The following is a 57,671-nucleotide window of genomic DNA, read 5'->3' on the forward strand; positions in this document are numbered from 1 at the left end:
TAGGAGGTGATCCATCTGCAGGTTCCCCTACAGATACCTTGTTACGACTTAGTCCCCCTTGCTGAACCGAAGTTCGAGCGACCCAGATGAGTCACCCTCACTCCGACCCAACTCGGATGACTTGACGGGCGGTGTGTGCAAAGAGCAGGGGCACATTCACCGCGGGATGTTGACCCGCGATTACTACGGACTCCATTTTCACGAGGGCGAGTTACAGCCCTCGATCCAGACTACGATGGGGTTTCAGGATTGCCTTCCCCTCTCGGGGTCGGATCCCATTGTCCCCACCTTTGTAGCGCGCGTGTTGCCCGGGAGATTCGGGGCATACGGACCTACCGTAGACCTCTCCTTCCTCAGCCTTAGCGGCAGCGATCCCTCCAGTGTGCTCTCACGATCGCTCGTGAAATCGCGACTGAAGGCGAGGGTCTCGTTCGTTATCTGACTTAACAGAACGCCTTACGGTACGAACTGACGACGGCCATGCACCACCTCTCGGAGAATCGGGCAAGGTCTTCGGCCTGGCTTTCATCCCTCCGTCGCCCCCGGTGAGTTTTCCGGCGTTGAATCCAATTGAACCGCACGCTCCTCCCGTTGCGGTGCTCTCCCGCCAATTCCTTTAAGTTTCAGTCTTGCGACCGTACTCCCCAAGCGGCAGACTTACCACCTTCGCTCCGGCACTGGGAGCCCACGCAGGACCCCCAACACCAAGTCTGCAGAGTTTACACCCTAGACTACCGGGGTATCTAATCCCGTTTGCGCCCTAGGGCTTCGTCCCTCACTGTCGGATTCGTTCTAGGTGAACGCCTTCGCCACTGGTGGTCCCCCCCGGATTACAGGATTTTACCCCTACCCCGGGAGTACCTTCACCCTCTCCCGATCCCAAGCCGAGCAGTGTCTCCGGAATTCGGACAGTTGAGCTGCCCGATTTACCCGGAGATTTGCCCGGCCAGCTACGGACGCTTTAGGCTCAATAATAATGAGCACCACTCGGGCCGCGGGTATTACCGCGGCGGCTGGCACCCGTCTTACCCGGCCCTTACTTCTCGAGCTTTTTAGGCTCGAGAACAGCCTACACATAGTGTAGGCACTTGGAGTTCCCCCATCGTGGTTGCCCACATTGTGGAGGTTTCGCGCCTGCTGCGTCCCGTAGGACCTGGATTCGTGTCTCAGAATCCATCTCCGGGCGACTTCTCCCAAAGCCCGTACCCGTCTTCGGCTAGGGGGTCCGTGAAACCCCCTACTACCTGATAGGCCGCAGACCCATCCTCGAGCCCCGCAGGGTTTCGGCCTGAGGGCCTTCCATCGTCTCAGACCTATCGGGTATTATCCCCAGTTTCCCGGGGTTATCCCCGTCTCGAGGGCAGATTGTCCGCGTGTTACTGAGCAGTGCGCCGAGGGCTTACCCCTCTCGACTCGCATGGCTTAAGCGAACTCCAATAGCGGTGCCCGCCGGCAGGATCAACCGGATTTATCGCGCGCACGGGGCGCGCGGGAATACGTGAGTCGTGAAACCGATCTTCGCTGACTGGCGGAAATGCTCTATTGCATCGAATGAGCTACTGCGTACTTCGCATGCATCTCTCCTCCGTCGGTCCCGAGAGGTCGCTCCCCCCGCGAGGGGGGAGGGGTTCTCGGGGCTCCACGCCCCATCGGGCCATCTGTGACGCGGCCCTGGAAGAGACCGGATCATGCGTCCCCGGCCCGCCGTGGCGGCGTCGCCGAGCTCCGCTTCCGTGGAAGCGGGCGCGGTGCCGATTGGCAGCGGGCCCCGGTATTTAACGCGCGCGACCGCCGGCGGCCCTCGGCGCCGGCGCCGTGCCCTCGAGCTGGTGCAGGGCGAGCGGGACCTCGAGCAGGCTCGTGATCTCCGGCGGGTCGTCGCCGAGCCCGGTGCCCGCGCGGTTGAGCCAGATCGCGTGGAGGCCGGCCTCGCGGGCGGCGACCGCGTCGGTGAACGCGAGGTTCCCGACGTACAGCGCCTCGGCCGGGGCGAGGCGCATGCGCTCCAGCGTCCGATGGAAGATCGCCGGCGCGGGCTTCTCGACCCCCTCCGTGCCCGAGGAGACGACCCGCTCGAAGAAGGGGAGGATGCCGGTCCCGTGGAGGATCGCGCGGCAGCGCGCCTCGCTCGAGCTGTTCGAGATCACGCCGAGCCGCCGCCCGTCGGCGCTCAGGCGCTCCAGGCACCGCCGCGTGTCCGAGTAGAGGCGGAAGAAGCCGGGCCGCTCGCGACTCAGCCCGAGGAACCGCGCCGCGCTCGCGGCGTCGACCTCGCGGCCGGCGGCCCGCTCGAGCGTCCGGCGCCAGAACTCCTCGTAGCTCGGCTTCTCCCGCACGTCCGTCTCCTTCTCGACCTCGACGAAGGCGTGGGCGAGCGCCTCTTCCTCCACCGGGACGAAGCAGCGGCGGGCGAGCTCGGTCCAGTGGGCGAAATCGTGGTAGTCGACGAGCGTCCCGCCGAGGTCGAACAGCACGGCCCGGATGCGGGACGGCGCGGCCATCGGTGGCCGCCCGAGGCGACGGCGCGCTTTATCCTGCGCACCGCGCCCGCGGCCTAGGCGACGCTGACGCTGACGATGTCGGAGTGGCGGAGCAGGATCGCCCGCGCGACCTTGAGGTTCTTGCCCGCCTTGCCGATCGCGCGGGCCTTCCAGGCGGGGTCGACGGTGACGGTGGCGTGGCGGCCCTTGCCCTTCGGCGCGAAGTCGACGCGCACCGGCGAGTACCAGTAGAAGATGTTCCGCACGAGCGCCTCGGGCTCGTCCGCGTACTCGACGACCTGGATCTCCTTCCTCAGCATCCCCTTGAGGCGGTCGACGAGCACGCCGCCCGGGCCGACCGCCTTGTGCACCTCGCCGGGCTGGACGAGGAAGACGAGCTTGTCCTCGGCGGTGAGGCAGTCCTTGACGCGCGCGCCGGTGCGCTCCTCGAACAGGCGGATGTAGCCGAGCGTCTCGGTGTCGAGGGTGATCTCGGTCATCGCGCCGGACGGGCGGACCCGTCCTACGTCTCGAGCGAGAGGATCGCGCTCGAGCCGGGGTCGAGGATCGCCATCGCGCTGATCGGGAACGGCTTGCCGCAGGCCTGGCCGAGGTCGACCGCGGTCCCGTCGTAGTGGTAGACCGGGATCTTGCCGAGGGCGCGGTGCTGCGTGAGCGTCGGCTCCGGGCACGTCCGCGCGACGATGACGAGGCGCGCCTTCTTCGCCTTCGCCGCGTCGAGCGTCTCGGTGAGTCCGAGGCGGACCGTGCCGGTCTCGAGCGCGACCTTGAGGGCGTGCGCGAGGTCCATCTACGCCGCCTCCGTCGCCTCGGCCGGCGCGGGCGCGGGGGCCGCCTTCGGGGGCGGGCTCGCGCCCGCGAGCGGCTTGTAGACGAGGTTCACCGCGCCGGTGCCGAGCGTGATCGGCTGGCCGACGATGATGTTCTCGGCGACGCCCTTGAGCTCGTCGACCTCGCCGGTGATCGCGGCGCGCAATAGGTGGGCCGCGGTGATCTCGAACGCCGCGCGGGCGAGCACGCTCGTCTTCTTGCCCGAGATGCCGTGTCGGCCGATCGCGCGGATGTCCCCCTCGTTCGTCATCACGTCGGCGACGAGCATCAGGTGCCGGATGTCGACGCCGAGCCCCTGCTCGGCGAGCGTGCGGTTCGACTCGTGGATCAGCGCCGCGCGGGCCGCCTCGACGCCGTAGACCCGGTAGATCTCGAAGACCGAGTTCGTCGTCGTCCGCACCGGGTCGACGCCGGGGATCTCGAGGACGTTCTCGAGGTTCGAGCCCTCCGTGTAGATCACGTACTCGTCCTTCTCTTTGCGGATGAGGGCCCGGCGGATGCCGGTGACGCCCTTGATGCGGATCGCCTTCGCCTCCTCGCTCGCGATGAGGAGCTTCTTGAACGGCATCTCCTCGACGAGCTCCTCCTTCTTGGACTTGGTCGCGCCGGGGCTCGACTCCTTGAGGTGGATCTCGAAGCTGCGGGTCTCGCCGCTGCCGCTGCCGTTGGAGAGCTCGAAGAGGCGGGGGTCGAGGTTCTCGCGCAGCGCGCTCTCGAGCTCCGCGCGCTTGATGCCGCGCTCCTCGAGGCGGGCGGCGATCGGGCTCACGACGACCGTGAGGTCCTCGACGACCGTGCCGATCGCGGCGACGTCCGGGACGGTCGTCACCTCGATCTGGAGCGCGATCTGCTGGACGGCGTCGCGCTCGCCCCGCAGCTTCTTCTCCACGTGGACGGTCATCATCGGGGTCGACGGGACCCGGCGCGCGTCGACGAGCTCGATCAGGCGCGGCAGCCCGAGCGTCACGTTCATCTCGGCGACGCCGGCGTAGTGGAACGTCCGCAGCGTCATCTGTGTCCCCGGCTCGCCGATCGACTGCGCGGCCAGGATGCCGACCGACTCGTGCGCGTCGACCTCGGCGCGCCGGTAGCGGCGCGCGACCTCGCGCACGACGCGGGTCGCGTCGCCCGGCGGCAGGCGCAGGTTGTGGAGCTTCGTGCGCAGCTCCTCGGCGACCAGCGGCGGGAGCGCGACCCCCTCCCTCCCGGCGATCTCCTGGATCCGGCGGACCGCGTCCCCTGGCCCGCTCTTCTTCTCCTCGGGCATCGCTACTCGCCTCCGAACTCGGGGCCCTCCTCGGGCGCCCCGAACTCCTCGGTCTCCTCCTCCTCGCCTTCTTCCTCGAGCTGGGCCTCCGCCTGGAGGTCCATCTCCTCCTCCGTGACCGGCGGGGCGCCCGCGGGGCCCTCGGGCCGGCGCTCGTCGGAGGAACGGACGCGCCGGCCGAGCACCTGGCTGACGACCTCGTCCAGCGAGACCGCCGCCCCCTGGTAGGAACGGGTCGGGTCGATGCCGTCCTCGCCGTAGTCGAACTCGATGACGGTGCCCGCGGTGTTGCGGACCGTGCGGTCCTCGGCGACCTTGAGGTCCTCGAGGGCGTTGATCAGGCGGCGCTGCATGTAGCCCGAGCGGCTCGTGCGCACGGCCGTGTCGACCAGCGACTCGCGCCCGCCCATCGAGTGGAAGAAGTACTCCGTCGGCGAGAGGCCCCGCTTGTAGCTCGAGCTCACGAACCCGCGAGCGCCGCTGCCGAGGTCGCCGCGCTCGAAGTGGGGCAGGGTCCGGTTGAAGTAGCCGCGCATCAGGCGCTCGCCGCGCACGCTCTGCTGGCCGACGGCCCCGGCCATCTGCGTCAGGTTGAGCATCGAGCCGCGCGCCCCGGACTTCGCCAGGATCACGGCGGGGTTCTCCAGGCCCAGGTAGCGCCCGGCGATCTCGCCGGCCTTGTCGCGGGCCTGGCCGAGCTCGCGCCGCACCATCACCTCGAGCGTCTCCTCGACCGAGCGGCCGGGCATCTGCTCGAGCTTCCCCTTGCGGTACTGCTCGACGAGCTCGTCGACCCGCTCGCGGGCGGCATCGAGCGCGCTCTGGATCTCGCGCAGGGCCGGCTCCGGGACGTCCTCGTCGTCGATGCCGGTCGACAGGCCCTTGAGCCCGATGGCGGTGATCGCGAGCCGGCTCATCTCGTCCAGGAACTCCCGCGCCCGCGGCATCCCGTTGTTGCGCGCGATCGCGTCGAGCACGGCTCCCTTCTCGTAGGCGATCGCCTTCTTGTCGATCGTCCCGGCCTTGAGGACGCCGTTCTCGATCACGACCCAGGCATCGTGCTTGCAGGCGAGCGGCGGGTCGTTGCAGCCGGCCCAGATGTTCGAGCGGAACTCGAGCGTGAGGTCCTTCGGCAGCGTGAGGCTGAAGAGCTGCTTGCCCGACCAGAACGGGTTCCCGTCCTTGTCCTTGCCCGCCGGCGGCGGGACCGGGTAGGCGAGCTTCGAGAGCAGGTAGGTCACCTCGGCCCGCGAGAACGAGGGGTCCTGGTAGGTCAGCAGGAACGCCGCGGTGATGTGGTCGTGCAGCATCCCGATGATCGGGCCGCCGTAGCGCGGGGAGAGGATGTGCTCCTCGACCTTCATCAGGACCTTCGCCTCGGCCCTCGCCTCCTGGCTCTGGAGGACGTGCAGGTTCATCTCGTCGCCATCGAAGTCGGCGTTGTAGGGCGGGCAGTCGCACAGGTTGAAGCGGAACGTCTTGTGCGGGAGGATGCGCACGAAGTGCGCCATCATGCTCATCCGGTGCAGGCTCGGCTGCCGGTTGAACAGCACGATGTCGCCGTCGATCAGCTGGCGCTCGACGATCGAGCCCGGCGTGACGAGCTCGGCGCACGCCTCGGCGTTCTTCTCCATCACCTTGATGCGCTGGCCGTCCTCGCGCACGAGGTAGTTGACGCCGCAGCGGTAGCGGCCCTCGTCATCCGGCCCCGGCGTGGGCCCGCGCTTCACCAGCTCCTTGGCGACCTCCTGGTTGTGGACGGTCACCTCGAGGGGTACGGTGAGCCCGCGCGCGACCTCGCCGGGGATTCCGACCTCGTTGATCGAGAGCAGCGGGTCCGGGCTGATCACCGTGCGGGCCGAGAAGTTGACCCGCTTGCCCGAGAGGTTGGAGCGGAACCGGCCGTCCTTGCCCTTGAGCCGCTGGGCGAGGGTCTTGAGCGGGCGGCCCGAGCGGTGCCGGGCCGGCGGGATCCCGCTCGTCTGGTTGTCGAAGTAGGTCGTGACGTGGTACTGGAGCAGCTCCCACAGGTCCTCGACGACGAGCTGCGGGGCGCCCATGTCGCGGTTCTCGCGCAGCCGCTGGTTGATCCGCAGCACGTCGACGAGCTTGTGCGTGAGGTCGTCCTCGCTGCGCTCGCCGCTCTCCAGGGTGATCGACGGCCGGACCTGGACCGGCGGGACCGGCAGCACGGTGAGGACCATCCACTCCGGCCGTCCGAACTTCGGGTTGAGGCCGAGGGCCCGGACGTCGTCGTCGGGGATCCGCTCGAGGCGGGCGCGGACCTCCTTCGGCGTGATCTTGTGGGAGTTCTCCCGGAACGTCGTGGGCTTGTCGAGGACGATCCGCTGCTGCACCTCGTGGCAGTGCGGGCACGTCCGCTCCTCCTTGGGCTCGCGCGAGCGGACCGGCGGGGTCGGGGCGTCGTCGTCGCCGATCGCCTCCGCGCGGGGGCTCGGCGCGTCGGGGAGCATCCGCCCGCACGCGCGGCAGGTCGACTGCAGGAGGCGCTTGATCTCCTTGGCGTAGCCGACGTGGATCACCGGCATCGCGAGCTCGATGATCCCGAAGTGACCGGGGCACTCGTTGACGCGCCCCCCGCACGTGCGGCAGCGCAGGTTCGGCTCGATGACCCCGAGGTGGAGGTCCATCAGGCCCATCTCGATCGGGTAACCGTCGTCGTCGTAGGTGTCGGCGGTGATGATCTTCACGCCGCTCATCCGCCGGATCTCGTCCGGCGAGAGGAACGCGAACTGCAGCGCCTTGATCCGCTTCGAGAGCCCCTGCGCCATCGTCCCCTCCTAGCGCATCTCCTCGAGCTGCAGGCGCATGATCACGCCCAGGCTGATCAGCTCCTCGAGGAGGAGCTTGAACGAGTAGCTCATCTCGACCGGGTAGATCGAGCTCGTGTTCCCGCAGCTGGGGCAGCGCAGCGAGCCGGCGCGCGTGTCCGGGATCGCGATATGCCCGCAGTCGGTGTTGCCGCAGACGTACTGGATCGTGCCGTCCGACTCGTCGAGCAGCCGGTCCTTGATCACCATCGCGACGCCGTGGCCGATCAGGCAGTCCCGCTCCATCTCGCCGAAGCGCAGGCCGCCCTGGCGCGAGCGTCCCTCGGTCGGCTGGCGCGTGAGGATCTGGACGGGCCCGCGCGAGCGCATGTGCATCTTGCCCGCGACCATGTGGTGGAGCTTCTGGTAGTAGATCGCGCCGACGAAGATCTCGGCCTCGAAGCGCCGTCCGGTCAGCCCGTCGTAGAGCGTCTCGCGCCCGGACGGGTGGAAGCCGGCGGCCTTGAGGCCCTCCCGCAGCGCCTCCTCGCGCGCGCCGCTGAACGCGGTGCCGTCGACCGTCCGGCCCTCGAGCGCGCCGACCTTGCCGCCCAGCATCTCGAGCACGTGGGCGACCGTCATGCGCGAGGGGATCGCGTGCGGATTGATCAGGAGGTCGGGCGTGACGCCGTCGCGCGTGAACGGCAGGTTCTCCTGGGGGACGATGAGCCCGATCACGCCCTTCTGGCCGTGGCGGCTCGCGAACTTGTCGCCGAGCTCGGGGATCCGCTGGTTGCGGACCTTCACCTTGACGAGCTTGGAGATGTTCTCGCCTTCGGTGAGGATGACGTTGTCGACCCAGCCGGACTCGCCGAAGCGCACCGTGACGCTGGTCTCGCGCCGCTTCTGCGGCGTGAGCAGATCGGTCTTTTCCTCGAGGAAGCGCGGCGGGCTCGTCTTCCCGACGAGCACGTCCCCCTCGCTCACCTCGAGCTCCGGGAAGATCAGGCCGTCCTCGCCGAGGTTGCGGTAGGCCGTGTCCACGCGGGCGCCGGCGACGTCCGGCCGCGGGATCTCGAAGCGGTCCTCCTGGCCGCCCGGGTACTTGCGCTCCTCGCCGCGGTAGGTCCGGAAGAAGGAGGAACGGCCGAGGCCCCGGTCGATCGCGCCCTTGGAGAAGACGAGGGCGTCCTGCATGTTGTAGCCCTCGTAGGAGAGGACGGCGACGATGAAGTTCTGGCCCGCTGGCCGTTCGGTGAAGTGGACGTAGCGCATCGTCTGCGTCTGGAGCAGCGGGGCCTGGGGGTAGTGGAGCAGGTGGCCGCGGGTGTCGGGCCGGCGGCGGTAGTTGACCGACTCGACGCCGAGCGCCTGCTTGGCCATCCCCGAGCCCATCGTGTTGCGCGGCGCGCTGTTGTGCTCGGGGTACGGGATGAGCCCCGTGCAGACGCCGAGCATCAGGTTCGGGTCGATCTCGAGGTGGGTGTGGCGGTCGGTGACGAGGCTCGCCGTCGGGAACTCGTTCTTGCAGAACCCGCACTCGACGAGCGCCTCCTCCCGCCGCTCGCCCATGGAGAGCCAGCGGATGTCGCTGCGGCTGAGCGAGCGCTCGCACTTCGGGCACCGGTCGGGCGGGACGAACGGATCGACGGCGATCAGCGAGTCCTCCTCCTCCTCGGCGTCGAGCCACTCGATCTTGCCTTCGCGGATGAGGTCGGTGAACGAGCGCGTGCCCCGGGCGAGCTCGTCGAGGTCGGTCCGCGTGACGCGCGGGACGCCGTTCTTCACGACCACGAGCGGACGGCGCAGCCGGCCGGGGTCGCAGTGCACGATGACCTCGTTCATCTCCGCGTCATAGCGCACGTTGATCTCGTACGTTCGGTCCTCGAGCGTCGAGGAGAGCGTGCGGGTGCGGCGGCGGTCGCGCAGGTCCCGCACGAGCTCGAGCGGCTGCGAGTGGAGACCGATCAGGTTGCCGTTCACGTAGACGCGCGCGGCGCGCTTCCCGCGCGGCGCGGCGGCCTCCTGGAAGACCTCGGGGCCGATCTCGCGCGTGTTGTTGTCGCGCAGGATGAGGGTGACCTCCTCCTCGTCGCACCCTTCGGAGACGTCGACGCACAGCGCGTAGTTCTTGACGAGGCCGCAGTTCTGGCCCTCGGGGGTCTCGTTCGGGCACAGCCGTCCCCACTGCGTGGGATGGAGGTCCCGCGCCTCGAAGTGCGGCTGGCTGCGGGTCAGCGGGCTCGTGACGCGGCGCAGGTGGCTGATCGTCGACATGTGACTCGTGCGGTCCAGCACCTGGCTGACGCCGGCGCGGCCGCCGACCCAGTTCCCCGTCGCCAGCGCGTGCACGAGACGCTGCGTGAGCAGGTCGGGACGGATGGCGCTCGCGATCCGCAGGTCCTTCTTGCGGGCGAACGACCGCTCGAGCTGGTACTTGAGGTCCTTGAGCAGCAGCGAGAAGGCGACCCGGAACAGGTCCTCCATGAGGTCGCCGGCGAGCTTGAGGCGCTTGTTCGCGTAGTGGTCCTTGTCGTCCTCGCCACGGACCTTGAGATGGAGCTCGAGGACGGTGCGGGCCATGCGGGCCAGGTACAGGGCCTTCTTCAGCCGGTCGTGCTTGGTGTCGCCGAGGTGCGGGAGCAGCGAGCGGTCGAGGATGCCGTCGACCTTGCGCTGGCGGTACTCCTTCGCCTGGCCGGTCGCGAACTTCTTCTCGAGGAAGATCAGCGCGTCGTCCGTCGAGAGGATCCCCTCGGGCGGGTACAGCTTCTTGGAGACGCACTCCTCGAGGTTGACGTTGAGCAGGTGCTTCATCGTCTGGACGAACGGCTCGTCCAGCGGGAGGAGCTCGCCCAGGACCGCCTGGAAGATCTCCTCGTCGTTCTTCATCCCGAGGGCTTTCATCAGGATCACGAGCGGGATCTGGCCGCTCGCCGTCGGGACCGAGACCTGGAGCACCCCGTCCTTCTTCTTCTCGACGACCGTGAGGGAGCGGTATCCGCCCCGCTGGCTGAACACCTTCGCGCTCTCGATCGGGGTGCCGTAGCGCTCGTTGTACTCGGCGAAGATGCGGTTCGGTGCGAGGTCCTCGAGGCTGATGATCACGCGCTCCGTGCCGCCGATGATCGCGTAGCCGCCGGGGTCGAGCGGGTCCTCGCCGTACTCGACGAGCTTCGCCCGGTACTCCTCGTCGGACAGCGCGATCTGGCCGTCGGCCTCGATGTTCGCCTTCGCGAGATTGCACTGGCGGCTCTTGACCATGATCGGCAGGTCGCCGATGTGCACGGTCTCGCTCGCCCGCTCGACCCCGTTCTCGACGACCGTGACGTCGAGGTAGATCGGCGCCTGGTAGGTCAGGTTGCGCAGGCGCGCCTCCATCGGGGTGAGCGTCGGCTTGGAGCCGACCGGCTCCTTCACGAACGGCTTGCCGATGCGGATCGTCGGCTCGGCCGACGGGCTGACGTAGCCGCGGGGGTCGCGCCGCCGCCCGACGCGCACCTGGATCGAACTCTTCGTCTTCTGCACGTCGAGCCGGATCATCCCGTGCTCGGTCGAGTCCTCGCTGACCCGGGCCTCGTCGACGATCCGCTGCATCCGGGAGTTCGGGTTGTCCTCCGTCGGCAGGAAGTCGTTGAAGCTCGCCAGGTGGTGGTTGACGATGGACCGCTCGCGGAAGAACGCGTCGACGATCTCGCGCACGGACCTTCAGCTCCCCCCGGCGGCGACGACGATCAGACGGTAGGCGACGGCCTCGCCGGCAGTGGCGCTCGGGCGGCGGATCCGCACCAGGCGACCCACCAGCCGCTCGCCGGCATCGCGCGCTGCGGTGAACTTCGGGTCGGTGAGCAGGCCGGGATCGCCGAGCAGGATCTTGGGGAGGCGCTCGGGGACCGTCTCGAGCTCCTGGAGGATCCGCTGCGTCTCCTCCTCCGACAGGATCTCGTGGGGCGGGGCGAGCCGATGGGCGATGAACGGCCGGGCCGGCTTCGCCGCGGCCGGGGCAGCGGCCTTGCGACGGGGCGCGCGCGCGCTCGAGGGGGTCATGCGACTCCTCCGGGAACGCGATGGGCCCGGGGGGACGCCCGGAGCGGCTCCGCGGCACGCGCGGGGCGGCTCGTTCGAACCCCCGACCAACTGGTTAAAAGCCAGCTGCTCTTTGTAGGGCCGGCGGGAGCGCCGCGCGGCCAACCTAGCTGAGCTACGGGCCCGATCCCGTTCCGGCCCGGGCCGACCCGGCCGCCGTATTTCAGCGTATCCCCGGCGCGCCTCACGCGATGCTCTCCAGGCTCGAGATGATCGACCAGATCGCCGTTCGGCCGTGCGTCGGGAGGTTCGGGTCGTTCGCCAGGTCGTCGAGCAGGTAGACCGCGCTCGCGATCCGCACATCGCGTGCCGCCCGCGGCTTCGCGAGCGCCTCGCGCGCGGACTGCGCGCCGCGACGGATGTTGCGGGGCACGCTCGAGTCCTCCGCGAGCTCGGCGAGCGCGTCGAACACCGACTGGAGCGCGGGCGGGTCCGCGTCCGCCCCCGTCGGCGGGGCGGCGGGCGAGCTGGCCGAGGCCGCGGGGGACGTCGCCGTCACGCCGTGCGGGTCTCCCCGCCCTCCTTGTAGGCGGTCACGACCAGGAGCGTCTTGGTCTCCCGGATCCCGCGGACGGCGGGGAGGCGGTGCAGCACGAAGTCCTTCAGCTCGTCGTAGTGCGGGAAGCGCACCTTGAGGAAGATGTCCGTGTCGCCGGTGACGAGGAAGACGTCCTCGACCTCCGAGAAGCGGGCGACCTCTCCGGCGACGGTGTCGGCCTCCGACGTCTCGACCTTGAGGGCGATCAGCGCGACCACGTGGTCGTCACCCCAGACCTTGGTGAACGCGCTCTCGACCGCGCGGCTGACCGGCGGCTTGGACGATGTGGACTTCTGCATCGGTGCCTCGATTTCCCCTGAACGTGGACTATGAAACGGTGACTGCGGATGCCCGGTGCGCGTCCAACGCTACGCCACCGGGGCGGACTCGAACTCCTCTTGGAGGTCGTTGATGACCTGATCGATCACAGACCCGGCCGCGGGGCCCCGGTACTCCCGGATCCCGCCGGCCTCGCTCGACACGCGGGCAACGAGCTCCGCCGGGCCGCGGAGGAACTCGACGCTGCAGATGAACTCCTCCATGACGGCCGGCACCCCCACCGCGCCGATGGGTCGAAAAATTACTTCTATATAGGTTTTGCCGAGCCCGGACCGGCCGGTCGGCCGTCGCCCCCGACGCTCCGGCTGCCGCCGGAGCGGTGACGCGGGCTCAGGGTTATCTGCGCCGTTCCGTCACGAGCGCCGGGGCGATCTCGCTGGAGCTCGTCGCGCGCACGCTGCGCCTCGAGATTCGCGTGGAGCTCAAGCCCGGGATCCTCGACGCGGAGGCCGAGAGCATCGCCAGGTCGCTCGCGCTCCTCGGGATCGCCGGGGTGCGCGAGGTGACCACTGCGCGCATCTACGACCTCGAGTTCGAGGGGACCACGGAGAGCGAGGCCCACCGGCGGGCGCAGGAGGCCGTGGACCGCCTGCTCGCCAACCCCGTCATCCATCGGGTCACGATCCGGCCCCCGCCGGACTAGGGGACGATGCCGCGCCACCGCGCTGCCGAGCGCCTGGAGTGGGCGACCGGCGTCGCGACGGTCGACTTCCGCGCGGGCTCGCTCGCCGAGCTCGAAGCGGCGGTCGCGGCGCGCGGGCTCGGGTTCGATCGGGCGGAGATCCGCCGGCTGCGCGACTACTTCCGCCGGGCGGAACGCGATCCCACCGACGTCGAGCTCGCCGGCCTCGCCCAGAGCTGGAGCGAGCACTGCAGCTACAAGAGCTCCCGAGCGCTGTTGCGCCGCGCCTTCGGCCGCCTGCAGCCCCGGCCGCGCGTCCTCGGCACCGGTGACGCGGGCGTCCTGCGGTTCGAGGACGGAACGGCCTACGCCCTGCGGATCGAGTCGCACAACCACCCCTCCGCCGTCGAGCCGTACGGCGGCGCGGCGACCGGGATCGGGGGGATCCTGCGGGACGTCCTCGCGGTGGGCGCGAAGCCGATCGCGCTCGCCGACCCGCTGTTCTTCGGGCCGCTCGACACCCCGATCTCCCGGGTGCCGCCGGGCATCAAGAACCCCCGGTATCTGGCGAGCGGCGTCGTCGCCGGCATCCGGGACTACGGCAACCGGGTCGGCGTGCCGACGGTCAGCGGCGGCATCTACTTCGACCCGTCGTACCTCGTCAACCCGCTCGTCAACGTCGGCTGCGTCGGCTTCCTGCCGACGGCGCGGCTCCGGCCGAACCGGGCCCGAGCGGTCGGGGACCGCCTGGTGCTCGTCGGCGGACGGACCGGCCGCGACGGGATCGGCGGCGTCGCCTTCGCCTCGCGGGAGCTCTCCGAGCGCAGCGAAGCGGACTCCCGCGGCGCGGTCCAGCTCGGCAACCCGATCCTGAAGCACCCGCTCATCCTCGCCTGCCTCGAGGCCTACGATCGGGAGCTCGTGCAAGGCGTCAAGGACCTCGGCGGCGGCGGCCTTGCGACGGCGAGCGGGGAGCTGGTGCACGCCGGTGGATTCGGCTCGCGCCTCCATCTCGACCGCGTCCCGCTTCGGGAGAAGGGACTGCGCCCGTGGGAGGTCTGGGTCTCGGAGTCGCAGGAGCGCATGCTGCTCGACGTCCGTCCCCGGGACCTCCCCGCCGTAACGGAGATCTTCCAGCGCTACGACGTGCCCGTCACGGACGTCGGGGAGGTGGTCCCTCCGCCCTTCGAGACCCTCCTGTGGGAGGGACGTCCCGCGGCCCACCTCAACGTGGGCTTCCGCGTCGGCGCGCCGCTGCGGACGCGCCCGCGACGTCCTCGCGCGCGGCGGTATCGCCCGACGCCGAGCGTGCCGGAGGACGACCTCGGCGCGACGGTGACGGACCTCCTGCTCGCCCCGGACTCGGTGTCGCGCGAGCCGGTGATCCGGGTCTACGATCACGAGGTGCAGGGCCGCACCGTAGTGAAGCCGCTGCACGGCCGGGTCGTCTCGCCGTCGCACGGCGACGCGGCGATCGTCCAGCCCCGTCCGGGCCGCCGACGCGCGCTCGCGATCACGACGGCCGCGCAGCCGTGGGCGTGCCGGGAGGACCCGCGGGCCGGCGCCGTCGGGGTCGTGGAGGAGGCCGCGCGAAACCTGTACGCGGTCGGCGCCCGACCGGACGCGTTCTCCAACTGCCTCAACTTCGGCAACCCGGAGGATCCGGCGGTCCTCGCCGACTTCGCCGCGACCACCGAGGGGCTAGCGGCCGGCGCCCGGGCGCTCGGCTTCGCCGTCCCCTCGGGCAACGTGAGCTTCTACAACGGGGGCCTCGGCGCCGGCATCGCCCCGACGCCGGTCCTCCTGGCGACCGGGATCGTCGACGACCTCGACCACGCGGTCACGAGCGACCTCAAGTCGCCCGGCGACGCGCTCTTCGTCGCAGGTCCCTGGCACCCGGAGCTCGGCGGCTCGTTGTGGGCCCGCCGCCACGGCGAGACCGGGCTGCGGATCCCGCCGTCGGATCCCGCGGGCCTGCGGGGGACCGGCGAGCGCGTGCTGCGGGCGATGCGCTCGGGGCTTGTTCGCGCGGCCCACGACGTCTCCGACGGGGGCCTCGGCATCACGCTCGCGGAGATGGCGTTCGGAGGCGGCCTCGGCTTCGCGGTCGATCTCGCGGACGCGGGCGCCCCGGCCCCGGGCCCGGCGCTCGTCGCGGAGGGCGGCTCGCGCCTCGTCCTCGAGGTACCGGCGTCCGCCGTGCGGCGGTTCGAGCGGGCGATGGCGGGCGCGCCGCTCCATCGCCTCGGCGAGGTCACCGCCGCCGACGGGGTCCTCGGCTGGCGCGAGCGGCGAGTCGCGTCGCTGCCGCTCGCACGGCTCTTCGAGCGCTGGCGCAACGGGCTCGGGCTGCCGTAGCGGGCGACGATGACCGTCACCGCGCTCGTGTCGGGCGGCAAGGACTCGATCTACGCGGCGTATCTCGCCGAGACCCAGGGCCGGTCGGTGGACGAACTGGTGACGATCCGTCCGGGGGACGAGGCGTCGATGCTCTACCACACGCCGAACCTGGCGCTGGTTCCCCTCCAGGCCGAGGCGTGGGGGAAGGCACACCGCTTCGTCACGGTCGACGGCGTCGGGGAGGACGCGGAGCTCGCCGCGCTTGCGACGGCGATCGAGGGGGCGAGGGGCTGGGTCGTCGCCGGCGCCATCGAGTCGTCGTACCAGTGGTCCCGCCTGCTCGAGGTCGCCGGGCGCGCCGGCCGCCCGGTCTACACGCCGCTGTGGCGCAAGGATCCCGAGCGCGTGGTCCGCGCCGAGATCGCCGCCGGCCTCGACGCGCGGATCGTCCGGGTGGCGGCCGAGACGCTGGGGCCGGACCTGCTCGGGCGCCGGCTCGACCCGGCGCTGTTGGAGGAGATCGTCCGCCGCAGCGCGCGCCAGCGCGCGACGCACGTCGCCGGCGAGGGCGGGGAGTACGAGACCCTCGTGCTCGACGCGCCGTTCTTTCACGCCCGCCTCCACGTCGATGCCGCCCGCGCGTCGATCGAGCCGTCCACGGCGAGCTGGCAGGTCGAGCGGGCGCACCTGGAGGAGAAACCGGCGCCGGGCCGTTGGGGAGCGAGGGCATGAGGCGACGCTCGCCCCGGGCGGCCGAGTCCCCCGGGGTCGCCGCGGCCCTTCGGGCGCTGGGCGACCGCCGCGCCCGGCCCGACGCGGCCTGGGTCGCCGCGCTGGCCCGCGTGGATCCCGGTGAGGTCGCTGTCGTCCTCGAGGAGGTCGCGGAACTGCTGCCCCTCGAGCGGCAGATCCGCGCCGCGCAGGTCGCGGCCGGGCGGACGGGCTACGCCCAGATCCGCGCGCCGTTCGAGCTCTACGCGCTCACCCGGCTCCTGCGCCCAGAGCACGTGGTCGAAGCCGGCGTCAGCAGCGGCGTGTCGTCCGCCCACTTCCTCGCGGCGCTCCGCCGCAACCGCCGGGGGCGGCTCCACTCGATCGATCGGCCCACGTATCAGCGGGGCCCGGTGCTCGGCCCGCGCGAATCGCCGGTCTCGATCCCGCCGGGCCGGGCCAGTGGCTGGGCCGTTCCGGCCGCGCTGCGGGCGCGCTGGGACCTCTGGATCGGCCCGGCCGAGCGCCGGCTCGGTCCGCTCCTAGCGGGCCTTCCCTCCGTCGGCCTGTTCCTGCACGACGATCTCCACACCAGCCGGCACCTCGCCTTCGAGCTCGCCACCCTGCGGCCGAAACTCGCGGCCGGCGCGGTCGTGCTCGCCGACAACACCGTCTGGACCGGCCAGGCGTTCCCGCGCTTCGCCGCGTCGCTCGGCGTCCCCTGGCACCGACGGCGCCGCAGCGACCTCGTCGGCCTCGCCGCACCGGAGGGCTGAGGCGCCTCTCCGCGGCTCCGGCCTTATCAGGGGCTGCGGCTCTTGTCGGCCGATGTCGGCCGGCCGCTCGACCTCGCCACCGATCGGCCCTCCGGGATCGCCTCCGGGGGCGGAGGAAGCCCTGTCCGAGCGGACGAAGCGCTGGGAGGCCGAGACCCTCGCCCCGGCCCTCGCGCGCTCGCCCGAGCGCAAGGAGGCGTTCACCACCCTCGGCGGGATCCCGGTCGCCCGCCTGTATACGCCGCGCTCGCCGCGATCGTCGTTCGACGCGATCGGCTACCCGGGGCAGCCGCCGTTCACGCGCGGGGTCCATCCGACGATGTACCGGGGTCGGCGCTGGTCGATGCGCATGTTCTCCGGCTTCGGATCGCCCGAGGACACCAACCGGCGGTTCCGCTACCTGCTCGACCACGGCGAGTCCGGCCTCTCGATCGCGTTCGACGATCCGACGCTCTACGGGCTCGACGCCGACGATCCCGAGGCGCTGGGGGAGGTGGGGAAGTGCGGCGTGAACGTCGGGTCGCTCGCCGACATGCGCCGCCTCCTCGACGGCATCCCGCTCGACCGGGTGACGACGAGCATGACGATCAACGGCCCCGCGAACATCGTCTGGGGGATGTACGTCCTCGCCGCGGAGGCCACGGGCGTGGGGCGTCGGCGGCTCGGCGGCACGACCCAGAACGACATCCTGAAGGAGTACATCGCCCAGAAGGAGTTCCTCTACCCGCCGCGGCCCGCGCTACGCCTCGTCACGGACACGATCGAGTTCGCGACCCGATCGATGCCGCGCTGGAACCCGGTCTCGATCTCGGGTTACCATATCCGCGAGGCCGGCTCGACCGCGGTCCAGGAGCTCGCCTTCACGCTCGCCGACGGGCGCACCTACGTCGCGGAGGCGATCCGTCGGGGGCTCGACGTCGACGCGTTCGCGCCGCGCCTGTCGTTCTTCTTCAACGCCCACAACGACTTCTTCGAGGAGATCGCCAAGTTCCGCGCCGCGCGCCGCCTGTGGGCGCGGATCATGCGCGGGGAGTTCGGCGCGAAGAAGGAACGCTCGCTCTGGATGCGCTTCCACACCCAGACGGCGGGCTGCTCCTGCACGGCGCAGCAGCCCGAGCTGAACATCGTCCGGACCACCGTCCAGGCGCTCGCCGGCGTCCTCGGCGGCACGCAGTCGCTGCACACGAACTCCTACGACGAGGCGCTCCAGCTGCCGAGCGAGGACGCCGTCCGCATCGCGCTGCGGACGCAGCAAATCCTCGCGTCGGAGTCCGGCGTCGCCGAGTCGGTCGACCCGTTCGGCGGCAGCTACTACCTCGAGTGGCTGACCGACACGATGGAGGCGGAGGCGGAGCGCTACTTCGAGCGCATCGACGAGCTCGGTGGGGTCGTCGCCGGCATCGAGCGCGGCTTCTTCCAGCGGGAGATCCAGGAGGCGTCGTTCCGCTACCAGCGCGCGGTCGAGTCCGGCACCGAGAAGATCGTCGGCGTCAACGCCTACGCGTCGAGCGCGCCGGTCCGCGTCCCACGCCTCAAGATCTCCGAGGTCGCTCGTCGGCGGCAGAGCGCGCACTTGCGGGCGCTGCGCGCGGGCCGGGACCCGCGACGCCTGGCGGCCGCTCTCGATCGGCTCCAGCGCGTCGCCGAGACGGAGGACCGCAACAGCATGCCCGCGGTCCTCGACGCGCTGCGGGCCGACGCGACCCTGGGCGAGATCGTCCGGGCCTTCCAGGGCGTATTCGGGAGCTACCGCGAGCGGTCGATGTACTAGCCCGAGCCTACCGGGTGAGATCTCGATGCCCCCCCGAACGACGCACGCCGCGCCCGGTGCGGCGGCCTACCGCGCCGTGCTCGACCGTCTCTACCGCCGCCGGCGCTTCGGCCTGCGCCCCGGCCTCGAGGTGATCCACGCGCTCCTGGAGCCGCTCGGTCACCCGGAGCGCGCCTACCCGGCGATCCACGTGACGGGGAGCAAGGGCAAGGGATCGGTCGCCGCGATGGCCCAGGCGCTCCTGAGCGCCCACGGCGTGGTGACCGGGCTCTTCACGTCCCCTCACCTCGAGAGCTACCGCGAGCGGATACGGATCGACGGGCGGCGGATCCCGCCGGCGGCGATCGTCCGCGGGATCGAGCGGATCGAGGCGATCGCCGACGAGCTCTGCGCGAGCGGCGCGATCGACCGCGCGCCGACGTTCTTCGAGGTCACCACCGCGCTCGCGCTCGACTGGTTCGCGCGCGAAGGGGTCGGCGCCGCGGTCGTCGAGGTCGGGATCGGCGGCCGCCTCGACGCGACGAACGTCCTGGATAGCCGCGTCGGCGTCGTGACGACGATCGAGCTCGAGCACACGGAGATCCTCGGTCCGACGCGGGCCGCGATCGCCCAGGAGAAGGCCGGCATCCTGCGCCCGGGCATGCGGGGGGTGGTCGGAGCGCTGCCGCCGGACGCGGCGGCGACGGTCGACGCGGCCGCGGCCCGGCTCGGCGTCCCCCTCTGGCACCTCGGCAGCGAGCTCACCGTCAGCGATCGGACCCTCGACGAGGAGGGCCAGACCTTCTCGGTCCACCGGCCGGGCCGCACGGTCGGGCGGATCCGGCTCGGGCTCCACGGCCGCTTCCAGCCGGGCAACGCGGCGCTCGCGCTCGCGGCGTTCGCGCGGTTCGCCGAGGTCCGGGAGGTCGTCCCCGACGAGGATCGGGTCCGCGCGGCGTTCGCCGGCCTCGTCTGGCCCGGGCGCCTCGATCGCATCGCGCGCCGGCCCGAGCTGTTCTACGACGTCGCGCACACGCCCGAGAGCGCGCGCGCGGTCGCCCAGAGCCTCGGCGAGATGTTCCCGCTCGCCGAACCGGCGGGGAACGCCATCGTCTTCGGCTGCCTGCGCGGCAAGGACGTCGCGTCGATCCTCGACGCGCTCGCGCCGCTCGCTCACACGCTCGTCGTCGTGCCGGTCCGCTCGGAGCGGTCGCTTCCCCCCGCCGAGCTGAAGGCGGCCGCCTCCGGCCGCTTTCCCCGGGTCGTGGTCGCGCGCTCGGCGGAGGAGGGGGAGCGCCTGGCGCGCGCGGCGACCGGCGCCGACGGCGTCACCCTCGTCGTCGGCAGCGATTATCTGATCGGCGAGCGGCTGCGGGACCGCCACGGGGCGCCGGACGAGCCGGATCTGTCGGATCCGGGCGCGGAGGCGAGCGGGCGACCGACGGCCGACGGCGTCCTCGCGGGCCGGGGGGGCCCGTGACCGGTGGGGCGGGGCCGCCGGCCGTCGACTGGGAGCTCGTCCTCGACCGACTCTCCGCGCTCTACCACACCGGCGACTGGCGCACGCCGTACCTGCGCGATCACGCCGAGGACCCGTTCCAGGTGCTGATCGGCACGATCCTCTCCCAGCGCACCCGCGACGAGAACACCGACGTGGCGAGCGCGCGCCTGTTCGCGGCGTTCCCGGACGCGGGCTCCCTCGCCGCGGCGCGGCCCCAGGAGATCGAGCCGCTGATCCGGGTCACCGGGTTCTACCGGACCAAGGCGCGGGCGATCCGCGCGACGGCCGAGCAGATCCGAAGTCGCTTCGGCGGCGTCGTCCCGCGGACGTTCGAGGAGCTCGTGTCGCTGCCGGGCGTGGGGCCGAAGACCGCGAACTGCGTGCTGGTCTTCGGCTACGGCATCCCCGCGATCCCGGTCGACACCCACGTCCACCGGATCGCGAACCGCCTCGGAGTGGTGGCCACACGGACCCCCGAGGAGACCGAGGCGCGGCTGCGCGAGGTCGTCCCGCCCCGGTACTGGATCCCGCTCAACCCGCTCCTGGTGCAGCACGGGCAGAACCTGTGCCGCCCGATCGGACCGAGGTGCCCGGTCTGCCCGATCGCCGAGGTCTGCGCTACGGGCCGGGCGCTCGCGCAGGGACGCCCGCCGCCTCGTCCCGCGGACCGGCCGCGGGCGGGGTCGGCGCGAGCGCGACGAGCGCCCCAAGCGTCGCGACCGTCAGGGCCCCGAGGAACCACCACGCGACGTCGTAGGAGCTCACCGCAACGACGGCACCGAACGCCGACGCGACGATCGCGCCGCCGGTGAGCTGGATCGAGTTGAACAGGCCGATCGCCAGCGGCACCTCGCCCGGCGGTAGCTCGCGCCAGAAGTGCGGCAGCACGTACATCACGGCGTAGACGAAGCCGTAGGCGAACGAGAACAGCACCCCGATCGCGATCGCGGCCGCGACCCCGGCCCAGGGCAGGAGCGCGAGGACCGCGCCGCCGCCGACGACCGCGACCGCGAACTGCGTGCGGTGGTTGCGGTGGCGCTCGGCGAACCAGCCGCCGACCGGGCCGCCGAAGGTGCTCGGGAAGACGAACGCCATCCCGATCGCGCCCGCGAGCAGGATCGACCAGCCGTCGACGCTCGTTCCGTACGGGACGATGAACTGACCGGTGGCGAACGACGCCCCCTCGACCCCGATGAACGCGATGCCGATCACCCAGACCGCCGGCAGCCCGAACGCGCGCGGGAGGGGGCGCCACGGCGGCCGGGTGGCGGGCGGCGACCCGGCGGCCGTCGGGATCAGGACGGGCGCCGCGAGCGCGAGGGCGCCGAGCAGAGCGCCCCCGGCGAGGAGCGCGAGGCGCCAGCCCAGGAGCGGGATCAGCCCGGCGCTCGCCACGATCCCGAGCGCGGCGCCCGCGCTGAAAGCCGTGGTAAAGGTCCCGACCGGCAGCCCCCGCCGGCCGGCCGGATACAGGCTCGCGACCAGCCCGATCGCCGGCGAGAAGAACAGGGCGGCCCCGGCACCGGCGAGCAGGCGGAGCGCGACGAGGGTCGCGAACGTCGGCGCGGCCGCGCTCGCCGCGCTCGCGGCCGCGAGCAGGGCGACCCCCGCGAGCGACACGGTGCGCGCGCCGTAGCGCAGCGAGAGCAGGCCGGCCGGCACCTGCAGCAGGCCCGCCCCAACGAGGAAGCTCGCGACGAGGAGGCCGAGCTGGGCGGGCCCGACCGCGAACGTCGCGCCGATCGACGGCAGCGCGGGCCCGGTGTCGAACCAGTTGTAGGCATATCCGACGCGCAGCAGGATCAGGACGACGGTCGCCCGGTTCACCGCACGGGAGGAGAGCGCCGCCCCGGCCACCGCGCCCGCCATCCGCCTCCGCGCCATCCACCGCGCGCCCCCCGTGGGGCGCGCGCCACCCCGGCGATTCTCCAAACGATTTAAGGGTCAGGCGGCGTCGGCGCGGCGCCATGGACGCGGCGGAGTACGACCTCGAGTTCTTCCACCGCGCGGGCTTCCACCGCCGGACCTGCGCGGTCTGCGGCGCCCCGTTCTGGACCCTCGGGGACGCCGACCGTTGCCAGGAGGCGCCGTGCCGCGACTACGGGTTCGTCGGGCGGCCGGGCTTCGCCCGTGCCCTCTCCCCGCGCGACGTGCGGGAGACGTTCCTCTCGTTCTTCGAGCGGCGGGGCCACACCCGGATCCGGCGCTACCCGACGGTCGCGCGCTGGCGGAACGACGTCTTCTTCACGCAGGCGTCGATCTACGACTTCCAGCCGTGGGTGACGAGCGGGGCGATCCCGCCGCCGGCGAATCCGCTCGCGATCAGCCAACCCGTCCTTCGCTTCGTCGACCTGGACGAGGTCGGTCGCAGCGGCCGGCACTTCACGCTTTTCGAGATGATGGCCCACCACGCGTTCAACCGCCCCGACCACGAGGTCTACTTTAAGGACCGGACGACCGAGCTCTGCCAGGAGCTCCTGACGACCGAGCTCGGCGCGGACCCGCGGGCGATCACCTACAAGGAGGAGGAATGGGAGGGAGGCGGGAACCTCGGCCCGTCGCTCAGCGTCGGCCTCCTCGGGCTCGAGCTCGCGACGCTCGTGTTCATGGAGTACGAGCGGGACGGCGACCGACTGAAGCCGATGCCGCTGACGGTCGTCGACACCGGCTACGGCCTCGAGCGGTTCGCCTGGATGAGCCGCGGGACGAAGACCGCCTACGAGGCGGTGTTCGGCGAGCCGTACGACGAGCTCCGCGCGACGTTCCCGGCCCGGGAGGCCGCGATCCTGATCGATCACGCCCGGGCGCTCAACTACCTCGTCACGGACGGCGTCGTGCCGTCGAACAGCAAGGCCGGCTACTTCGCCCGCCTCCTGGTCCGCCGCGCGCTGCGGATCCTGGGCAAGGTCCCGGAGGCCCCGAGCCTCGTCTCGGTCCTGGACGCGGTCGGTCGGCAGATCGCCCACGACGCTCCGGAGGTCGGCGAGCACCGCGACGACCTCCACCGGGTCATCGAGGCGGAGGTCGAGCGGTTCGGGGAGGCCGTCGAGCGCGCCCGGGCGGTCATTCGTCGCCAGGAGGAGCGCGGCCGCGCCGCGGGCGGCCGCATCTCCGAGGACGATCTGCTCGCGTGGTACGATTCGCTCGGGATCACGCCGGATCTCGCCACGGCCGAGCTGGAGCACCCCCCGCCGATCCCCGAGGATTTCTACGCGCGGGTCGCGGCCCGGCACGAGCGCGACGCGCCGGCGAGCGACTACGTGGAGCGGGCCGAAGGCCTGCCGGACGTCCCCGCCGCGATCCCGCCGACCGAGGTCCTCTACTACCTCGACCCGTACACGCTCGCCTTCGACGCTCACGTATTGTGGGCGCAGGGTGAGTTCGTGGTCCTCGACCGCACTTTCTTCTACCCGACCGGCGGGGGCCAGGTCACCGACCGCGGCCACCTGGGGGACCGGGAGGTCGTCGACGTCGAGCGCAAGGGCCCCTGGATCCTCCATCGTCTCGACGCGCCGGCGCACGTGAGCGCGGGCGAGCGCGTCCACGGCCGCATCGATCGGGCCCGGCGCGTCCAGCTGATGCAGCACCACACGGCAACGCACCTGCTCAACGGCGCGCTGCGCGAAACGCTCGGGCCGCACGTCTGGCAGGCCGGCGCCTACAAGGGCCCCGAGCTCGCCCGCATCGACGTCACGCACTACCGGCCGCTCTCGCGGGAGGAGCTGCACAAGGTCGAGCGCCGGGTGAACGAGATCGTTCGCGAGGACCGGCCCGTCAAGAGCTACTTCGAGTCGCGCAACGAGGCCGAGCGACGCTTCGGCTTCACGCTCTACCAGGGCGGCGCGGTCCCCGGTCGCGAGCTGCGCATCGTCGAGGTCGAGGGGTTCGACGTGGAGGCGTGCGGCGGAACCCACTGCACCCACACGAGCGAGGTCGGCGCGATCGGGCTGCTCGACGTCGAGCGGATCCAGGACGGGATCGTCCGGCTGACGTTCGCGAGCGGCGAACGGGCGCTCGACATCCGGGAGGAGCACGAGGAGATCCTGAAGGAGGCGGCCCGGCGCCTCGGCGTCGGGGTGCCGCAGCTGCCGGACGGCATCGACCGTCTCCTGGGGGAGGTCGAGGAGTCTCGCCGCACCGCGCGCGAGCGCCGACGCGAGGACCTGGGTAGCCTCGCCGGTCGGCTGGCGGGCGACCCGGCGGCCACGCAGACCGTCGGCGGGACGACCCTGACGAGCTACCTGGGGACGCTCGAGCGCGCCGAGCTGATGGAACTCTCGCGCCTGCTCACCCGCGACGGCGAGCGGGTCGCGGTGCTCGCGGGCGAGCGGGAGGGCCGCGGGATCCTCTTCGTGGGATCGACCTCGGCGCGCGTCGCCGCGGACGCGCTCGTCCGCGCCGCGGCTCCGGCCTTCGGCGCGAAGGGAGGCGGGAACCCGAGCGCGGCGACCGCCGTCGGCGAGCCCGGCGCGCCGCTCGCGGAGGCGGTCCGGCGGGCGGTCGAGGCCGCCCGCGCGATGGCGGCGTAACGCCGGTATCCGGGCCGCCGAAACAGGGAAACCTTTACCTTCCCTCCGCGACCTTGACGACTTCGGGAAACGGAATGGTTCGTCGGGCTCGGGACCCACCGTGCCGCCCGTACCCGCGGGGCTAGCATGTCCGCGAACGAGGGGAGCACGGTCGGCGGGGTGCCGCCCGAGGTGGTGGCCTTCCTCAGCGGCAAGGGCGGCCGGTCGCTGATCGTCAAGGGCGGCGCCGGCTCCGGCAAGACGACCTTCGGCCTCGAGCTGCTCGAGCGCGTCGGCCAGCCCAACCGCTCGTTCTACCTCTCGACGCGCGTCGGCGACGAGGCGCTCTACCGCCAGTTCCCCTGGCTGAAGGCGACCGAGATGCGCACGCGCGTCCTCGATGCCGCCAAGCTGTTCCTCGACGCGATCCAGTCGGCCGGCAAGTCGCGGGAGCCCGAGCTCCCCGAGCCCGAGCAGCGCAAGGTCCGCGCGGGTCGCGAGGTCCTCTCCAGCTTCGGCCAGGAACGCGGCGCCCCGACCCGGGTCGACCGCGCGCACCTGCAGGCGCTGCTCAAGCGCAGCCCGATGCCCGAGGTCGAGAACGTCTACAACCGCATCGAGAAGGCGCTGCCGGAGAAGGCGCTGCTCGTCATCGACTCGCTCGAGGGTGTGACCCACAAGTACGGTCTCGAGATGGAAGAGTTCGTCATGGCGCTCCAGAAGGACCTCGTGGAGGGGTCCAGCACGGACGTCGTGATGATCCTGGAGAAGCCCGAGGCCGGGGGCATCGAGTACCTCGTCGACGGGCTGATCTCGATCCAGCGCGAGGAGCTGGACGAGCGCCGGGTCCGCCACATGCGGCTCGAGAAGCTGCGAGCGACCAACATCGGGCGCGCGCGCTACGCGGTCACGCTCAACGAGGGCCGCTTCGAGGCGCTCGGGATCGGGGCCGCCAACCACGCCGCGTCCCCGGGGGCCAACGCATCGGGCCCCTGGAAGCCGATCTCGGACCCGGAGCGCTACTACTCGACGGGGATCCCGGACTTCGACCAGCTGCTCGGGGGCGGCTTCCGCCGCGGCAGCTTCAACGCCTTCGAGGTCGACGTCAACGTCGGCATCGACGACTGCTACATGCTGTTCACGCCGACGTTCCTCAACTTCCTGAGCCAGGGCCGGGGCCTGATGGCGGTACTGAGCGCCGGCGAGTCCCCGGAGCGCCTGCGCGAGACCCTCGTGCGCCACATCCCGGCGAACCAGTTCGACACGCGCGTGCGGATCCCGGACTACACGGCCAACGAGACCGAGGACCCGTACATCCTGCCGATGGCGCGCTTCGGCCGCGAGGAGGCGACCCGCGCGATGGTCACCGCGGAGAAGGCCGTCGCGGGCCCGGACCGAAAGCCGTTCATGGAGTACACCGCGTTCGACACGTTCGAGAGCCTGATGGGCGATCAGATCGCCATCCGGATGTACTTCCAGGGCGTCTCGCGCACCAAGCACGTGGGCAACCTCGGCATCGGGCTGCTGAAGCCCGGGCTCCTCGTGTCGAGCGAGATCCTGAACATGATGGACACCTACTTCCGGATCATGAACATCGACAACGCCCCATGCATCTACGGGATCCGGCCCCGGACGACGATCTACGCGATCAGCGCGGATCCGGAGAAGGGCGCACCGCACGCGACGCTGACCCCGGTCGTCTAGGGCCGCGCTAGCCCGGCAGTCCCAGCAGGACGACGCCGAGCAGGAAGAGCGCCAGGGCCGGCACCAGCGTCATCACGATGTCGTCGTCGAACCACCAGACCTTCGGCCGCTCGACGGCGACGGCGATCGCCGCCGCGACCAGCGCGAGCCCCCCCGAGGCGAGGGGCGGCCAGCGCCCCAGCAGCGTGAGGCCCGCAAAGGCGAGCAGCGCGTAGACCCCGAACGGAACGGCGAGATCGATCCCGGGCACGCGCGGCGTCCGCCGTAGCTCGCCGGCCAGGGGGTCGACGATCGCGGTACCGAGCACGACCGCGCAGGCGATCGGCATCGGGAACAGCAGGATCGCGACGACGATCGCCACCCCGAAGACGGCGAAGCTGCCGAGGCGCTCGCGTTCGTAGTCGCGGATCGTGGGCAGCTCGAGGCCGATCGCATGGCGCAGCAGCTCCAGGACGAGCACCGCCGCGAGCGCGGCGAGCAGCACGTAGAGCTTCGGGGCGACGACGAAGAAGTCGGTCGGGAGCGCGTAGTAGATCAGGGCCGCGGCCCCCAGCCCGTGCAGGATCCGCCGCCAGATCCGGTCGCCGAGGGCGAAGTCGCCCCCGAACCGGGCGCCGAGCCACCGCCGGAACCGCCCGCCGCGGTGGAGCCGGATCGCCACGGGCGCGGGCAAGCGGCCAAACTATTTGTCTCGCCGTCGCTCGCTCGCGCCGTGAAGGTCACGGTGCTGGTCGGCAGCAAATCGGACCTCGAGATCGCGGAGAAAGTGCGCGCCCGGCTCACCGGGTTCGGCGTCGCCTGCGAGGTCCACGTCGCGAGCGCGCACCGCACCCCGGACAAGGTCGACCGGCTCGTCCGCGACCCCGAGACCGACGTCTTCGTCGCGATGGCCGGACTCTCGGCCGCGCTGCCGGGCGTCGTCGCGGCCCGCACGCTCAAGCCGGTGGTCGGGGTCCCGCTCCACCGGGGGCTCGGGCTCGACAGCCTGCTCTCCGTCGTCCAGATGCCGCCCGGGATCCCCGTCGCCGCGGTCGGCCTCGACGCCGCCGAGAACGCCGCGCTCCTCGCGACCGAGATCCTCGCGCTCAAGTTCCCCGAGCTCGCCGCCGCGCTCGAGCGCTACCGCGCGCAGTGGCGGGAAGAGCCCGCCGCGCCGGCGAGGGAACCGACGTGAGGGACCCGGCCGCGTTCGTCGACGAGGCCCTCGGGCGCCTGCGCGCCGAGATCCCCGGGCGCGCGATCGTGGCGGCGTCCGGCGGCATCGACTCGACCGTCGCCGCCCACCTCACGGTGCGAGCGATCGGCGATCGGGCGCGCCCGATCTTCGTCGACACGGGCCTGCTGCGCGCGGGCGAGCTCGAGCGGGTGCGCCGGTCGTTCGCGACCGCCGGCCTGCCGCTCGAGGTCGCGGAGGCGTCGGAGGCGTTCTTCCGGGCGCTCGAGGGCGTCACCGACCCCGAGGAGAAACGGCGGCGGATCGGCACCGCGTTCGTGCGGCGGTTCGAAGCGGAGGCCGGGCGATTCGGCACCGACCGACTCGTCCAGGGGACGATCGCCCCCGACTGGATCGAGAGCGGCGGCGCGCTGCGCGACACGATCAAGACCCACCATAACGTCGGCGGGGTGCCGAAGGACAGCCGCCTCGTCCTGGTCGAGCCGCTGCGCGACCTCTACAAGGACGAGGTGCGGGCCGTCGCCCGGACGCTCGGAATCCCGGCGCCCGATCGCCAGCCGTTCCCGGGCACCGGGCTCGCCGTGCGCGTCAACGGCCCCGTCACGCCCGAACGCGTGCGACGGGCCCGGATCGCCAACGCGATCGTCGAGGAGGAGATCGAGCGCGCGGCCACCGCGGGCGCGATCCCGCACCCGTGGCAGTACTTCGCGGTCCTCCTGCCCGTGCGCACCGTCGGCGTCACCGGCGACAACCGGGTCTACGGGGAGGCGGTGAGCGTGCGGGCCGTCGAGTCGGTCGACGCGATGACCGCGACCGCGCTCGAGCTGCCGCGCGCGCTGACCCGGGCGATCGCCGAGCGGATCACACGGGAGCTCTCCGGCGAGGTCGTCCGGGTCCTCTACGACGTCACCGACAAACCGCCGGCGACGATCGAGTGGGAATAGCGCGCGCGAAGAGCCTATCTATCCTCGACCCTCCGCGAGCGGCCGATGAGCGCTCCGCCGGTGCCGCCCCGCTCCCTGCGGATCCCCGAGGAGACCGCGCGGGCGATCGAGGAGCGGATCCGCGGCTCCGGCTTCGAGACGGTCGATGCGTTCGTCGCGTTCGTGCTCGCCCGTCTCCTCGAGCAGCCCGGGGACGCCGCATTCAGCGAGGCGGACGAGCGCGCGCTCAAGGAGCGGCTGCGCTCGCTCGGCTACATCGACTAAGAGCCCGCACCCCGGCTTGTCGTGCGTGAGATCGTCCCTGCACTCCCGCATGCCGGTGATCGGATACACGGTGCCGGCCGAGGAACTCGCCGATCCGTTCGGGACATGTGAGCAGTCGAGGCGGTCCGGCGGCGGGGGGGGTGGGGCCGCGACGGGGAGCCTCACCACGGACGTCTTCGGGGAAAGCGCGTTCGGGAAGCTCGCCGCACCCACGGGGCCGGCGGACCCCCAGCGGGCTTCCCTACGGCCGAGGCGGTCGTCCGGCGGCAAGCCTCCTCTCCAACCTGGCGTTGCCCGTCCGGGGCCGCGAACCGACATTTGCCGACGCCGGTATCGTCACGGAGGATGATTTTGCGAATCAGCTGAATCCTGAACTTCAACGCGACCGCGGCGGGCGCCTCACCGGATGGAGGGCGAGGCGGAATCGGGGTGCTGAGAGGCCTGACAGCAGTCGTGCCGACCTCCCCCCAGCACCGGTTCTAGGAAAGCGCGCTCTGAGGGCCGTTAGGTGAGGTCGATGGGGTGCCATCATGGGGTGTAATCGACTGCGAGCGAGACCTGCCCCCAAGCCAAGCGCCTGTATCTCTGTCGAGGACCACCACGTGTGCTCTATGAGCTGACACTCGACGCAGTGCCCTGTCCTGTCTTTGCGATGCAGCTATCCGGACGCGCGCCCCCGGATTCGATAGGCGATTATCTAAGGTCTCCCCGAGTCGGGCGATTTCTCGATCCCCAGCCCCGCCTGTTGTGCAGAATTCAGCACCGCTTCGAAAGCCTCTTGGGTCAGAGGATTGTCAGCGGGATAAATCGTCCGAAGATCGTAGCGAGAAAATGGAAAGGGGCGGCCGTTTGGAAGAATCGCCGGGTTGAGCCGGAGCGTAATCCGCGTATCGGGATCTCGAAGGGAGCCGAGATTCGCCATTGCGGCGACGAGGCTCTCTCGCACGATAAGGCGGTCGGTAAGGCGAGCGCTTCGAGCGGGACGGAAAGCGGCCATGCGCACCTGGGCAGGTTGCGCGCGGTATCGCGCGGGTCTGCGCCGCATCTTTGGGCGCCGAGTCGCGTGCCGCCCGACAACGCTTAGCCGCCGCGGCCGCTCCGCCTGCCGTGATCGCCTGCCCGTTCTGCGGGGCCCCCGAGACCGCGCGCCTCGACCTCGAGGGACGACGCTTCCTCGTCTTCCGCTGCCAGTTCACGCCCGAGGTCGATCCGACCCTCACCGACGAGGAGATCGCCGAGCGGCTCGCGTCCGCCTTCGCGGGGGACGCCCCCGGCTACTTCCGCCGGACGTGCGACCGCCTGCACGTCTACGTCACGCGCGGCGACGGGGCGCGCTGGCTCGACCCGGCCGGCCCGCCGCCCCGCGGCTAGTCGCCCTCCACGGTCAGGAACCGCTGGACGAAGAAGATCGCCACCCAGCTGAGCTGGGCGGCCTCGGTGCTGACGAACGACAGCCCGATCGAGCCGGCGAAGACCGCAGCAGAGAACAGGCCGCGCCGAACGAAGTAGCGCGACGCGGCCGCCGGCGTGTCGGGCTTGGCGAGGTGGTGGTGCCGAGCGTACAGCCAGATCCCCGTCGTCGTGAGCCCGAGCGTGATCTGCAGCAGCGAGAAGAGATCGACCGCGACCTTGAGGTCGGAGTAGGTCGTGTAGACGCTGAGCACGAACGGCATCACCGCGATCTGCATCAGCAGGATCATGTTCAGCCAGACCAGGCCGGAATCGAAGCGCGCGATGTACTGGTACGTCCGGTTGTGGACGATCCACCAGATCGCGATCATCACGAAGGCGAACGCGTAGCCGACGAACGTCGGCCAGTCGGTCTGCAGCGCGTGGACGAGCCCCCCCTCAGTGGGCGGGTGGAGCGACGGCACCGCGAGCGACAGCACGAGGAGCGTCATCGCGAAGGCGAACACCCCGTCGCTGAGCGAGACGATCCGGCCGAGGTCCTCGCCGCTGATCTGCGCGACCGCCGACCGGCGGTAGCGACGGGTCAGGATCGGCTCGCTCGCCGGCGCGGGCGTCGCGTCGCCGGCCGCCCCCGTCGGGCCCGCGGGCGTCGCGGGCCCGGAGTCGAGCGGCGCCGATCCCATGCTCGCGCCTAGGGCTCCCCGCCCGCGCCGGCGGGCGCATCCGCGGCCGGGCCGACCCGCGGACCGCCGCGGGCCCGGGCGTGGGCGCTACGCGCGGGCCGTCGCGCCGATCTTGGCAAGCGCCGTCTCCGTGGGGACGAGGTGCCGCGGCAGGCCAAGCTCCTCGGGCGAGGCTCCGAAGGCGAGCCCGACGACCTGCGGCAGGTGGAACACCGGCAGGTCGAGCGCGTGCCCGACCGCCTTCGCCGCCTGGTTCTGGTAGGCGTCGAGCGAGATGTGGCACAGCGGGCACGGCGTCGCCATCGCGTCGGCCCCGTGCGCCTTCGCGTCGTCGATCTGGCGGCCGGCGATGTGGCTCGCTACTTCCGGCTTGACGAACTGGATCGGGAAGCCGCAGCACATGACGCGCCCGCGGTAGTAGACGGGGGTCGCCCCGAGCGCGGCGAGGAGCGCCTCGAACGAATGGGGCTCCTCACCGCTCTCGGTCCCCAGCTCGTCGGACGGCCGCAACAGGTGGCAGCCGTAGAACGCCCCGACCTTTAGCCCGGCGAGCGGACGTCGCACCTTCGCGCGGACCGCGTCGAGCCCGACGTCCTCGACCAGGACACGCAACAGGTGCTTGACCTTCGTGGTGCCGCGGTACTGGATGCCGAGCGGCGCGAGGGCCCCGTCGACCCGCGCGCGGATCGTCGGGTCCGCGAGGCGGACGTTGGCGAGGCTGAGCATCCCCTGGCAGGTCGAGCAGATCGTGAGCAGGTCGAGGCCGGCGCGCTCGGCGATGGCGAGGTTGCGCGCGTTCAGCGCGACATTGAGCACCTCGTTCGCCTCGTCGACGAAGCCCGAGCCGCAGCAGGAGAAGCTCGGGAACTCGACAAGCTCGAGGCCGAGCGAGCGGCAGACCCAGCGCGTCGCGAGGTCGAGCTCCTTGCCCGACTCCTGCGCCACGCAGCCCGGATAGTAGGCGAGCCTCACGGCGGAGCCTCCGGCGGGCGGTCGAGCGCCTCGTAGATCTTCTCGACTTCGTCCTGGCCCTCGATGCGGTGGGGGGCGCGCAGGACCTCGGGCTTCTTGCGGTAGATCCGGACGCCCTGGCCCAGCTGGCCCACCATCCCCGCGAGGCCCGATGTCTGTCGGACGAGCTTCGCCTCGTTGAGGAGGCCGCGCTCGCGGATGTTCTCCAGGAAGCCGAGGGCGTGACGCGAGCCGGGCTCGGTCGCGCCCTGCGCCCGGATCGCCATCTCCTTCAGGTCGCGGATCCGCTCGGAGGGCCGCACGTCCTTCGGGCATGCCTCGGTGCACAGGTGGCAGCGCAGGCACGTCCACAGACCGCCCGGCTGGATGCGCAGCAGGCGGTCCTGCCGGGCATGGTCGCGCGGGTCGACGACGAACCGGTACAGCTTGGCGAGCGCCATCGGCCCGGGAAAGGCGGGGTCGTCGGTGACCGCGGGGCACGCCGAGAAGCAGGCCGCGCACGCGATGCAACGGGGCGTCTCCTGGAACCGCTCGACCTCGGCCTCCGTCATCGGGTTCGCGACCCCCTCGGGCATCGGATGGCGCGGGTCGAGGATCAGGTGCGGCTCGATCTGCTCGTAGTGGCGCCAGAAGATCTCCTGGTCGACGACCAGGTCGCGCAGGACGGGTTGGTTGCGCATCGGCTCGATGACGACCCGTCCGTGCCGGGCCACCTCGGGGCCGATCTGGGTCTCGCAGGCGAGGCGGCTCTTGGAGTTCACCCGCATCGCGCAGGAACCGCAGATCGCGCTGCGGCAGGAATAGCGCAGCGTGAGCGTCGGGTCGATCTCCGCGCGGATCTTGAGCAGGGCCGTGAGGACCGGCGTGTGCGGCGCGAGGTCGAGCTCGTAGCGCTGGAACCGGGGTCCGGGGTCGTGGGTCGGGTCGAACCGATAGACGTCGAACGCGGCGTGGACGAGCTCCTCCGCCATCAGTAGACCCGCTCCGTCGGCTCCCACCGCGTGTACGTCACCGGTGTATAGGAGAGGTTCGGGCCCTCCGGCGTCCGGCGGGCCATGGTGTGCCGCATCCAGTGCGCGTCGTCCCGCTTCGGGTAGTCCGTGCGCGCATGCGCCCCGCGGCTCTCGGTGCGCGCGTAGGCGCCGACGACGATCACCTCGGCGAGCTCGAGCAGGTGGCCGACCTCGAGCGCGTCGGTGAGGTTGAGGTTGTAGACGGTCGACGGGTCGACCACGCGGACGTTCGCAAAGCGCGCGCGCAGCGCGCGCACCCGCTGGAGCCCCTCCAGTAGGTCCGCTTCGTTGCGGTAGATCCCGACGTACCGCTCCATCGTCTGCTGGAGTTCCGTGCGCAGGGTCGAGGGGTCCTCGCCGTCCCGGCGCGCCGACCAGGCCCGCAGCGGGCTCGCGGCTCCGTCGACGTCGGCGGGCAGCATCTCCGGCCGCGGCGCCGCGAGCGCGTGCTCGGCGGCCGCGATGCCGGCTTGCTTTCCGAAGACGAGCGTCTCGAGCAGCGAGTTGCCTCCCAGTCGGTTCGCGCCGTGGATCGAGACGCAGGCCGCCTCGCCCGCGGCAAAGAGGCCGGGGAGGCTCGTCGCCCCGCGGATGTCGGTGCTGATCCCGCCCATCATGTAGTGCTGGCCGGGGTAGACCGGGATCGGCTGCGTCACCGGGTCGATGCCGGCGAAGTGGCGGGAGTAGTCGACGATCTCCTGCAGCCGGCTCTCGATCTTCTCCCGGCCGAGATGCATCAGCTCCAGGTGCACGTAGCTGCCGTACGGTCCCGGGAAGCCCCGGCCCTCCGCAACCTCGGTCACGATCGCGCGGGACACCACGTCGCGCGACGCGAGCTCGAGGACGTGCGGGGCGTACCGGCTCATGAACCGCTCGCCAAGGGCGTTCTTCAGTATCCCGCCCTCGCCACGGGCGCCCTCCGTGATGAGGATCCCGGACTCGAGGAGGGCGGTCGGGTGGAACTGGACGAACTCCATGTCCTTGAGGAGCGCACCGGCCTCGTAGGCGGCGGCCACGCCGTCGCCGGTACAGCTGTGCGCGTTGGTCGTCCGGCTGTAGACGCGGCCGAACGGGCCCGTCGCGAGGACGACGCTCTTCGCCGCGATCCCCTCGAAGTCGCCGCGCTTGCGGTCGAAGGCGACGATCCCCTGGACGCGGCCGTCGTGCAGCACGAGCCGGGTGAGGTCCCACTCCTCGTACAGCGTGAACTCCTCGGTGCCGAGCCGCTCCCAGAGCCCCTGCAGGAGCGCCAGACCCGTGCGGTCCGCCGCGTAGATCGTCCGAGGGAACCCGGCGCCCCCGAACGCGCGCCGGGCGAGCGAGCCGTCGGGCGACCGGCTGAAGATCGTGCCGAAGTGCTCCATCTCGACGACGGTCGGCCCGGCCTCGCGGCAGAAGAACTCGATCGCGTCCTGGTCGCCGAGGTAGTCGGAACCCTTCACCGTGTCGTAGATGTGGGTCTCGACCGAGTCCTCCGGACCGACCGCGGCGTTGATCCCGCCCTGGGCGGCCCCTGAGTGGGAGCGCAGGGGGTGGAGCTTCGAGACGATCGCCACCTCGCGCCCGGCCTCGATCGCCGCGAGCGCCGCGCGCTGTCCCGCGAGGCCGGCGCCGACGACGACGACCTCGTGGCGTTGCATCGGAGGGAGCGAGCCTCGCGGGTTTTAATCGGTGTGCCCTGCCGCGCCCCGCGCGCGGCCCGCGGTCGGTCCGGCTACCGCGTTCCCCCAGGTTCCTCGGTGGCCCGGGCGTAATCGCCCGGTGAGCCGTTATATAGCGAGCCCGGGTCGGCTCGCAGGCCGACTTCCGAGGAGATCGATCGATGACGCATCCGGCGGTGAGCCCGCAGGACGAGGAGCGCCTACTCAAGGGCACGACGACGATCGGCCTCGTCTGCAAGGACGGGGTCGTCCTCGCCTCCGAGCGTCGGGCGACCGCCGGCACCATGATCGCGAACAAGCAGACGACCAAGGTCTTCAAGGTCGACGCGAACCTCGGCGTCACGATCGCCGGCATGGTCGGCGACGCGCAGGTCCTCGCGCGTTACCTGAAGGCGGAGGTCGCCCTCTACCGGCTGCGCCGCAACGGGCCGGTGAGCGCGGAGGGCGCGGCGACGCTGCTCGCGAACATCCTCAATGGCAGCCGCTTCTACCCGTACTACGCCTGGCTGATCCTCGGCGGTGTGGACGGCAAGGGCGGCCACGTCTTCTCCGTCGACCCGGCCGGCGGGTGCATCGAGGACCGGTACTGCTCGATCGGCTCGGGCTCGACGTTCGCCTACGGGCTGCTCGAGGAGGGCTACTCGCGCGATCTCGCCACGGCCGACGGCGTCGATCTCGCGCTGCGGGGGCTGACGGTCGCGATGCGACGCGACAGCGCGAGCGGGGACGGCTACATCGTCCACGTCATCACCCCGAAGGACTACCGCGAGCTGTCGGACGACGAAATTAATAAGCGTCTGAAGGCCCTCAAGATTCCGATACCTCCGGTGCCGGCGTAGCCGTTCCGGCCCGGAGCTCGGGCAACCCCTTCGGACCAACCCCTTCGTGGCGCGAATGAGTTTCGACTCTCTGCTGGACCAGACACGACAGGCACTGCGCGAGGTGCTTCCCGAGAACGTCGAGGTCACCGACATCGAGCTGGAGGGACCCCACATCGTCCTCTACACCAAGCAGCTCGACTCGTTCCTCTCCGGAGGCGACCTCCTGCGCCAGATCGCTCAGCGGCTGCACCGCCGCGTGGTCGTCCGCAGCGATCCCGAGGTCCTGATCGATCCGAAGGAGGCCGAGAAGCTCGTGCGCGAGGTGATCCCGCCCGAGGCCGAGGTCAACCAGCTGTTCTTCGAGCCCGAGACCGGCGAGGTGACGATCGAGGCCGCGAACCCGGGCGCCGCGATCGGTCGCGGGGGCTCGGTCCTCAACGACCTCAAGCGGCGGATCGGCTGGGTGCCGACCGTCATCCGGACCCCGCCGATCCCCTCCAAGACCGTCGAGGAGGTGCGGATCCACCTGCGCAACTCCTTCGATGATCGCCGCGCCTTCCTCAAGAAGGTCGGCATCCGCATCGCGCGGGACCCCCTGCCCGAGAAGCTGTGGGCCCGCAACACCGCGCTCGGTGGCTACCGGGAGGTGGGGCGCAGCGCCCACCTGTTGACCACGCAGAACTCCAAGGTGCTCATCGACTGCGGCATCGATCCCGGCTCGGACCGCACGCCGTTCTTCAACGCGCCCGAGCTCTTGCCGCTCGACTCGCTGGACGCGGTGGTCGTGACCCACGCCCACCTCGACCACTGCGGCCTCGTCCCGGTGCTCCTCAAGTACGGGTACAAGGGGCCGATCTACTGCACCGCGCCCACCCGCGATCTGATGACGCTGATGCTCCTCGACGCAATCAAGGTTGTCAACCAGGAGGCGCGCCGCGGCCTCTACGACTCGGCCCAGGTCCGCGAGCTCGTCTGGCGGACGATCCCGCTGCGCTGGGGCGAGACGACCGACATCGCGCCGGACATCCGGCTGACGATGCACAACGCCGGCCACATCCTGGGCTCGTCGATCTGCCACTTCCATCTCGGCGACGGCGACCACAACCTCGCCTACTCCGGCGACATCAAGTTCGAGCGGACCTGGCTGTTCAACCCGGCGACCAACCGGTTCCCCCGGCTCGAGACGCTCGTGCTCGAGTCGACGTACGGCGGCTACCGCGACGTCCAGCCGAGCCGCCAGCAGGCGTCCGACGAATTCGCGGCTCTGGTGACCAAGGTCCTCGCCCGCAACGGCCACCTGGTGGTGCCGGTGTTCGCGGTCGGACGCTCCCAGGAGGTGATGCTGGTCCTTGAGGAGCGGATGCGGGAGGGCAAGATCCCGCGGGTGCCGGTCTACCTGGACGGCATGATCGCGGAGGCGACCGCGATCCACACCGCCTACCCCGAGTTCCTGAACAGCCAGCTGCGCACGCAGATCTTCCAGCAGGGCGACAACCCGTTCCTCTCCGACGTCTTCCACCGCGTCGACTCCGCCGCGATGCGCAGCGGGATCATCGACGGGAAGGAGCCGTGCATCGTGCTCGCGACCTCGGGCATGATGAGCGGCGGGCCGGTGATGGAGTACTTCCGCGGCTGGGCGCCGGAGGAGCGCAACGCCCTGCTCTTCGTCGGCTACCAGGCGGACGGCACGTTCGGCCGGCGCCTGCAGCGCGGGCTCGCGGAGACGACGTTCCTCGACGGGCAGCGCCAGGCGTCCGTCCCGATCCGCCTCGAGATCGCCACCGTGGAGGGGTTCAGCGGCCACTCCGACCGCGTCCAGCTGATGAACTTCGTGGCCTCGCTCGACCCCCGGCCCCAGCGGGTGATCCTGAACCACGGCGAGGAGGCGAAGGCCGTCGACCTCTCCTCCAGCCTCCACAAGCGCTTCAACCTGGAGTCGCGGGTGCCCTACAACCTCGAGGCGATCCGGCTGCTGTAGCCGCGCCGGCGGGACCAAACGATTTATACCGTCCGACCGCCGCTGATAAAGCGCTCACTACGATGCGGGGCGAAGACTCCGGATGACCCTTCCTACGCGCCGCTTCCTCCTGCTCGGCCTCGACGGCGGGACGTTCACGCTGCTCGACCCGCTCATGGAGGCCGGCGAGCTGCCGTTCCTGCGCTCGATGGTCCGGCGCGGGGTGCGCGCGCCGCTGACCTCCGTCTACCCGGCGAAGACGATCCCGGCGTGGTACTCGCTCGCGACGGGGCAGGATCCCGGTCAGCTCGGCATCTACGGCTTCACGGAGCCGACCGAGGGCCCGGGCCACTCCCAGCTCGTCAAGACGTTCCGGCCCGCGGAGGCGATGTGGGACCGACTGTCCCGGCTCGGCGTCAAGGTCGGGGTCCTCAACTTCCCGCTCAGCGCCGGCTACCCCCTCCACGGCTTCGTGATCCCCGGCATGTTCTCCGAGCGCCCGGTGATGTACCCGCGCGAGCTCTCCGCGGAGGTCGAGGGCGCGCTCGGCGCGCCGTACCCGCCGGAGCTGCCCGTGCACCGGGAATCGGATCGCGCGGGATGGCTGGCGCTCGCGACGCGCACGGTGCTCCAGCGCGGTCGATCCGCGGCCGCGCTCGCCGAGGGCCATCGCCCCGACTTCCTGTTCACGCTGTTCCGCGAGACCGACCGGGTCGAGCACCAGTACTGGAACGAGCTCAGCCGGCCGGTGTCGGAGATCCCGGCCGACCTGCTCGGTTTCTGGCGGGCGGTCGACTCCGCGTGCGCCGAGGTCGACCGCGCCTTCCGCTCCGCGGGGGGTCCGGCGGTGACGCTGGTCATCAGCGACCACGGACACGGCGCGATCCAGTCGGACTTCTTCACGAACCGCTGGCTCGAGGCCGAGGGGTTCCTCGTCTTCCGCGACGGCAGCGAGGTCGACGGGCGCAACCTGCTCGCCCGGATGATCCTCTGGAGCCAGCGCCACGGAGCCGGCCGCGTCCTGGCGAAGCCGGTCGCCGACCTGTTGCGGGGCAGCCGGGCGGAGGCCCTGTCGCACCTGCTGAGCGGCGCGGGCTCGTTCGAGCGGATGGCCGAACGCATCGACTGGCACCGGACGCTCGCCTACTCCTACCCGGTTCCCGAGGGGATCTACCTCAACCCGCGCCACCCGGCCGTCACGCCCGAGCAGCGTCCGGCGATCCTCGCCGAGATCCGCCGCCGCCTCGAGGCCTACCCCGACGCCCGGATCGAGGTGCTCGAGCCCGAGAAGATCTACCGCGGGCGCAACCTGCTGCGCGCGCCGTCGCTCCTGATCCGGGTCGACAGCATGTGCACCGAGCCGCGGATGGACTTCAGCTACCCCTCGCCGCTGATCCGCGAGCGGCCGGAGTTCTTCTACGGCTGCGGCACGCACCGGATGGACGGGATCCTGATCGGCGCCGGCGACGGCGTGCGACCGGGCGCGGAGGAGGGACCGCTCAGCCTCCTCGACGTCGCGCCGACGGTCCTCGAGGGGATGGGGGCCGACGTCTCCCCCGCGATGGCCGGCCGATCGTTCGGCCGCCGCCTCGGCCTCGCCGCCTGAGGGCGGTGGACCCCAACGTTTTTCGGCCGCTCCCCCTAGGCGCGCCCGATGGCGTCCCGGACGGTCGACGTCGTCGCCCTCGCGCCGCCCTCCGCGGATCCGTACGCCCCGGGGGCGGCGGCCTGGGGCCTCGCCGCAGCCCTCGCCGAGCGCGGCGACCGGGTGCGGGTGGTCTTCCCGGGGCCCGAGGACGGCGCCCCGGCACCGCCCGGCGTCGAGGAGGCGCCGGTCGAGCTCGCCCTGCGCCGGCCCGGCGCCGCGGTCGAGGCCGCCGAGCTCGCGGGCGCGGCCGCCCGCCGCCTGCGTCCGGAGGTCGAGCTCGTGCTCCGCGACCCGATCGGGCTCGGACGACTGGGTCTGCGGCGGAGCCGGGGGACGGGGCCCCTTCTCGCCGGGTTCGTCCGGGGGCTCGAGCTCGATGCGTTCGATCGCTCGGGCCCCTCGGGCAGCCCGACCGGAATCCGCGACCGCCTGGATCGATGGCTGGACCGCCGGGCGATCCGCCGCCTGGAGGCCGCGGCGCTCGCCGAGGCCGATCGCCTCTTCTACGACACGCCCGGGGTCCCCGCGCTCCTGAAGGAGCGCTACGCGATCCCCGAGAGCCGGTGCCGTGTGGCCCTCCCCGCCGTCGCCCGGCTACCGGACGCGCCCTCGACCGAGGACGCCCGGGCGGCCTGGCGCATCCCGCCGGACGTGCCGGTCGTCGCGGCACCCGCGGCGTTCGAGCAGGCCGAGCCGTCGGGCATCGACCGGGCCCGGGAGGCGTTCCGTAGGGTGCGCTCGTTCTTCCCGGGGGCGCGGCTGATCGTGACCGGCGCGAGCGCACCGGCCGAGGCGCACGTGACCGTCGCGCCCGAGCGCGACGGGACGACCCTCGCCCGGGCACTGGCCGCCGCCGACGTCGCGGTCTTCGCCCGGCGCCTTCCGGGCTTCGACCCGGGGGTGGTCCACGCGCTGCGCGCCGGTCGCAGCGCGATCGTCGGCCCCGGCGTGCGCCTGCCCGTCGAACCCGGCGAGGCCCTCCGCGCGCTGCCCGGCGACGACGCCGGCGAGTTCGCCTCCGTGCTCGCCGAGCTGCTCGCCGACCCGGCCGCGCGCCGCCCGCTCGCGAGCGCCGGCGAGCGCTACGCGGCCCAGTTCGACCCCGCCCGCGTCGCGGCGGGGATCGCCGAGGCGACCCGCCCCGGCGGCGCCTGAGCCCCTAGCGTCCGGGTTCGTCGAGGCGCCACTCCCGGAACCCCCGGCCGCCCGAGGCGCGGCGGACCTCGCCCACGACACCGTCCCAGCGGACCGGGCTCGGCAGCGCTCCGGACTCGAGCGCGTCGAGCACCCGTCGGAAGCGGGCCCGCAGCTCGACGAACGGATCGGGCTCGCCCGGCCGTGCCCAGGCCCGCGGCGCCCGCAGGATGCGCAGCGCGTCGCCCTCGGTCCACCAGAGGCCGACCGGCGCGGCCCGTCCGTCGCGCGTGAGCGCCTCGAGCGCCCGCGCGGTGCGCTCGGAGGCGACGACGACCGCGACCCAGTCGCCCCAGGCCCGCCGCCGCAGCGCCTGCGCCAGGACCGCGCGGCCGTCCGCGACCTTTGCCTCGACCAGGCCGACCTCGTCCGCGCGCCGGGCGACCAGGTCGAAGTAGTCGCGGCCGTCCGGGTCGACCCACACCCGGAACCCCTCTTGTTCGAGGTGGCGCCGGGCGGCATCGACGAGCGACGCCTCGGCGCGGCGGCGCCCGCGGCCCGTGCGGCCGGGGCTCACGCGCCGGACCTCAGGAACCATCGGTCGAGGCGCGCGCGGGGCAGCGCAAGGAAGATCGGGCGGCCGTGCGGGCAGGAACCGGCGCGGCCCGGCTCGGCGTCGAGCGCGGCGAGCACGGCCCCCATCGTCGCCGGTTCGATCTCGTCGCCGGCCCGGATCGCGGCATGGCAGGCGATCGTCGCGGCACGCCGCTCGGCCGCCCCGGGCCCGACCCCCGCGGAAACGCCATCGGCGAGCTCGTCGAGCAGGCCGGCGAGCGCCGCGGCCGCCGCGCGAACGACACGGTAGCTGGGCACGGCGCGCACGAGCGCAGCCTCCGGCCCGAAGCCCTCGACGTCGAACCCCGCGGCGGTCACGGCCTCGGACTCCGCGGCGAGCGTCGCGCGCTCGAGCGCGGTCAGCGTCACCGCGACCGGGGCGACCAGCTGCTGGCGGGCGAGCCGCCCGTCGCGCCGCAGCTCGTCGAAGAGCAAGCGCTCGCTGGCGGCGTGCTGGTCGACGAGCACGAGTCCACCGTCGCGGAGCGCGACCCAGTAGAGCCGATCCACGCAGCCGAGCAGTTCCCAGCGGGCCGGCGCGGCCACGAGGGCGGGTTCCGAGCGCCCCGCGCTCACGTCGAGCCGGGCCTGGACGAGGGACGATCGGGCGGCGGTCAAGGGAGGGGGCGGCATCCGTGCCCGCCCGGCGGGGCTCGGCCGGCCGAGCGGCGCCTCCGACGGGGCCGGCGCCTCGATCAGCGCCTCCCGGACGCGGACGCGCAGCGCGTCGAGGAGCTCGCGCTCGCGGGCGAAGCGCACCTCCCGCTTGGTCGGATGGACGTTGACATCCACCCCGTCGCGACCGATCGTGAACGCGAGCACCCCGACGGGGAATCGGGCGCGCGGCATCGAGTCGCCGTAGGCGGCGCGCACGGCCTGTGGGATCGAACGCGAGATCACCGCGCGGCCGTTCACGGACAGGTAGAGCCCGGTCGAGGTCGCCGCGCCGCTCGCCGGCGCCCCGAGGCACCCCTCGATCCGGCCTCCGGGGACCGGCGCGTCAAGGGCCATCGCGCCGCGCGCCGCTTCCGGCCCCAGCACGCGCGCCGCCGCATCCGTAAGCCGCACGCTGGCCGGGTAGACCGCGAGCTCCAGGTCCCCGGTGCTCACCCGCAGCGCGACCGAGGGCCGGGCGAGGTAGACCCGGGCGAGCGTCCGCACGATCTCGAGCTGCTCGGCCGCGGGGCTCTTGAGGAACTTGCGACGGGCCGGCGTGCGGTAGAACAGGTCGGCGACCTCCACGGTCGTCCCGGGGGCGCGGGGCGCCTGGAAGCGGCCGGCGACCTCGCCGCCCTCGATCCGGATCCCGTGGCCGACCTCCTCGCCGGCGGGCCGAGACAGCAGGCGCACGCGGGCGACCGAGGCGATCGAGGCGAGCGCCTCGCCGCGGAAGCCGAGGGTGGCGATGGCGTCGATCGGCCCGTCGGGGGCGAGCTTGCTGGTCGCGTGTCGCTCGACGGCGAGCCCGAGCTCCTCCGGCGGGATCCCCTCGCCATCGTCCTCGACGACGATCCGCTCGAGTCCACCACCGTCGAGGCGAACGCTCACGCGCTGGGCGCCCGCGTCGATCGCGTTCTCCACGAGCTCCTTGGCGACCGAGGCCGGCCGCTCGACGACCTCGCCCGCCGCGATCCGCTCGATCGTGCGGGGTTCCAGCCGGCGGATGGGCCGCCGTCCGCCCGCGCTCACGGTCCGCGCGGCTCCGCCGCATCGGCCGCGCGGACCTTCGCGCGCAGCTCCGCGAGCGTCCGGTGCGCCTCGAGCGGCGTCATCCGCTCCAGATCGGCGCCGCGCAGGGCGTCGCGGATCGGATCCGCCGCGGCCGGCGCGTCCCCGAGCAGCACCGCCTGTGTGTAGCGCGGACCGCGGCCGCGGCCCCCCCGCGCGGGCGCCGGTCCGATCCCTTCTCGCTCGAGCTCGCGCAGCAGCCGCTCGGCCTCGCGCAGGACGCCGTCCGGCACCCCGGCCAGCTTCGCGACGTGGACGCCGTAGCTGCGGTCGGTGCTCCCCGGCACGAGGCGGTGCAGGAAGACGACGCCGTCGGGCCCCTCCCGGACCGCGAGGTGGGCGTTGCGCGCCCCGGCGAGCCCGCCGATGAGGTCGGTCAGCTGATGGTAGTGCGTCGCGAGGATGCAGCGCGCCCGCGTCGTGTCGTTCAGGTGCCGCAGCGTCGCCCAAGCGATCGCGAGCCCGTCGAAGGTGCTCGTGCCCCGGCCGACCTCGTCGAGGAGCACGAGCGAGCGGGGGTCCGCGGCCCGCAGGATCTCCGCGACCTCGCTCATCTCGACCATGAAGCTCGACTTGCCCCGACCGATCTCGTCCGTGAAGCCCATGCGCGTGAACAGCTGGCGGACGAGGCCGATCCGCGCGAACTTCGCCGGCACGAACGAGCCCGCCTGGGCGAGGACCACGAGCAGCCCGACCTGGCGCATGTAGGTCGACTTGCCGCTCATGTTGGGACCGGTCAGCACGAGCAGCCGGTCCCCTTCCCCGTCGAGCTCGACGTCGTTCGGCACGAAGCCGGCGCCGAGGCCCCGGTCGAGCACGGGGTGGCGCCCGTCCCGCACGACGAGCGCCGTCGAGCCGTCGACCGTCGGGCGGACGTAGCCGCGGCCCGCGGCGACGTGCGCGAAGGTCCCGAGCGCGTCGAGCTCGCCGACGGCCCGGGCGAGCCGGTAGATCGTCCCGACGTGCCGGTCGACGTCCGCGAGGAACGCCTCCCAGCCCGCGGCCTCGGCCGTCCGCGCGCTCTCCCGCGCCTGGAGCACCCGACGCGCGAGATCGTCGAGCGCCTCGGAGGTGAACCGCTCCGCCTGCGCCACCGTCTGGCGCCGATGGAAGTGGGCGGGGACCCGGGCGAGATGCGGCCGGGTCACCTCGAAGTAGTAGCCGAATACCTGGTTGTAGCCGAGCTTCAGGCCCTTGATGCCCGTCGCCTGTTGCTCGGTCCGCTCGAGCGCTGCGAGCGCGTCGAGCGCAGCCTGCTCCTTCGCCCGCTCGCGGTCGACCTCGGGGACGTGACCGGTCCGGAAGAGGCCGCCGGCCTCCTCGCTGGCGGGCAGCACCTCGGGGAGCGCGCGGTCGAGGACCGCCCGTAGCTCGGCCGGTGGGACGAGCTCGGCGGCGAGGCGGCCGAGACGGCCGGTGCTCGGCAGACCCGTCAGCGGACCGGCCAGCGCGGCGACGGCCTCCAGGCCTCCGCGGAGCGTGCCCAGCTCCGGGGGCCGGACCCGACGGCCGGCGACCCGCGACGCGATCCGCGCGAGATCGCCGACGCGCGCGAGGACGGCGCGGATCTCCTCGAGGGCGGCGGGGCGGTCGACGAGCGCCGCGACCGCCTCCTGGCGTTCGCGGATCGCCTCGACCTCGGCGAGCGGGTTCGTCAGCCAGAACTCGAGCGTCCGTCGGCCGGCGGCGGTGACCGACTCGTCCCAGGCGCCGAGCAGCGTTGCGCCCTTTGGATCGTCCGGGTTCATCGGGCGGCGGATCTCAAGGTGTCGCAGCGTCGTCGCGTCGAGGACGAGCCGACGTCCGCCCGCCCCCCGGTCGACCAGCGTCAGGTGGGGCAGCAGGCGCGGCTGGGTGACGCTGAGGTAGGCCGCGAGCCGCCGGTCCGCCTCGAGCGTCGAGGCGGGGGCCGATCCGGCCCGGGGCAGGGAGACCGGGAGCTCCCCCTCCGCGAGCGGAGGGGGAGCGGGCTCGATCCGCGCGCCGGGGAACTCTCGGCGCAGCGCCCCGGCGAGCGCCGCGCTGCGGAGATCGCCGGGCGCCGAGAAGAGGACCTCGCGCGGCTGGAACGGCGCGACCGAGGACAGCAGGCCCTCGGGTCCCGGGCCGTCCGCCGCCCCGTGGAACCACTCGCCCGTCGTGATGTCGACGGCCGCGAACGCCCCGGCCTCCCGGGGGGGATCGACGACGATCGCGAGAAAGCTGTGGTCCGGTCCGCCGAGGAGCCGGTCCTCGACGACCGTGCCGGGCGTCACGACGCGCGTGACCTCGCGACGTACGAGGCCCTTGGAGAAGCGGGCGTCCTCGACCTGGTCGCAGACCGCGACCTTGTAGCCGCGTCGCACGAGCCGGCCCAGGTAGGACTCCACGGCGTGGTAGGGGACCCCGGCCATCGGGGTCCGCTCGCCGTGGGCGTCCGGTGCCCGGGCGGTCAGCACGACGTCGAGCTCCCGGGAGAGCAGGCGCGCGTCATCGCCGAACGTCTCGTAGAAGTCGCCGACCCGGAACAGGACGAGGTGGCCCGGAAAGCGAGCCCGCACCCCCTCGTACTGCTCCATCAGCGGCGTCGGGACGCTCGCCTCGGGCATGGGGACCGCGGGGAGCGGTCCGCGAGATATAATGGCGCGGCGGGGCGCCACGCTGAGGGGGAGATTCGAACTCCCGTGGCGGAATCGCCACCAGCTTTCAAGGCTGGCGCCTTGCCGGACTAGGCTACCTCAGCGCATCCGGCCCGAGCGGGGCTCCCGAGGATAAACCCTCGGATTCGAGCCCGCGGCCGGCGTCGGATGCAGGTGCCGGGAGATCCGCGACAGGTCGTGGGGGCCCGTCGATTCGAACCCGGGTGGTCAGCTTGGAGGGCTGACATCCTACCACTAGATTACACCTGCAGCGCCGGCCGGAGGCGAGGCGGGCGACCGCGGCCCGCGGTTAATGCTTTGCCGCCGGCTCGCGGCGTGCCGGCGCCGTGAGTTCGATCAGCGCGACCCGCTCGAGCACGAGACCCTCCCAGCGGTCGGCCGGGACCGACGCCCGCTCCGCGACGCCGATGCCGAGCCGCTCGAGCGTCGTCGCGTCCACCGGCCGGGGGTACGCCGACGGGTCCTCGGCAAGTTCGAAGCGTGGCAGCAGCCCCCCGGGGTCGACCGGCCGCTCGGCGACGACGACGAACTGCTCGCTCGAGGCCGAGGCGCCGACCTTGGCCAGGGCGCGCGGCAGCTGGTCGTCGCCCGCGACGTAGAGCGCGAGCTCGGCGGCACGATCCCGCAACCGGCTCTCGCCACGGGCCCGGGAGCGTCCGAGATGCGCCCAGGCCGAGAACAGATGGCGCTCGCCGGCGATCGCCCGTGCGTCGAAGACGGCGACGAGCGCGCCGGACTCCTGGGCGATCGCGCGCAGCGCCGTGACGAGCGTCGGAACGCTGGGGACGCCCGGGGCGCTGCGGCGCGCCCCGACGGCGCGCAGCGTCCGCTCCTCGGGTGGGGGCAGCGGCGGCACGGTTCACTCCCGCATGAAGCGGACGAACTCCTCCCGGGTCCGGGGCGCGAGGACGTAGTTCTCGCGCTTCTCGCGCCCGATCGTGGAGGTCGGGGTAGGACCGTAGTCGTGGCCGGGCAGCACCACGAGCGCGTCGTCGAGCGCCAGGAGCCGGCGGTGCAAGCTATCGTACATCTCCGCCGGATCGCCGCCAGGAAGGTCGGTGCGGCCGCATTCGCCGACGAACAGCGTGTCGCCGGTCGCGACGTTGCCCTCGAAGACGTAGAGGACACTGTCCTTCGTGTGGCCCGGGGTGTGCACGACCTCGAAGCCGATCGCTCCGACCTTGAGGGCATCGCCGTCGTCGACCGACACGTCCTGGTGGAGCGGCGCGACCCGGTGAGCGACGACCTTCGCGCCGGTGCGGTCGCGGACGTCCTGGTTGCCGGCGACGTGGTCGGGGTGGCTGTGGGTGTTGAGGATGTAGCGGACCTTGACGCCGCGGGCGTCGATCGCCGACAGGACCGGGTCGATCCCGAACGACGGATCGATCACCACGCCCTCGCCGCCGTCCCGCTCGGCAACGAGGTAGGTGAAGTTGAGGTACGGGCCGACGCGGAACTGATCGAGCAGCACGGGCGCGCCGAGCGGGGCGGCCTATTTGACCCCGGGCTCCGCTCAAGCGCCGCCGCCGTCCGACGGGCTGACCCGCCGGCCGGTGACCCCGTCGAGGACGACGCGGCCTTCGGCGGCCTCGGCGTACCAGAACGGAACGAGGAGCAGCGCGAGCGGGGCGATCCGCAGATCGTCCGCGGCGGGAAGGATCCGCCGGGTCTCGATCACCAGCGCGCCGTCGTGCTGCTCGGTGTGCTCGACGTCGATCGTGTGGTGCCGGCGGATCGCGTCGACGGCGATCGCGAGCGCCGCGGATTCGCCGAGCTGGGGTGCGAGCCGCTGGTGCGGCTCGTCGATCGCCTCCACGAGCTCCCGTTCGCCGTCCTCCCACACCTCCGCCCGACGGCTGATCGCGTTCACCGCGACGAGGCGGTGCAGGACCGCCCCCGGGACCCCCGACGGCGCGAGCGGGCGGATGCGGTACGGGGCGACGTAGAACGGCACGAGCCGCAGGACGTAGCGCGAGCCGTCGATGCCCGCCAGCGCTTCGGCCTCGGTCCGACCGAGGCGCGGTCGGACGATCCGCTCGCCCTCCGGGAGCACCGCGAGCGGAGGACTGAGCGGGGTCGCGTCGTACCCCTCCCCCCCGGGCGCGGCCGGACCGATCGGCGACGGGAGCAGGAGCTCCCCGAGGGCGGGGCCGAGCGTCTCCGGCGAGAGCACCTCGATCCCCCGGTCCGCGGCCATCGAGCGCGCGTGGGCTCCGGGTTCGTCGTCGTAGACGATCGTACGGTGGACGGCGTCGGCCGGGAACCAGCTCTCGACCTCGGCCGGAGATCGCGGCGCGCGCACGATCAGGACGGCGCGGTGGTCGACGCTTCGAACCGCCAGGATCGCATGGTGCCGGGAGTCGAGGCGGTAGCCGGCGGTCTCGAGGAGCCGCCCCAGCACCGAGGACGGCGGAGCCGCGCGCGACATCGTCGGCGTGACCGTAGGGTGGGGGATATCTCGCTTCCGTTCGTCGGGCACGCGCGCGGCATTCGCGGCACGAAACCCTCATCTTCGGCGGAGGCGACGCGCCGCCGATGGGCCGCTACTGGCTCGGCTGCTCCGGCTGGGCCTACGACGACTGGGTCGGCCCGTTCTACCCCGCGGGCACCCCCCCCGGGGAGTTCCTGGAGCGCTACGCCCGCGTGTTCCGCACGGTGGAGGTCGACTCGAGCTTCTACCGCGCGCCGACCCCCTTCCTGGTCCGCCGCTGGGCCGAGCGGACTCCCAGCGGCTTCCGCTTCTCGCTCAAGGTCCCGCGCAACGTCACGCACGACGCCGACGAGGCGGTCGGCGAGCGGGTGCTCGGCGATTTCCTCTCGTCGCTCGGTCCCCTGCGAGGAGCCGGCAAGCTCGCGGCGATCGTACTACAGTTCCCGGCGTCGTTCCGGGCACCGTCGGGCGTCGCGAAGCTCGAGCGCCTCCTCGACCGCGTGCCCCGGGAGGTCCCGCTCGCGGTCGAGCTGCGCCACGGGTCCTGGTGGGTGCCGGCGACCGAGGCTGCCCTCGCCGACCGGGGCGCCGCGCTCGTCTGGTCGGTGGTCCCGGGCACCGAGCCGCCCGCCTGGACGACCGGCCCGTTCGTCTACGCCCGCTTCGTGGGCGACCGCGCGCTGACCCGGTTCGACCGGGTCCAGCGGGACCGCACGCGCGATCTCGAACGGATGCGCTCCCGCTTCGAGGAGGAGGCGCGGGCCGCCGGGCTCGTCTACGCCTACGCGAACAACCACTTCATGGGCTTCGGCCCCGGTACCGTCGCGGCCCTCGCGGGGGTCCTGGGCGAGCCGGCCCCCGAGCTTCGGCGGGCCGCGCACGGCGCGGGCCAGCGCACGCTCGACGGCGGCGGGCGGCCACCGTAGCAGGGTAAGCTTTTTGGCACGTCGGCGCCCCACGACGCTCGGCGATGGGGGAGGCGCTCACGCTCCGGGTCGCGGAGGCGTTCCAGCAGGACATCGGTCTCGGGACCGCCCGCCTCGACGTCCAGACCCGCCAGCGCCTGAAGGTCGGTCTGGGCGACGTCGTGGAGGTCCGCGGCCGCAAGGCGACCCCGGCGATCGTCAGCCGCGCCCAGGCCGACGACGAGGGCAAGGGGCTCGTGCGGATCGAGGCGGTCGTCCGCCGCAACGCCGGCGTCAGCATCGGCGACCGGATCCAGGTGCAGCGCGTCGACTGCCCGAGCGCGGACTCCGTGACGATCGCTCCGATCTATGCGGGGAGCGCGCGGATGGACCTTGGCCCGGGCCTCGAGAGCTTCGTCGCGAAGGCGCTCGCCCGTCGGCCGTTCGTCCGCGGGGACGTCTTCGTGATCCCCGGCGTGTTCCTGATGGGCGGCTCGCTGCCGTTCATGGTGGTCGCCACGCAGCCGAAAGGGATCGTCCAGGTCGCCCCGTCGACGCTGATCACGATCAAGGAGGAGACGGTCAGCGAGACCGAGGTCGCGGCCCCGCGCGTCTCCTACGAGGACATCGGCGGACTCAAGGAGAAGCTCGGCCGCGTCCGGGAGATGATCGAGCTGCCGCTCAAGCACCCCGAGCTGTTCGACCGGCTCGCCATCACTCCGCCGAAGGGCGTGCTGCTCTACGGGCCGCCGGGCACGGGCAAGACGCTGATCGCCAAGGCCGTCGCGAACGAGGCCGGCGCCCACTTCATCGGCATCCAGGGCCCCGAGATCATCTCGAAGTACTACGGCGAGAGCGAGAAGGAGCTCCGCGAGAAGTTCGAGGAGGCGGAGAAGAACGCGCCGAGCGTGATCTTCATCGACGAGCTCGACTCGATCGCCCCGCGGCGCGACGAGGTCGTCGGCGAGGTCGAGCGCCGCGTGGTCGCGCAGCTGCTCACCCTGATGGACGGGCTGAGCGGGCGCGGCAACGTCATCGTGATCGCGGCGACGAACCGCGAGGAGGCGATCGACCCGGCGCTCCGTCGACCCGGGCGCTTCGACCGGGAGATCGAGATCGGGGTGCCGACCCAGGAGGGGCGCCTGGAGATCCTGCAGATCCATACCCGAGGGATGCCGATCGACGGCAGCGAGCGCGAGCGGGAGCGCCTCCTGAAAGAGCTCGCGGCGATGAGCCACGGCTTCGTGGGCGCGGACCTGTCCTCGCTCGCGCGCGAAGCCGCGATGCGGGCCCTGCGGCGCTACCTGCCCGAGATCGACTTCGATCAGCCGATCCCGCTCTCGCTGCTCGAGCGCATGAAGGTCACGGAGACCGACTTCAAGGAAGCCCTCACGCAGATCGAGCCGTCGAGCCTGCGCGACGTCGCGGTCGAGGTCCCCACGACGCACTGGGACGAGGTCGGGGGCGTCGAGAGGGTCCGGCGGATCCTCGAGGAATCCGTCGAGCTACCGTTCAAGAATCCCCAGGTCTACCGCCACATCGGCATCGATCCGCCGCGGGGCATCCTGCTCTACGGGCCGCCCGGGGTCGGCAAGACCCTCCTCGCCAAGGCCGCGGCCACGGAGAGCCAGGCGAACTTCATCTCAGTGAAGGGACCCGAGGTGATGAGCAAGTGGGTCGGGGAGAGCGAGAAGGCGATCCGGATGATCTTCAAGAAGGCCCGACAGGCCTCGCCGTCAATCGTCTTCATCGACGAGATCGACTCGATCGCGCCGCGCCGCGGACTCCAGACGTCGAGCGGCGTCACCGAGCGCATCGTCAACCAGCTGCTCACCTCGATCGACGGGCTCGAGTCACTGGAGCGGGTCCTCGTGATCGCGGCGACGAACCGACCGGACATCATCGACGAGGCGCTCCTCCGGACCGGCCGCTTCGACCGCATGCTGTACGTCGAGCCGCCGAGCGCGGCGGGCCGGGTCGAGATCCTGCGCGTCCACACGCGCAAGATGCCCCTCGCCGACGACGTTGAGCTCGCCGAGCTCGCGGCGCGGACCGAGGGGTACGTGGGCAGCGACCTCGCCGCGCTGTGCCGGGAGGCCGGCCTCACCGCGATCCGCGAGAACCTGAAGGCCTCGAAGGTAACCCGCGCCCACTTCGACGCGGCCCTCAAGCAGGTCCGGGCGTCGTGCGACGCGGACGTACTGCGCTTCTACGAGGAGTTCGAAAAGCACCTCGTGCGCGAGCGTGTCGGGCGCCGTCGCGAGGAACCCGGCCAGGCGATCTACCGGTAGAGAAATCCGCGAAAAATCGGCGGGGCTTCCGCCGGTGGAGAGCGTCCCGGCAAAGCTATAAGTAGGGTGGCAAGGTTCGGCGCCGCGCCCCCGATAGGGGGGTCGAATAGGGAGACGTGAAACCGTTGGTCAGTCACCTGCCGCGCGCCACCTTCGCGGTGGTCGTACTGCTGCTGCTCGTGGGAACACTGGCAGCGGTGGGAGGAGCCGCCCAGGCCGGATCGACACCGAGTTACACGCTGACGGGGTACGCGCGCCAGCCCGGCGGCCCCTCGGCGCCCCCGGTGCCGGCAGGAGTGAGCGTCGACCTCCTCTCGCGCGCGACCGGCGCCGTCTACGTGAGCACCACGTTCGGCACCGGCGGGCAGTTCAACTTCACGTCGAGCGGCACGAGCGGCGCGCTCGGGCCGGGCTACTGGTCGGTGTACATCCCCGCCCAGACGAACCTGAGCCTCGGGCCGACGTGCACGCCGTGCGGGATCCTGCCGGTCAACCAGTCGCCGACCTACGCGTTCTACAACGTGAGCGCGCTCACCACGACGCTCTACCCGACCAGCCTGACGAACATCGGGGTGTTCGCCTACAACTCGATGCTCCGCGGCGTCGTCAAGTCGAGCGGCGTGCCCGAGGCCGGGGCGACGGTGCAGCTCCTCGCCACGGGCTACAACAACGTGCAGCTCGTCAACAACACGACGGCCTCGGACGGAAGCTACTCGCTGAAGGTGCCGATCGGGACCTGGGTGCTGAAGACGGCCGTCCCCGGCCCGACCACCTATTACAACTTCTCGAAGGTGACGATCGCCTCGCGCGCGACCGTCTGGGACAACGTCTCGGTCCAGCCGTACCTCGCGTCCGGCTACGAGTACCAGCTCGCGAGCCCGAGCGCCCAGGTGCCCAACGGCGGGAACGTCACCGTCTGGGACGGCTACAACGGCGCGATCTACTCCAGTCCGACGCCCGGCGGCGGCTTCTACTCGTTCGGGACGTACCCGGGCAACTTCAGCTCGACCACGCAGTCGCAGTACTTCCAGGTCGTGCTGTCGCCGATCGGCTACCAGACGATGTGGTACCCGCTGACCGTCGCCTCGCCGCCGACCCCGTACACGCGGAACGTCTGGTTCCCGACGCTCACCCCGACCCAGAAGGGCATCTTCCAGACGACGCTCAACCTCGGCACGATCAACGTGTCGAAGGGGACCGGGAACGTCACGGTCACGACGCTGGCCAGCCTCGGCAACGACACCGTGTTCCCGAACCTGCCGAACGCCTCGATCGGTCAGCTCTGGGCCCAGCTCGGGCTCGACTTCGACCACTCGACGACGTTCAGCGCCTCCTCGCTCAGCGCCTTCTACCAGTGGGAGAACCAGTCCGGGCCCTTCTTCCCCGCTGTCCAGGCCGGCCTCGCGATCAACGGGACCGGTTTCCTCGGCCCCAGCACGCCGCAGACGCTCACCAACGAGTCCTCGACGTGCACGACGACCTGCGGTCTCTCCGACTCCAAGCGGATCAGCCTCGGCTGGTCGGAGACCTACAAGCTCAACGGCACCGTCGCCCGGAACTCGGGGGCGTACACGCTGAGCTTCGGCTTCCAGCACTCCCCGAGCGCGGACACGTTCAACTACAGCGTGATCCTGCCCGCGGGCTACGTCCTGGCGGCCGGCACCAGCGCCCCGGCGGGAACGAAGCTCGTGCCGAACGGGCTCGACAATACCTGGACGAAGTTCACCCTGGTCTCGCTGCCGTCGAAGACCGCGCAGGGCCAGGCGTCGTTCTCGATCGTGAAGTACGCCAACCTCACCGCGAACGTGAACGTCTCGACCTCGGACTTTGCCTTCTCCAAGGCGAACGTGCTCAACGCGACGCACGGCAACTACACGGTCGTCGTGGGCGTCGGCGAGAACGCGACGTTCAGCGCGCTCAACTCCACCTACCCGGCCGGCACGAACGGCACCAAGTTCGTCTGGAACTTCGGCGACGGCGGGATGACGACGACCGGGCAGGCGACGACGAACCACACCTACGCCGTCGCGAGCGGCACCACGCCGTACTCCGGCACGCTCACCGTCACCAGCTCCGGCGGTCTGGTCAATTCGACGACGTTCTACGTCTGGGTCGCCCAGGGGCCGGTGACCGCCGTCATCAGCACCAACGCGAGCGCGAGCCAGAATCGCACGATCAACGGGCACCCGTACGTGTTCGTCAACTGGGGGACCGTGCTGTACCTCAATGCGTCACTGAGCAGTGCGAGCGTCTCGCCCAGCGCGCCGATCCCGGGCGTGCGCAGCGTCGCCTACTTCCAGCTCGCCGCGAAGGGCTTCAAGCTGACCCAGAACTACTCGGTCAGCCTCGGCGCGAGCTTCGAGTCGAACTTCTCGTACCAGTACCTCGGCGCCGGGGTCTACTACTCGAGCTCGACCACGATCAACGGCAGCGCGGTCACCTTCAAGGGCTGGCAGTACAACGTGACGCTCACGGTCTGGTCGGGCACCGGCCAGAGCGCGAACGCCTACCTGGTGATCCTCGTCAACGACACGGAGAAGCCGACCTCGAGCTTCCAGGTGCTCAACTCCGCCGGAAAGCCGGTCTCGGGCAGCGGCGTCGTCACGGCGAGCAATCTCACGGCCAAGGTGCAGCTCAACGGCGCCAACGCGACCGACCCGCACAACGGGTCGATCACGAAGTACTACTGGCTGGTAACGAACTCGGGCAACTCCTCGGTGCACCTGGGCAGCAACGTGACCGCGGTCAAGCCGTACCCGACGTTCTGGCTGCCCGCGCAGCTCAAGGCGTACACGGTCAACCTCACGGTCTGGGACCTCAACGGGAACCGGGGCTGGGCGACGCAGGCGCTGTCGGTGAGCCCGAACGCGACGATCGCGCCGATCATGGCATCGAACAACCTCACCGCCTCGTCGACCTTCAACGCGGGCACGTCCTACACGATCTGGGTCAACTTCACGTCCCAGGGCGGCTCCAAGTCGGTCGCCCAGAACGTCAGCGTCGCCTTCTACCTGACGAGCCCGAGCGGGACCGCGCGGACCTACATCGGCGGCTCGCCGTCGTCGGTGAAGTTCTACAACTACTCCGGCGGCGTGGTCAACTCCGTGCCGTTCGCCACCGGGCTCGTCCCGAGCATGGCGTACAACACGACCTATCGCGCCGAGATCACCTGGACCCCCGGCGCGACCGGTAACTACGTCCTCTACGCCAACACGACGGCGCAGAACGAGTACTTCGGCAGCTACATCAACGGGCCGCAGACCGTGACGAAGTCGGTCACGGTGAACCCGAACCCGACGACGACGCTCCTCGAGTACGTCGCGATCGGCGTCGCGGTGGTGGTCGTGATCGCGCTGATCTACCTGTTCTACCGCCGCCGCACGGGTCGGTCGGGCGGCGCGCGCTCCGGACGCGCGGGCGCCGATCGCGGCCGCAGCCGGCCGGCGGACAAGGACGAGGACGAAGAGGACGAGGACGACGAGTCCTAGCCCGACCGCTCCCCTCGCCCGCCGCGCGTGAGGGGCGCGACCGCACGGGAGGCGCTAGCCGTACGGTCCGACCTCGTCAAGCAGGTCCACGTGCGTCAGGAGCATCCGCCGGCAGCAGTAGCGGTGGAGCCCGAGGCCGTCGAGGACCTCGCCGGCCGGCTCGCCCCGGGCCGTCCGCTCCCGGTACTCGTCCCAGTACTGGCCGATGACCGCGCCGCAGGTGAAGCAGCGCACCGGCACCATCATCGTCATCGGACCCGGACCTCCGTCTAGCGGTACGACTTCTGCCGGCGCTTGCGGGCGCCGCGGCCGCCGGGGCGCTTCGGCAGCTTGCGGCGCGGGTCGTTCACCAGCAGCGAGCGGTCGTAGTGCTTGAACGTCTCGCGCAGCGCGCCGTCCTTGAGCCACTCCAAAAGTCCGCGCGCGACCGCCGTGCGAGCGGCGGAGGCCTGGCCGACGATCCCCCCGCCGCGGACGCGGACCGAGATGTCCAGGCTGCGGGTGCGCTCGCCGACCATGAGGAGCGGCTCCTGGATCTTCAGGCGGACCACCTCGGGCTCGACGAGCTCGAGGGGCCGGTCGTTGACGCGCACGCGCCCGGCGCCCTTGCGGACGGTCGCGCGGGCGACCGCCGCCTTGCGCTTGCCCGTCGCCAGCACGACCTGCGGGGCCTTCACGCGCGGGCCCCCAGCAGCACCGTGACTTCGCCGAGGGTGACCGGCGGGCGGAGGGCCGGCCGCGCCTTCGCCCCCTCGAGGGTAGCGAACGGGCTCCCGCGCAGCGGCTCGGGAACGCCGAGGTGGACCTCGAGGCGACGGTAGGCGAGCTTGCCGCGGGTCTTGAGATGCGGCAGCATGCCGCGCACCGTGCGGCGGAAGATGCGGTCCGCGTAGCGCGGAAAGTGGGGGCCCGAGCGGACCGACCCGCGCGCCCGCGCGGCCGTGTAGTGCGCGACGACCTGACGTCGCGAGCCCGTGATCACGCTCTTTTCCGCGTTGACGACCACGATCGTCTCGCCGGCCAGCAGGCGCTGGGCGATCAGGCTCGCCGCCCGTCCGAGGACAAGGCCGGTCGCGTCGATGACCGTCGGAGGGCTCGATGTCGCCTCAGCCAAGGAGCCGCACCCCCGCGCCGTCCGGTCGCGCGTGCACCAGCTCCAGGATCGACAGCGCGGCCCCGCCGGCGGCGTGGACCTTCTCGCGGGCGCCGCCCGAGTACGCCGCGGCGCCGACGGTGATCGGCTTCGACAGCGGCCCGTCCGCGAGCAGCTTACCCGGCACGACGATCCATTCCTCGGCCTCCGCGATCCGCTCCAGGTGTCCCACGTTCAGCGGCCGCGCGCCGTGGCGGGGCCGCTCGAGCCGGTCCGCGACCGCGCCCCAGATCGCCGCGTCGTGGGCGTCGGCGGCCCGTCGCAGCGCGACGACGACGCGGTGGAGCTCCGGATTCTTCTGACGAAAGGGGCGGGCCATGGGCGAGGTGCCCTCGACCTGTGTTCTCGATATAAGCGTTGCCTCGCCGACGCGCGCTCGACCGCGCGCCGTCCGCCCCGGCGGCGCGCGCGCTCGCCGACGCGTTCCGCTCCTCGCTAACGGTTAAATACGCCACCTCGCCATCGAACGCGCGAGGCCCCTCCCCCATGCGCAGATTCCTCACCGAGCTCCGCGGCAAGACCGTGATGACGAACGACGGACAGATCCTGGGCGCGATCGACAACTTCGTGGTCGACACGATGACCGGCGGGATCGCGCACGTGCTCGTCACCCCGAGCGAGGACGTCGAGCCCCGGCTCTTCCAGAGCGATGCGTCCGGCCGTCTCGTCCTTCCCTTCAAGAGCATGCGCGCGGTGAAGGACGTCGTCGTGATGGACATTGGGAAGTGACGACGCTCCCGGCGATCTAGTCACTGTCGTCGTCACCGTCCGAAACGAGGAGGCCCACCTCCCCCGCCTCCTCGACAACCTCCTCCTCCAGGAAGGCCCGTTCGAGGTCGTTCTCGTCGAGTCCGAGAGCCGGGACCGCACGCGCGCCATCGCCGACGAGTATGCGCGGCGGCACCCTGAGCGCCTGCGGGTCCTGTCGCACCCCGGCTCGCGCGGCATCGGGCGGAACGTCGGGGCCGCGCACGCCCGGGGGCCGTGGATCGCGTTCACGGACGGCGATTGCTTTCCCGACTCCCACTGGCTGAGCGCGCTGCGCGCGGCCGCGCCGACGGCCCCGGTGCTCGCGGGCCGGACGGTGACGGTGGGCAAGCCCCAGTACGGCAACCTCGAGCGCGTCGAGCTGTTCCAGAGCGGATTCGACGTCACGTACCCGACCGCCAACCTCGCCTACCGCCGGGAGCTGTTCGATCGGCTGGGCGGCTTCGACCCGCGCTTCATCACCGCCGAGGACATCGACCTCAACCTGCGGGCGGTGCGCGCCGGCGCGTCGATCCGCTACGTCCCCGGGGCGGTCGTCTACCACCACCTGCGCGCGACGCCGATCCGCTTCCTCTACCAGGCGTTCTGGAACGGCTACGGCCGCAAGCAGCTGACCGAGAAGCACGGCAGCCTCTGGGGCCGTTACCGGATCCGCCGCCTCCTCGCCGGTCAGCGCAGCGTCATCGCCTGGGCGCGGCTGGTCGGGGCCCTCGGCGGCTACTCGGCCCGCGTCGTGACGGGCCGCGGGCGCCGCCTCGGGCCGGGGACGCCGAGCGCGCCCTCGTTCGGGGCCTAACGCGACGCTCAGCGGCGGGCGATCCGCTCGTAGATCGCGCGGTGCTGGGCGGCGACCGTTGCCGGGGACATCCGCTCGGCGAACGTCGGGTCCGGGGCGATCGGTCCGCGCTCGACCGCCTCGGCGAGGGCCCGGTCGATCGCGAGCGGGGCCGACGGCTCGTAGAACACCACGTCGCGTGCCACGTCGGCGTAGATCTCGAGGTACGGCTGCGCGCGCGGCACGCAGGGCCGCGCCCCGCGCAGGTAGCCTTCGACGATCGGTCGCTGATAGGTGTCCCAGCGGGAGGTCGACAGGATCACCTTCGCTCGGTCGAAGAGCGCCAGCAGCTCCTCGCGCGGCAGGCCCCGATCGAAGAGATCCACGTGGGCAGCACGGGCGAGCGACTCGAAGCGCGGGTCCGGGTTCGGCGGACGGCGCGAGACGACCGCGAAGCGGGTCGAGGTCCGGCGGCCGGCCAGCGCCACGAGCTCGTCGAGCCCCTTGCGCTCCATCCAGGTGCCGACCCACAGGACGTCGATCGGGCGCGGACCCCGCGCGACCCGATCCGGCGGCCACATCGGGATCGGAATGACGTGGAAGCGGTCCCGGGCGTCCGGCGCGAGCCGAGCCCCCTCCTCCCGCTCCCAGGCGGTCGTGAAGATCGTGGCCTTCGCGACGCGGAAGGAGTGGCGCATCCGCTGCCGGGCGACCGCGCTCGTGAACGCGTCGTGGACCTGCGGCCGCAGATCGCGCGTGTCGTGGCTCGTCGTGACGTCGGGGTTGGCGAGCGCGTGGGTCGACCAGGTGTCGTGGAGGATCGAGCCGTCGTGGACGTCGTAGCGCCGTACCCACTGGCGCACCATCGGCAGGAGGAAGGCGCCGTGCCGGCGGCCTAGGTAGGTGTCCCGGTGGACGGCCGCGACCTCGAGTCCACTCGCGACGAGGGCGT

Annotated in this window: 48 protein-coding genes, 3 tRNA genes, 1 rRNA gene and 1 pseudogene (1 of these 53 running past the window's edge); 22 read left to right on the top strand and 31 right to left on the bottom strand. The window is 71.8% G+C overall.

The window, feature by feature from the left end; translation table 11 throughout:
- Position 1: 1 nt before the first annotated feature.
- The 12 genes from VEL82_03310 to VEL82_03365 form a co-directional block, all read right to left on the bottom strand.
- Positions 2-1,469, bottom strand: a 16S ribosomal RNA gene (locus VEL82_03310).
- 306 nt (positions 1,470-1,775) lie between these two features.
- Positions 1,776-2,501 (bottom strand): HAD family hydrolase, encoded by a 726-nt coding sequence (locus VEL82_03315; protein HXW66893.1) that lies wholly within the window; start codon positions 2,499-2,501, stop codon positions 1,776-1,778.
- 53 nt (positions 2,502-2,554) lie between these two features.
- A complete protein-coding gene (locus VEL82_03320) occupies positions 2,555-2,980 on the bottom strand; it encodes a NusA-like transcription termination signal-binding factor (GenBank protein HXW66894.1) in 426 nt (141 codons plus the stop codon).
- 23 nt (positions 2,981-3,003) lie between these two features.
- Positions 3,004-3,291 carry a 50S ribosomal protein L30e gene (locus VEL82_03325; GenBank protein HXW66895.1) on the bottom strand — a complete coding sequence of 96 codons (288 nt, stop codon included), beginning with the start codon at positions 3,289-3,291 and terminating at the stop codon, positions 3,004-3,006.
- A complete protein-coding gene (gene rpoA2, locus VEL82_03330; protein HXW66896.1) occupies positions 3,292-4,599 on the bottom strand; it encodes a DNA-directed RNA polymerase subunit A'' in 1,308 nt (435 codons plus the stop codon). It abuts the gene before it with no gap.
- Between the two features lie 2 nt (positions 4,600-4,601).
- Positions 4,602-7,391, bottom strand: coding sequence for a DNA-directed RNA polymerase subunit A' (locus VEL82_03335; protein HXW66897.1), 2,790 nt, complete (start codon positions 7,389-7,391; stop codon positions 4,602-4,604).
- Between the two features lie 9 nt (positions 7,392-7,400).
- Entirely contained in the window at positions 7,401-11,072 is a 3,672-nt protein-coding gene (locus VEL82_03340) for a DNA-directed RNA polymerase subunit B (protein HXW66898.1), read from the bottom strand.
- Between the two features lie 6 nt (positions 11,073-11,078).
- Positions 11,079-11,417: a DNA-directed RNA polymerase subunit RpoH/Rpb5 C-terminal domain-containing protein gene (locus VEL82_03345; GenBank protein HXW66899.1), complete on the bottom strand. Its 339-nt coding sequence runs from the start codon at positions 11,415-11,417 to the stop codon at positions 11,079-11,081.
- Between the two features lie 21 nt (positions 11,418-11,438).
- Positions 11,439-11,581, bottom strand: a tRNA-Lys gene (locus VEL82_03350).
- A 59-nt stretch (positions 11,582-11,640) separates the two neighbouring features.
- The gene (locus VEL82_03355; GenBank protein ID HXW66900.1) at positions 11,641-11,955 is read right to left on the bottom strand and encodes a UPF0147 family protein; all 315 of its coding nucleotides are present in this window, start codon (positions 11,953-11,955) and stop codon (positions 11,641-11,643) included.
- Positions 11,952-12,293: an Lrp/AsnC family transcriptional regulator gene (locus VEL82_03360; protein ID HXW66901.1), complete on the bottom strand. Its 342-nt coding sequence runs from the start codon at positions 12,291-12,293 to the stop codon at positions 11,952-11,954. The genes VEL82_03355 and VEL82_03360 overlap by 4 nt, the downstream gene beginning before the upstream one ends.
- 69 nt (positions 12,294-12,362) lie before the next feature.
- Positions 12,363-12,548 carry a hypothetical protein gene (locus tag VEL82_03365; protein ID HXW66902.1) on the bottom strand — a complete coding sequence of 62 codons (186 nt, stop codon included), beginning with the start codon at positions 12,546-12,548 and terminating at the stop codon, positions 12,363-12,365.
- A 104-nt stretch (positions 12,549-12,652) separates the two neighbouring features.
- On the opposite strand from VEL82_03365, the gene purS reads away from it, so the two are divergent.
- Genes purS through nth form a run of 7 tightly spaced genes read left to right on the top strand, consistent with a single transcriptional unit; the run spans position 12,653 to position 20,845 of the window.
- Positions 12,653-12,976 (top strand): phosphoribosylformylglycinamidine synthase subunit PurS, encoded by a 324-nt coding sequence (gene purS, locus VEL82_03370; protein ID HXW66903.1) that lies wholly within the window; start codon positions 12,653-12,655, stop codon positions 12,974-12,976.
- 6 nt (positions 12,977-12,982) lie between these two features.
- On the top strand, positions 12,983-15,313 hold the full coding sequence (gene purL, locus VEL82_03375; GenBank protein HXW66904.1) for a phosphoribosylformylglycinamidine synthase subunit PurL: 2,331 nt from the start codon (positions 12,983-12,985) through the stop codon (positions 15,311-15,313).
- 9 nt (positions 15,314-15,322) lie between these two features.
- A complete protein-coding gene (locus tag VEL82_03380) occupies positions 15,323-16,027 on the top strand; it encodes a diphthine--ammonia ligase (protein HXW66905.1) in 705 nt (234 codons plus the stop codon).
- Positions 16,024-16,782: a class I SAM-dependent methyltransferase gene (locus VEL82_03385; protein HXW66906.1), complete on the top strand. Its 759-nt coding sequence runs from the start codon at positions 16,024-16,026 to the stop codon at positions 16,780-16,782. Before VEL82_03380 ends, VEL82_03385 begins: the two co-directional genes overlap by 4 nt.
- Before the next feature lie 52 nt (positions 16,783-16,834).
- Positions 16,835-18,553 carry a methylmalonyl-CoA mutase family protein gene (locus VEL82_03390; protein ID HXW66907.1) on the top strand — a complete coding sequence of 573 codons (1,719 nt, stop codon included), beginning with the start codon at positions 16,835-16,837 and terminating at the stop codon, positions 18,551-18,553.
- A 25-nt stretch (positions 18,554-18,578) separates the two neighbouring features.
- Entirely contained in the window at positions 18,579-20,012 is a 1,434-nt protein-coding gene (locus tag VEL82_03395; protein HXW66908.1) for a folylpolyglutamate synthase/dihydrofolate synthase family protein, read from the top strand.
- Positions 20,009-20,845, top strand: coding sequence for an endonuclease III (gene nth, locus VEL82_03400; GenBank protein HXW66909.1), 837 nt, complete (start codon positions 20,009-20,011; stop codon positions 20,843-20,845). Before VEL82_03395 ends, nth begins: the two co-directional genes overlap by 4 nt.
- Positions 20,846-20,930: 85 nt before the next feature.
- On the opposite strand, the pseudogene VEL82_03405 reads toward nth, so the two are convergent.
- Positions 20,931-21,917: pseudogene (locus VEL82_03405) on the bottom strand (MFS transporter).
- Positions 21,918-22,000: 83 nt separating this feature from the next.
- Between VEL82_03405 and alaS the strand changes: the two are divergent.
- Positions 22,001-24,562, top strand: coding sequence for an alanine--tRNA ligase (gene alaS, locus VEL82_03410; protein ID HXW66910.1), 2,562 nt, complete (start codon positions 22,001-22,003; stop codon positions 24,560-24,562).
- Positions 24,563-24,688: 126 nt separating this feature from the next.
- Positions 24,689-26,245: a gas vesicle protein GvpD P-loop domain-containing protein gene (gene gvpD, locus VEL82_03415; protein ID HXW66911.1), complete on the top strand. Its 1,557-nt coding sequence runs from the start codon at positions 24,689-24,691 to the stop codon at positions 26,243-26,245.
- 7 nt (positions 26,246-26,252) lie between these two features.
- Here gvpD and VEL82_03420 read toward each other — a convergent pair whose 3' ends face one another.
- Positions 26,253-26,906 carry a hypothetical protein gene (locus tag VEL82_03420; GenBank protein ID HXW66912.1) on the bottom strand — a complete coding sequence of 218 codons (654 nt, stop codon included), beginning with the start codon at positions 26,904-26,906 and terminating at the stop codon, positions 26,253-26,255.
- 51 nt (positions 26,907-26,957) lie between these two features.
- Here VEL82_03420 and purE point away from each other — a divergent pair, with 51 nt between their 5' ends.
- From purE to VEL82_03440, 4 genes are all read left to right on the top strand, one after another.
- Complete coding sequence (purE, locus tag VEL82_03425; protein HXW66913.1) at positions 26,958-27,419, top strand: 5-(carboxyamino)imidazole ribonucleotide mutase; 462 nt, start codon at positions 26,958-26,960, stop codon at positions 27,417-27,419.
- Positions 27,416-28,363, top strand: a complete 948-nt coding sequence (guaA, locus tag VEL82_03430) for a glutamine-hydrolyzing GMP synthase (GenBank protein HXW66914.1) — start codon at positions 27,416-27,418, stop codon at positions 28,361-28,363. Before purE ends, guaA begins: the two co-directional genes overlap by 4 nt.
- A gap of 45 nt (positions 28,364-28,408) precedes the next feature.
- The gene (locus tag VEL82_03435; protein ID HXW66915.1) at positions 28,409-28,627 is read left to right on the top strand and encodes a CopG family transcriptional regulator; all 219 of its coding nucleotides are present in this window, start codon (positions 28,409-28,411) and stop codon (positions 28,625-28,627) included.
- A gap of 1,107 nt (positions 28,628-29,734) precedes the next feature.
- Entirely contained in the window at positions 29,735-29,998 is a 264-nt protein-coding gene (locus VEL82_03440; GenBank protein ID HXW66916.1) for a hypothetical protein, read from the top strand.
- Here the strand turns inward: VEL82_03440 and VEL82_03445 are convergent.
- From VEL82_03445 to VEL82_03460, 4 genes are all read right to left on the bottom strand, one after another.
- Positions 29,995-30,720, bottom strand: a complete 726-nt coding sequence (locus VEL82_03445; GenBank protein HXW66917.1) for a TMEM175 family protein — start codon at positions 30,718-30,720, stop codon at positions 29,995-29,997. The two genes, VEL82_03440 and VEL82_03445, sit on opposite strands and share 4 nt — an antisense overlap.
- A gap of 87 nt (positions 30,721-30,807) precedes the next feature.
- Complete coding sequence (locus VEL82_03450) at positions 30,808-31,692, bottom strand: CoB--CoM heterodisulfide reductase iron-sulfur subunit B family protein (protein ID HXW66918.1); 885 nt, start codon at positions 31,690-31,692, stop codon at positions 30,808-30,810.
- Positions 31,689-32,663 (bottom strand): succinate dehydrogenase/fumarate reductase iron-sulfur subunit, encoded by a 975-nt coding sequence (locus VEL82_03455; GenBank protein HXW66919.1) that lies wholly within the window; start codon positions 32,661-32,663, stop codon positions 31,689-31,691. The genes VEL82_03450 and VEL82_03455 overlap by 4 nt, the downstream gene beginning before the upstream one ends.
- Positions 32,663-34,345: an FAD-binding protein gene (locus tag VEL82_03460; protein ID HXW66920.1), complete on the bottom strand. Its 1,683-nt coding sequence runs from the start codon at positions 34,343-34,345 to the stop codon at positions 32,663-32,665. Before VEL82_03460 ends, VEL82_03455 begins: the two co-directional genes overlap by 1 nt.
- Before the next feature lie 182 nt (positions 34,346-34,527).
- Between VEL82_03460 and psmB the strand changes: the two genes are divergently transcribed.
- From psmB to VEL82_03480, 4 genes are all read left to right on the top strand, one after another.
- Entirely contained in the window at positions 34,528-35,205 is a 678-nt protein-coding gene (gene psmB / locus VEL82_03465; GenBank protein ID HXW66921.1) for an archaeal proteasome endopeptidase complex subunit beta, read from the top strand.
- Between the two features lie 55 nt (positions 35,206-35,260).
- Positions 35,261-37,165, top strand: a complete 1,905-nt coding sequence (locus tag VEL82_03470; protein ID HXW66922.1) for a beta-CASP ribonuclease aCPSF1 — start codon at positions 35,261-35,263, stop codon at positions 37,163-37,165.
- 82 nt (positions 37,166-37,247) lie between these two features.
- Positions 37,248-38,750, top strand: coding sequence for an alkaline phosphatase family protein (locus tag VEL82_03475; protein ID HXW66923.1), 1,503 nt, complete (start codon positions 37,248-37,250; stop codon positions 38,748-38,750).
- Positions 38,751-38,798: 48 nt separating this feature from the next.
- Positions 38,799-39,947, top strand: coding sequence for a hypothetical protein (locus VEL82_03480; protein HXW66924.1), 1,149 nt, complete (start codon positions 38,799-38,801; stop codon positions 39,945-39,947).
- Positions 39,948-39,951: 4 nt separating this feature from the next.
- On the opposite strand, the gene VEL82_03485 is transcribed toward VEL82_03480, so the two are convergent.
- The 8 genes from VEL82_03485 to VEL82_03520 all read right to left on the bottom strand — a co-directional run bounded on the left by VEL82_03485 (position 39,952) and on the right by VEL82_03520 (position 47,336).
- On the bottom strand, positions 39,952-40,503 hold the full coding sequence (locus tag VEL82_03485) for a hypothetical protein (protein ID HXW66925.1): 552 nt from the start codon (positions 40,501-40,503) through the stop codon (positions 39,952-39,954).
- On the bottom strand, positions 40,500-42,230 hold the full coding sequence (mutL, locus tag VEL82_03490) for a DNA mismatch repair endonuclease MutL (GenBank protein HXW66926.1): 1,731 nt from the start codon (positions 42,228-42,230) through the stop codon (positions 40,500-40,502). The genes VEL82_03485 and mutL overlap by 4 nt, the downstream gene beginning before the upstream one ends.
- The gene (gene mutS, locus VEL82_03495; GenBank protein HXW66927.1) at positions 42,227-44,857 is read right to left on the bottom strand and encodes a DNA mismatch repair protein MutS; all 2,631 of its coding nucleotides are present in this window, start codon (positions 44,855-44,857) and stop codon (positions 42,227-42,229) included. Before mutS ends, mutL begins: the two co-directional genes overlap by 4 nt.
- 50 nt (positions 44,858-44,907) lie before the next feature.
- Positions 44,908-44,991, bottom strand: a tRNA-Ser gene (locus VEL82_03500).
- 65 nt (positions 44,992-45,056) lie between these two features.
- A tRNA-Gly gene (locus tag VEL82_03505) sits at positions 45,057-45,157 on the bottom strand.
- 40 nt (positions 45,158-45,197) lie between these two features.
- Positions 45,198-45,764, bottom strand: a complete 567-nt coding sequence (gene cgi121, locus VEL82_03510) for a KEOPS complex subunit Cgi121 (protein HXW66928.1) — start codon at positions 45,762-45,764, stop codon at positions 45,198-45,200.
- Positions 45,765-45,767: 3 nt separating this feature from the next.
- Positions 45,768-46,379, bottom strand: a complete 612-nt coding sequence (locus VEL82_03515; protein ID HXW66929.1) for an MBL fold metallo-hydrolase — start codon at positions 46,377-46,379, stop codon at positions 45,768-45,770.
- A gap of 42 nt (positions 46,380-46,421) precedes the next feature.
- Positions 46,422-47,336, bottom strand: coding sequence for a hypothetical protein (locus VEL82_03520; protein ID HXW66930.1), 915 nt, complete (start codon positions 47,334-47,336; stop codon positions 46,422-46,424).
- A 107-nt stretch (positions 47,337-47,443) separates the two neighbouring features.
- Between VEL82_03520 and VEL82_03525 the strand changes: the two genes are divergently transcribed.
- The 3 genes from VEL82_03525 (at position 47,444) to VEL82_03535 (ending at position 54,023) form a co-directional block, all read left to right on the top strand.
- Positions 47,444-48,265: a DUF72 domain-containing protein gene (locus VEL82_03525; GenBank protein ID HXW66931.1), complete on the top strand. Its 822-nt coding sequence runs from the start codon at positions 47,444-47,446 to the stop codon at positions 48,263-48,265.
- A gap of 44 nt (positions 48,266-48,309) precedes the next feature.
- The gene (locus VEL82_03530; protein ID HXW66932.1) at positions 48,310-50,535 is read left to right on the top strand and encodes a CDC48 family AAA ATPase; all 2,226 of its coding nucleotides are present in this window, start codon (positions 48,310-48,312) and stop codon (positions 50,533-50,535) included.
- A gap of 125 nt (positions 50,536-50,660) precedes the next feature.
- Positions 50,661-54,023: a PKD domain-containing protein gene (locus VEL82_03535; GenBank protein HXW66933.1), complete on the top strand. Its 3,363-nt coding sequence runs from the start codon at positions 50,661-50,663 to the stop codon at positions 54,021-54,023.
- 54 nt (positions 54,024-54,077) lie between these two features.
- Here VEL82_03535 and VEL82_03540 read toward each other — a convergent pair whose 3' ends face one another.
- The 4 genes from VEL82_03540 to VEL82_03555 are packed head-to-tail and all read right to left on the bottom strand — an operon-like array spanning position 54,078 to position 55,495.
- Positions 54,078-54,266, bottom strand: coding sequence for a DNA-directed RNA polymerase subunit N (locus VEL82_03540; protein ID HXW66934.1), 189 nt, complete (start codon positions 54,264-54,266; stop codon positions 54,078-54,080).
- Between the two features lie 26 nt (positions 54,267-54,292).
- Entirely contained in the window at positions 54,293-54,700 is a 408-nt protein-coding gene (locus VEL82_03545) for a 30S ribosomal protein S9 (GenBank protein HXW66935.1), read from the bottom strand.
- Positions 54,697-55,137: a 50S ribosomal protein L13 gene (rplM, locus tag VEL82_03550; GenBank protein HXW66936.1), complete on the bottom strand. Its 441-nt coding sequence runs from the start codon at positions 55,135-55,137 to the stop codon at positions 54,697-54,699. The genes VEL82_03545 and rplM overlap by 4 nt, the downstream gene beginning before the upstream one ends.
- Positions 55,130-55,495, bottom strand: coding sequence for a 50S ribosomal protein L18e (locus VEL82_03555; GenBank protein HXW66937.1), 366 nt, complete (start codon positions 55,493-55,495; stop codon positions 55,130-55,132). The genes rplM and VEL82_03555 overlap by 8 nt, the downstream gene beginning before the upstream one ends.
- Before the next feature lie 167 nt (positions 55,496-55,662).
- On the opposite strand from VEL82_03555, the gene VEL82_03560 reads away from it, so the two are divergent.
- Both VEL82_03560 and VEL82_03565 read left to right on the top strand, forming a co-directional pair.
- Positions 55,663-55,905, top strand: coding sequence for a PRC-barrel domain-containing protein (locus VEL82_03560; protein HXW66938.1), 243 nt, complete (start codon positions 55,663-55,665; stop codon positions 55,903-55,905).
- Positions 55,895-56,740 (top strand): glycosyltransferase, encoded by an 846-nt coding sequence (locus VEL82_03565; GenBank protein ID HXW66939.1) that lies wholly within the window; start codon positions 55,895-55,897, stop codon positions 56,738-56,740. The genes VEL82_03560 and VEL82_03565 overlap by 11 nt, the downstream gene beginning before the upstream one ends.
- Positions 56,741-56,748: 8 nt before the next feature.
- Here the strand turns inward: VEL82_03565 and VEL82_03570 are convergent, their stop codons facing one another.
- On the bottom strand, positions 56,749-57,671 hold the 3' portion of the coding sequence (locus VEL82_03570) for a hypothetical protein (GenBank protein HXW66940.1). It continues 73 nt past the right edge of the window; only the last 923 of its 996 coding nucleotides appear in the window; the start codon falls outside the window, past its right edge — the gene reads right to left on this strand; it ends in the stop codon at positions 56,749-56,751.

This window comes from Thermoplasmata archaeon, assembly GCA_035622275.1.
Lineage (GTDB): Archaea > Thermoplasmatota > Thermoplasmata > Lutacidiplasmatales > UBA184 > Lutacidiplasma.

Coding starts and splice junctions, on each gene's coding strand:
- VEL82_03460 (HXW66920.1), bottom strand. CDS start 34,345: ATGCAACGCCACGAGGTCGTCGTCGTCGGCGCCGGCCTCGCGGGACAG.
- VEL82_03385 (HXW66906.1), top strand. CDS start 16,024: ATGAGGCGACGCTCGCCCCGGGCGGCCGAGTCCCCCGGGGTCGCCGCG.
- VEL82_03315 (HXW66893.1), bottom strand. CDS start 2,501: ATGGCCGCGCCGTCCCGCATCCGGGCCGTGCTGTTCGACCTCGGCGGG.
- VEL82_03540 (HXW66934.1), bottom strand. CDS start 54,266: ATGGTGCCGGTGCGCTGCTTCACCTGCGGCGCGGTCATCGGCCAGTAC.
- VEL82_03320 (HXW66894.1), bottom strand. CDS start 2,980: ATGACCGAGATCACCCTCGACACCGAGACGCTCGGCTACATCCGCCTG.
- VEL82_03455 (HXW66919.1), bottom strand. CDS start 32,663: ATGGCGGAGGAGCTCGTCCACGCCGCGTTCGACGTCTATCGGTTCGAC.
- VEL82_03560 (HXW66938.1), top strand. CDS start 55,663: ATGCGCAGATTCCTCACCGAGCTCCGCGGCAAGACCGTGATGACGAAC.
- VEL82_03325 (HXW66895.1), bottom strand. CDS start 3,291: ATGGACCTCGCGCACGCCCTCAAGGTCGCGCTCGAGACCGGCACGGTC.
- VEL82_03525 (HXW66931.1), top strand. CDS start 47,444: ATGGGCCGCTACTGGCTCGGCTGCTCCGGCTGGGCCTACGACGACTGG.
- VEL82_03380 (HXW66905.1), top strand. CDS start 15,323: ATGACCGTCACCGCGCTCGTGTCGGGCGGCAAGGACTCGATCTACGCG.
- VEL82_03335 (HXW66897.1), bottom strand. CDS start 7,391: ATGGCGCAGGGGCTCTCGAAGCGGATCAAGGCGCTGCAGTTCGCGTTC.
- VEL82_03470 (HXW66922.1), top strand. CDS start 35,261: ATGAGTTTCGACTCTCTGCTGGACCAGACACGACAGGCACTGCGCGAG.
- alaS (HXW66910.1), top strand. CDS start 22,001: ATGGACGCGGCGGAGTACGACCTCGAGTTCTTCCACCGCGCGGGCTTC.
- VEL82_03555 (HXW66937.1), bottom strand. CDS start 55,495: ATGGCCCGCCCCTTTCGTCAGAAGAATCCGGAGCTCCACCGCGTCGTC.
- VEL82_03480 (HXW66924.1), top strand. CDS start 38,799: ATGGCGTCCCGGACGGTCGACGTCGTCGCCCTCGCGCCGCCCTCCGCG.
- VEL82_03360 (HXW66901.1), bottom strand. CDS start 12,293: ATGCAGAAGTCCACATCGTCCAAGCCGCCGGTCAGCCGCGCGGTCGAG.
- VEL82_03435 (HXW66915.1), top strand. CDS start 28,409: ATGAGCGCTCCGCCGGTGCCGCCCCGCTCCCTGCGGATCCCCGAGGAG.
- purL (HXW66904.1), top strand. CDS start 12,983: ATGCCGCGCCACCGCGCTGCCGAGCGCCTGGAGTGGGCGACCGGCGTC.
- VEL82_03390 (HXW66907.1), top strand. CDS start 16,835: ATGTCGGCCGGCCGCTCGACCTCGCCACCGATCGGCCCTCCGGGATCG.
- VEL82_03530 (HXW66932.1), top strand. CDS start 48,310: ATGGGGGAGGCGCTCACGCTCCGGGTCGCGGAGGCGTTCCAGCAGGAC.
- rpoA2 (HXW66896.1), bottom strand. CDS start 4,599: ATGCCCGAGGAGAAGAAGAGCGGGCCAGGGGACGCGGTCCGCCGGATC.
- VEL82_03520 (HXW66930.1), bottom strand. CDS start 47,336: ATGTCGCGCGCGGCTCCGCCGTCCTCGGTGCTGGGGCGGCTCCTCGAG.
- VEL82_03395 (HXW66908.1), top strand. CDS start 18,579: ATGCCCCCCCGAACGACGCACGCCGCGCCCGGTGCGGCGGCCTACCGC.
- VEL82_03475 (HXW66923.1), top strand. CDS start 37,248: ATGACCCTTCCTACGCGCCGCTTCCTCCTGCTCGGCCTCGACGGCGGG.
- VEL82_03345 (HXW66899.1), bottom strand. CDS start 11,417: ATGACCCCCTCGAGCGCGCGCGCGCCCCGTCGCAAGGCCGCTGCCCCG.
- VEL82_03445 (HXW66917.1), bottom strand. CDS start 30,720: ATGGGATCGGCGCCGCTCGACTCCGGGCCCGCGACGCCCGCGGGCCCG.
- mutS (HXW66927.1), bottom strand. CDS start 44,857: ATGCCCGAGGCGAGCGTCCCGACGCCGCTGATGGAGCAGTACGAGGGG.
- psmB (HXW66921.1), top strand. CDS start 34,528: ATGACGCATCCGGCGGTGAGCCCGCAGGACGAGGAGCGCCTACTCAAG.
- gvpD (HXW66911.1), top strand. CDS start 24,689: ATGTCCGCGAACGAGGGGAGCACGGTCGGCGGGGTGCCGCCCGAGGTG.